The 57,240-nt window shown below is 71.7% G+C and carries 53 protein-coding genes (2 of these 53 only partly in view); 31 read left to right on the plus strand and 22 right to left on the minus strand.

Going from position 1 to position 57,240, the window contains the following annotated elements; genetic code table 11:
- Both N912_RS0121485 and N912_RS0121490 read left to right on the plus strand, forming a co-directional pair.
- Positions 1-16: the 3' end of an alpha/beta hydrolase gene (locus N912_RS0121485; RefSeq protein ID WP_028924024.1), read on the plus strand. It extends 698 nt beyond the left edge of the window; the window shows 16 of its 714 coding nt (coding positions 699-714); its start codon lies off the left edge, out of view; it ends in the stop codon at positions 14-16.
- A gap of 14 nt (positions 17-30) precedes the next feature.
- Complete coding sequence (locus N912_RS0121490; RefSeq protein ID WP_245645368.1) at positions 31-1,158, plus strand: acyl-CoA dehydrogenase family protein; 1,128 nt, start codon at positions 31-33, stop codon at positions 1,156-1,158.
- Here N912_RS0121490 and ehuB read toward each other — a convergent pair.
- Both ehuB and N912_RS63615 read right to left on the minus strand, forming a co-directional pair.
- Positions 1,155-2,060 carry an ectoine/hydroxyectoine ABC transporter substrate-binding protein EhuB gene (gene ehuB / locus N912_RS0121495; RefSeq protein WP_051580560.1) on the minus strand — a complete coding sequence of 302 codons (906 nt, stop codon included), beginning with the start codon at positions 2,058-2,060 and terminating at the stop codon, positions 1,155-1,157. The two genes, N912_RS0121490 and ehuB, sit on opposite strands and share 4 nt — an antisense overlap.
- Positions 2,057-3,385 carry a hypothetical protein gene (locus N912_RS63615; RefSeq protein WP_156993841.1) on the minus strand — a complete coding sequence of 443 codons (1,329 nt, stop codon included), beginning with the start codon at positions 3,383-3,385 and terminating at the stop codon, positions 2,057-2,059. Before N912_RS63615 ends, ehuB begins: the two co-directional genes overlap by 4 nt.
- Positions 3,386-3,534: 149 nt before the next feature.
- Between N912_RS63615 and N912_RS0121505 the strand changes: the two genes are divergently transcribed.
- From N912_RS0121505 to N912_RS0121525, 5 genes are read left to right on the plus strand one after another with little or no spacing between them, the layout of a single operon-like run.
- Positions 3,535-4,749 carry a hypothetical protein gene (locus tag N912_RS0121505; protein ID WP_156993843.1) on the plus strand — a complete coding sequence of 405 codons (1,215 nt, stop codon included), beginning with the start codon at positions 3,535-3,537 and terminating at the stop codon, positions 4,747-4,749.
- Entirely contained in the window at positions 4,746-6,989 is a 2,244-nt protein-coding gene (locus N912_RS0121510) for a serine/threonine-protein kinase (RefSeq protein WP_028924029.1), read from the plus strand. The genes N912_RS0121505 and N912_RS0121510 overlap by 4 nt, the downstream gene beginning before the upstream one ends.
- A 49-nt stretch (positions 6,990-7,038) precedes the next feature.
- Positions 7,039-8,034, plus strand: coding sequence for a PP2C family protein-serine/threonine phosphatase (locus tag N912_RS0121515; protein WP_051580561.1), 996 nt, complete (start codon positions 7,039-7,041; stop codon positions 8,032-8,034).
- The gene (locus N912_RS0121520) at positions 8,031-9,308 is read left to right on the plus strand and encodes a vWA domain-containing protein (protein WP_028924031.1); all 1,278 of its coding nucleotides are present in this window, start codon (positions 8,031-8,033) and stop codon (positions 9,306-9,308) included. Before N912_RS0121515 ends, N912_RS0121520 begins: the two co-directional genes overlap by 4 nt.
- A gap of 2 nt (positions 9,309-9,310) precedes the next feature.
- A complete protein-coding gene (locus tag N912_RS0121525; protein ID WP_028924032.1) occupies positions 9,311-9,949 on the plus strand; it encodes an FHA domain-containing protein in 639 nt (212 codons plus the stop codon).
- A gap of 44 nt (positions 9,950-9,993) precedes the next feature.
- Here the strand turns inward: N912_RS0121525 and N912_RS65225 are convergent, their stop codons facing one another.
- The 3 genes from N912_RS65225 to N912_RS0121540 form a co-directional block, all read right to left on the minus strand.
- Positions 9,994-11,766 carry a DUF6624 domain-containing protein gene (locus N912_RS65225; RefSeq protein ID WP_084211073.1) on the minus strand — a complete coding sequence of 591 codons (1,773 nt, stop codon included), beginning with the start codon at positions 11,764-11,766 and terminating at the stop codon, positions 9,994-9,996.
- A complete protein-coding gene (locus N912_RS64550) occupies positions 11,655-11,942 on the minus strand; it encodes an MvdC/MvdD family ATP grasp protein (protein WP_169747923.1) in 288 nt (95 codons plus the stop codon). The genes N912_RS65225 and N912_RS64550 overlap by 112 nt, the downstream gene beginning before the upstream one ends.
- A gap of 247 nt (positions 11,943-12,189) precedes the next feature.
- Positions 12,190-12,501 carry a hypothetical protein gene (locus N912_RS0121540; RefSeq protein ID WP_028924033.1) on the minus strand — a complete coding sequence of 104 codons (312 nt, stop codon included), beginning with the start codon at positions 12,499-12,501 and terminating at the stop codon, positions 12,190-12,192.
- Positions 12,502-12,690: 189 nt separating this feature from the next.
- Here N912_RS0121540 and N912_RS60560 point away from each other — a divergent pair, with 189 nt between their 5' ends.
- From N912_RS60560 to hemC, 6 genes are all read left to right on the plus strand, one after another.
- Positions 12,691-14,001: a helix-turn-helix domain-containing protein gene (locus N912_RS60560; RefSeq protein WP_051580563.1), complete on the plus strand. Its 1,311-nt coding sequence runs from the start codon at positions 12,691-12,693 to the stop codon at positions 13,999-14,001.
- A 23-nt stretch (positions 14,002-14,024) separates the two neighbouring features.
- Positions 14,025-14,507 (plus strand): GNAT family N-acetyltransferase, encoded by a 483-nt coding sequence (locus tag N912_RS0121550; protein ID WP_169747924.1) that lies wholly within the window; start codon positions 14,025-14,027, stop codon positions 14,505-14,507.
- Positions 14,508-14,595: 88 nt separating this feature from the next.
- The gene (locus N912_RS53625; protein WP_051580564.1) at positions 14,596-15,909 is read left to right on the plus strand and encodes a gluzincin family metallopeptidase; all 1,314 of its coding nucleotides are present in this window, start codon (positions 14,596-14,598) and stop codon (positions 15,907-15,909) included.
- Positions 15,906-17,543, plus strand: coding sequence for a YCF48-related protein (locus tag N912_RS63620; RefSeq protein WP_064745339.1), 1,638 nt, complete (start codon positions 15,906-15,908; stop codon positions 17,541-17,543). Before N912_RS53625 ends, N912_RS63620 begins: the two co-directional genes overlap by 4 nt.
- A gap of 51 nt (positions 17,544-17,594) precedes the next feature.
- Positions 17,595-18,377, plus strand: coding sequence for a hypothetical protein (locus tag N912_RS0121565; RefSeq protein ID WP_028924035.1), 783 nt, complete (start codon positions 17,595-17,597; stop codon positions 18,375-18,377).
- Positions 18,378-18,404: 27 nt separating this feature from the next.
- Positions 18,405-19,334, plus strand: coding sequence for a hydroxymethylbilane synthase (gene hemC / locus N912_RS0121570; RefSeq protein ID WP_037065811.1), 930 nt, complete (start codon positions 18,405-18,407; stop codon positions 19,332-19,334).
- Here hemC and N912_RS64555 read toward each other — a convergent pair.
- Together N912_RS64555 and N912_RS0121580 are read right to left on the minus strand one after the other, a co-directional pair.
- Entirely contained in the window at positions 19,312-20,025 is a 714-nt protein-coding gene (locus N912_RS64555) for a haloacid dehalogenase type II (RefSeq protein ID WP_169747925.1), read from the minus strand. The genes hemC and N912_RS64555 overlap by 23 nt on opposite strands.
- Positions 20,022-21,287: an SLC13 family permease gene (locus N912_RS0121580; RefSeq protein ID WP_028924038.1), complete on the minus strand. Its 1,266-nt coding sequence runs from the start codon at positions 21,285-21,287 to the stop codon at positions 20,022-20,024. Before N912_RS0121580 ends, N912_RS64555 begins: the two co-directional genes overlap by 4 nt.
- A gap of 116 nt (positions 21,288-21,403) precedes the next feature.
- Here N912_RS0121580 and N912_RS0121585 point away from each other — a divergent pair, with 116 nt between their 5' ends.
- Positions 21,404-22,315 carry a LysR family transcriptional regulator gene (locus N912_RS0121585; protein WP_028924039.1) on the plus strand — a complete coding sequence of 304 codons (912 nt, stop codon included), beginning with the start codon at positions 21,404-21,406 and terminating at the stop codon, positions 22,313-22,315.
- A gap of 149 nt (positions 22,316-22,464) precedes the next feature.
- The gene (locus tag N912_RS0121590; protein ID WP_028924040.1) at positions 22,465-23,550 is read left to right on the plus strand and encodes a tartrate dehydrogenase; all 1,086 of its coding nucleotides are present in this window, start codon (positions 22,465-22,467) and stop codon (positions 23,548-23,550) included.
- 11 nt (positions 23,551-23,561) lie between these two features.
- Here N912_RS0121590 and N912_RS53635 read toward each other — a convergent pair whose 3' ends face one another.
- On the minus strand, positions 23,562-25,097 hold the full coding sequence (locus tag N912_RS53635; protein WP_245645369.1) for a peptide deformylase: 1,536 nt from the start codon (positions 25,095-25,097) through the stop codon (positions 23,562-23,564).
- A 500-nt stretch (positions 25,098-25,597) separates the two neighbouring features.
- On the opposite strand from N912_RS53635, the gene N912_RS53640 reads away from it, so the two are divergent.
- From N912_RS53640 to N912_RS53645, 3 genes are all read left to right on the plus strand, one after another.
- On the plus strand, positions 25,598-26,710 hold the full coding sequence (locus tag N912_RS53640; protein ID WP_037065816.1) for a HesA/MoeB/ThiF family protein: 1,113 nt from the start codon (positions 25,598-25,600) through the stop codon (positions 26,708-26,710).
- A 106-nt stretch (positions 26,711-26,816) separates the two neighbouring features.
- Entirely contained in the window at positions 26,817-29,150 is a 2,334-nt protein-coding gene (locus N912_RS0121605) for an ATP-binding protein (RefSeq protein WP_051580565.1), read from the plus strand.
- A gap of 153 nt (positions 29,151-29,303) precedes the next feature.
- Complete coding sequence (locus N912_RS53645; RefSeq protein ID WP_084211075.1) at positions 29,304-31,502, plus strand: ATP-binding protein; 2,199 nt, start codon at positions 29,304-29,306, stop codon at positions 31,500-31,502.
- Positions 31,503-31,526: 24 nt separating this feature from the next.
- Here N912_RS53645 and N912_RS0121615 read toward each other — a convergent pair whose 3' ends face one another.
- Complete coding sequence (locus N912_RS0121615) at positions 31,527-32,438, minus strand: LLM class F420-dependent oxidoreductase (RefSeq protein ID WP_028924042.1); 912 nt, start codon at positions 32,436-32,438, stop codon at positions 31,527-31,529.
- 15 nt (positions 32,439-32,453) lie between these two features.
- On the minus strand, positions 32,454-33,401 hold the full coding sequence (locus N912_RS0121620) for a PLP-dependent cysteine synthase family protein (RefSeq protein WP_028924043.1): 948 nt from the start codon (positions 33,399-33,401) through the stop codon (positions 32,454-32,456).
- A 65-nt stretch (positions 33,402-33,466) separates the two neighbouring features.
- On the opposite strand from N912_RS0121620, the gene N912_RS53650 reads away from it, so the two are divergent.
- The 5 genes from N912_RS53650 (at position 33,467) to N912_RS0121645 (ending at position 37,381) form a co-directional block, all read left to right on the plus strand.
- A complete protein-coding gene (locus N912_RS53650) occupies positions 33,467-34,144 on the plus strand; it encodes a winged helix-turn-helix transcriptional regulator (RefSeq protein WP_051580567.1) in 678 nt (225 codons plus the stop codon).
- Positions 34,145-34,212: 68 nt separating this feature from the next.
- Positions 34,213-34,683 carry a MarR family winged helix-turn-helix transcriptional regulator gene (locus N912_RS53655; RefSeq protein ID WP_037065818.1) on the plus strand — a complete coding sequence of 157 codons (471 nt, stop codon included), beginning with the start codon at positions 34,213-34,215 and terminating at the stop codon, positions 34,681-34,683.
- 12 nt (positions 34,684-34,695) lie between these two features.
- A complete protein-coding gene (locus tag N912_RS0121635) occupies positions 34,696-36,066 on the plus strand; it encodes an MFS transporter (protein WP_051580568.1) in 1,371 nt (456 codons plus the stop codon).
- Between the two features lie 53 nt (positions 36,067-36,119).
- Positions 36,120-36,620: a PaaI family thioesterase gene (locus tag N912_RS0121640; protein ID WP_051580569.1), complete on the plus strand. Its 501-nt coding sequence runs from the start codon at positions 36,120-36,122 to the stop codon at positions 36,618-36,620.
- Positions 36,621-36,688: 68 nt separating this feature from the next.
- Positions 36,689-37,381, plus strand: coding sequence for a GntR family transcriptional regulator (locus N912_RS0121645; RefSeq protein ID WP_028924046.1), 693 nt, complete (start codon positions 36,689-36,691; stop codon positions 37,379-37,381).
- Positions 37,382-37,440: 59 nt separating this feature from the next.
- On the opposite strand, the gene N912_RS53660 is transcribed toward N912_RS0121645, so the two are convergent.
- From N912_RS53660 to N912_RS0121660, 3 genes are all read right to left on the minus strand, one after another.
- Complete coding sequence (locus tag N912_RS53660) at positions 37,441-37,686, minus strand: hypothetical protein (RefSeq protein WP_037065820.1); 246 nt, start codon at positions 37,684-37,686, stop codon at positions 37,441-37,443.
- Between the two features lie 310 nt (positions 37,687-37,996).
- Entirely contained in the window at positions 37,997-39,847 is a 1,851-nt protein-coding gene (locus tag N912_RS0121655) for a bifunctional sugar phosphate isomerase/epimerase/4-hydroxyphenylpyruvate dioxygenase family protein (RefSeq protein ID WP_028924048.1), read from the minus strand.
- Complete coding sequence (locus tag N912_RS0121660) at positions 39,837-40,700, minus strand: shikimate dehydrogenase (RefSeq protein WP_211261349.1); 864 nt, start codon at positions 40,698-40,700, stop codon at positions 39,837-39,839. Before N912_RS0121660 ends, N912_RS0121655 begins: the two co-directional genes overlap by 11 nt.
- A gap of 134 nt (positions 40,701-40,834) precedes the next feature.
- On the opposite strand from N912_RS0121660, the gene N912_RS0121665 reads away from it, so the two are divergent.
- On the plus strand, positions 40,835-41,497 hold the full coding sequence (locus N912_RS0121665; protein ID WP_028924050.1) for a TetR/AcrR family transcriptional regulator: 663 nt from the start codon (positions 40,835-40,837) through the stop codon (positions 41,495-41,497).
- Between the two features lie 94 nt (positions 41,498-41,591).
- Positions 41,592-42,947 carry an MFS transporter gene (locus N912_RS53665; RefSeq protein ID WP_084211076.1) on the plus strand — a complete coding sequence of 452 codons (1,356 nt, stop codon included), beginning with the start codon at positions 41,592-41,594 and terminating at the stop codon, positions 42,945-42,947.
- On the opposite strand, the gene N912_RS53670 is transcribed toward N912_RS53665, so the two are convergent.
- Positions 42,920-43,555 carry a TetR/AcrR family transcriptional regulator gene (locus N912_RS53670; protein ID WP_051580570.1) on the minus strand — a complete coding sequence of 212 codons (636 nt, stop codon included), beginning with the start codon at positions 43,553-43,555 and terminating at the stop codon, positions 42,920-42,922. The genes N912_RS53665 and N912_RS53670 overlap by 28 nt on opposite strands.
- 106 nt (positions 43,556-43,661) lie before the next feature.
- On the opposite strand from N912_RS53670, the gene N912_RS0121680 reads away from it, so the two are divergent.
- The 4 genes from N912_RS0121680 (at position 43,662) to N912_RS62165 (ending at position 47,804) form a co-directional block, all read left to right on the plus strand.
- The gene (locus N912_RS0121680; protein ID WP_037065822.1) at positions 43,662-45,086 is read left to right on the plus strand and encodes a purine-cytosine permease family protein; all 1,425 of its coding nucleotides are present in this window, start codon (positions 43,662-43,664) and stop codon (positions 45,084-45,086) included.
- Complete coding sequence (locus N912_RS0121685; RefSeq protein WP_028924052.1) at positions 45,083-45,847, plus strand: MBL fold metallo-hydrolase; 765 nt, start codon at positions 45,083-45,085, stop codon at positions 45,845-45,847. The genes N912_RS0121680 and N912_RS0121685 overlap by 4 nt, the downstream gene beginning before the upstream one ends.
- On the plus strand, positions 45,844-46,437 hold the full coding sequence (locus tag N912_RS0121690) for an isochorismatase family protein (protein ID WP_051580571.1): 594 nt from the start codon (positions 45,844-45,846) through the stop codon (positions 46,435-46,437). Before N912_RS0121685 ends, N912_RS0121690 begins: the two co-directional genes overlap by 4 nt.
- A gap of 92 nt (positions 46,438-46,529) precedes the next feature.
- The gene (locus N912_RS62165; RefSeq protein WP_084211080.1) at positions 46,530-47,804 is read left to right on the plus strand and encodes a pentapeptide repeat-containing protein; all 1,275 of its coding nucleotides are present in this window, start codon (positions 46,530-46,532) and stop codon (positions 47,802-47,804) included.
- 657 nt (positions 47,805-48,461) lie between these two features.
- Here the strand turns inward: N912_RS62165 and N912_RS0121705 are convergent.
- From N912_RS0121705 to N912_RS0121715, 3 genes are read right to left on the minus strand one after another with little or no spacing between them, the layout of a single operon-like run.
- Positions 48,462-49,268 (minus strand): ABC transporter permease, encoded by an 807-nt coding sequence (locus N912_RS0121705; protein WP_028924054.1) that lies wholly within the window; start codon positions 49,266-49,268, stop codon positions 48,462-48,464.
- Positions 49,265-50,089, minus strand: a complete 825-nt coding sequence (locus N912_RS0121710; RefSeq protein WP_051580572.1) for an ABC transporter ATP-binding protein — start codon at positions 50,087-50,089, stop codon at positions 49,265-49,267. The genes N912_RS0121705 and N912_RS0121710 overlap by 4 nt, the downstream gene beginning before the upstream one ends.
- On the minus strand, positions 50,086-50,532 hold the full coding sequence (locus N912_RS0121715) for a MarR family winged helix-turn-helix transcriptional regulator (RefSeq protein WP_028924056.1): 447 nt from the start codon (positions 50,530-50,532) through the stop codon (positions 50,086-50,088). Before N912_RS0121715 ends, N912_RS0121710 begins: the two co-directional genes overlap by 4 nt.
- A gap of 115 nt (positions 50,533-50,647) precedes the next feature.
- Between N912_RS0121715 and N912_RS53675 the strand changes: the two genes are divergently transcribed.
- Together N912_RS53675 and N912_RS53680 are read left to right on the plus strand one after the other, a co-directional pair.
- Positions 50,648-51,886 (plus strand): MFS transporter, encoded by a 1,239-nt coding sequence (locus N912_RS53675; RefSeq protein WP_245645370.1) that lies wholly within the window; start codon positions 50,648-50,650, stop codon positions 51,884-51,886.
- Positions 51,887-52,031: 145 nt separating this feature from the next.
- Entirely contained in the window at positions 52,032-52,955 is a 924-nt protein-coding gene (locus N912_RS53680) for a LysR family transcriptional regulator (protein WP_064745351.1), read from the plus strand.
- Between the two features lie 539 nt (positions 52,956-53,494).
- Here N912_RS53680 and N912_RS0121730 read toward each other — a convergent pair.
- From N912_RS0121730 to N912_RS53690, 5 genes are all read right to left on the minus strand, one after another.
- Complete coding sequence (locus tag N912_RS0121730) at positions 53,495-54,139, minus strand: response regulator (protein ID WP_028924057.1); 645 nt, start codon at positions 54,137-54,139, stop codon at positions 53,495-53,497.
- A 3-nt stretch (positions 54,140-54,142) separates the two neighbouring features.
- A complete protein-coding gene (locus tag N912_RS0121735) occupies positions 54,143-55,363 on the minus strand; it encodes a sensor histidine kinase (RefSeq protein WP_051580574.1) in 1,221 nt (406 codons plus the stop codon).
- Between the two features lie 218 nt (positions 55,364-55,581).
- Entirely contained in the window at positions 55,582-56,304 is a 723-nt protein-coding gene (locus tag N912_RS0121740) for an ABC transporter ATP-binding protein (RefSeq protein ID WP_028924059.1), read from the minus strand.
- A gap of 76 nt (positions 56,305-56,380) precedes the next feature.
- Positions 56,381-57,223 carry an ABC transporter ATP-binding protein gene (locus N912_RS53685; protein WP_245645371.1) on the minus strand — a complete coding sequence of 281 codons (843 nt, stop codon included), beginning with the start codon at positions 57,221-57,223 and terminating at the stop codon, positions 56,381-56,383.
- A protein-coding gene (locus N912_RS53690) for a branched-chain amino acid ABC transporter permease (protein ID WP_051580575.1) crosses the window boundary here: on the minus strand, positions 57,220-57,240 show its 3' end. The gene runs 1,722 nt beyond the window's last position; 21 of the gene's 1,743 nt are visible here — the last part of the coding sequence; its start codon lies off the right edge, out of view — the gene reads right to left on this strand; the stop codon is at positions 57,220-57,222. The genes N912_RS53685 and N912_RS53690 overlap by 4 nt, the downstream gene beginning before the upstream one ends.

Genomic DNA, 57,240 nt, shown 5'->3' on the forward strand with positions numbered 1-57,240 from the left:
CCGGCCGGTCGCGTGAGCGTGCGTGTGGGCGTGAGCGTGACCGTGGGCGCCGATCTGGAAGAGCTGACGTCGACGCTGGCCGCCACCGCGGCGGACTACGACAGCACGGGCGAGTTCCCGGCCGTACCCATCGCCGCCGTACACGCCGCCGGCCTGCTCACCGCCACGGTGGCCCGCGAGTACGGCGGCGCGGGCATCGGCCTTGCCGAGCAGTGCCGGGTGCTCGCCGCGCTCGGCGAGGGCGACCCGTCCGTCGCGCTGATCACCGCGATGACCCTGCTCGCGCACGCCAAGCAGGCCCGCGCCCCACACTGGCCGCCCGACCTGTACGCGCGCGTGCTCTCCGAGTCGGCACAACGCCCCACCCTGCTCAACGCGGTCCGGGTCGAGCCCGACCTGGGCTCCCCCACCCGGGGCGGCCTGCCCGGCACCGTGGCCCGCCGCACCGCGAACGGCTGGTCGGTCAGCGGCCACAAGCGGTTCGCCACCGGGGCGGAGGGGCTGAGCTACTTCCTGGTCTGGGCGCGCACCGACGAGCCCGCGCCGAGGGTGGGCACGTTCGCGGTTCCCGGCGGGAGCGCGGGCATCGAGATCCGCCACGAGTGGCGCCAGCTCGGACTCCGCGCCAGCGGCAGCCACGACGTGGTGTTCACCGACGTGGCCATCCCGCGCGAGAACCTGATCGAGGTCCTGGACCAGGGGGCGCGCACCGAGCCGGACATCAGCGGGATCGCCCTGCCGCTGGCCTCGATCTACCTCGGCGTCGGCCGCGCGGCGCAGCGCTACTTCCACCGCTTCGCCTGGGAACGGGTGCCGGCGAACCTGGGCCACCCGGTCGCCGAGACCGAGCGCTTCCAGCGAATCGCCGGCGAGATCGAGGCGCTGCTGGCCGGCGCCGAGGACCTGCTGCTCGGGCTGGCCGGGCGGATCGACGCGGGCGAGCCGGTCGCCGCCACCCGCGCGCTGGGCGCCCGCGCGCTGGCCGACCGCCAGGTCCTCGACGCGGTCCAGCTCGCGCTGCGCACGCTCGGCAACCCCGGCCTGAGCCAGCACAACCCGCTGGAGCGCCACTTCCGCGACGTCCAGTCCGCCGCCGTGCACGCCCCGCAGGAGGACGTGGCGCTGCGCACCATCGGCCGGGAGGTCCTTCGGACCTAAGTCGCGCAGAGCGCCTCGGTGGTGACGTCGGCGCCCGGCACGTTCTCCGGGCCGAAGCCGAACGGCCTGGCGATGGTGAGCCATTCGCCGGAGCGCTGGACGGCCCGGAGCTGGTCGTTCACCGCGTCCAGGATGTCGGTCTCGCCGGGGCGGAAGGCGAAGCCGCCGGCCGACACGGACCTGCGGCCGTTGATCACCGGGAAGAAGCCGGCGGTGACCTCGACCGGGGCGGCGGGGTTCGCGGCCGCGATGTTGCGCAGCGAGATGTTCGTCAGGGCCGCGCAGTCCGCGCGGCCGGTGGCCACCGCGTCGAGCAGCGCCTGCTGGTCGGCGAGCTGTTGGATCCGCGCGTCGGGGATGCCGGTGTCGGCGGCGTAGCGGCGCTCCACGGCGCCGCCGAGCACCGCGATGCGCAGGCCCTGGTCGCGGACCTGCTCGAAGTCGGCGATGCGGCGAGGGTTGCCCCGTGGCACCAGGAACGCGGTGGGGGCCGTGTAGTCCGGGATGGAGAACGTGACCGCCCGGCAGCGGTCCGGCGAGATGAACAGCCCGGCCGCGACCATGTCGAACTGCCGGGCCAGGGTGAGCCCGGCGATGAGCTCGCCGAAGTCGACGGTGACGGCCTGGACGCGCGGAATGCCCAGCCGGCCGAGCAGCACGCGGGCCAGCTCCACCGACTGGCCTGTCGCGTTCCCGTTCCGATCGGTGTAGGCGTACGGCACCTCGCCCGCGATGCCCAGGCTGATGATGCCGGTCTCCCGTGCCCGGGCCAGCGTCGCGCTGCCCTCCGCGTAGGTCCCGCCGGCGGCGGCGCGACCGCAGCCGGACGCCAGCGAGGCCACACCCAGCGACGCCAGCGCGCCCCGGCGCAGCAGGTCGCGCCGTGTCCACCGGCCGGTCATCGGTACTCCCAGATTCGCCTGCCGACCCCGATCGCGGCGGCCACCGCCGCCAACAGCGCCAGGATCGCGGGGCCCAGGGCGATCCCGGTGAGGGTGGCGTCGGCGCCGCGCACGTCCAGGGCCAGCGCCGTGCGGTCCTCACCGAGCGCGGTGGCCAGCGACGCGTTGAGCCTGTCGAAGCTCACCGCGGAACCCTCCGGGTCGGCGCCGGCGGCGGAGGCCAGCGCGCGCGGGCGGTCACCGCTCGCACTGAGCGCCCGCAGCCGTTCGTGGGCGTCCCGCCACCCGGTCGCCGCCGCCCGGACCGCCGCGATGCCCCGCGCCGAGGCGGGATCGGCGGCCGAGGCGGCCCGGTCGAGCTGGCCACCCGCGCCGAGCAGCCGGTCGAACAGCGGGCCGGACTCCTGGTCGGGCCCGGCGCCCTCGGCCAGCGAGCGGGTCTCGGCGGCGCGCGCCTGCAGCACGGCCACCCGCGCGTCGTCCAGCGCCGTCGTCACGTCGCCGTGCGCGCGGGCCGCGTCCAGCCGACCGGCGGCGACGAAGGTGGCGGTCAGCCACCACAGCAGCGCCACCGCGAGCAGCGCGGCGGAGGCCAGCAGCCCGAGGTTCAGGATCCGGTTGGTGCGGCGCCGCTCGGCCACCCCGACGAAGCCGACGCCCGCGAGCGTGACCGCCGCCACGATCACCACCACCAGCGGAAACGCGCTCGCGCCCCGGTAGTTCGCGGCCAGCGCGGCCGCCTGGCTGCGGCGCAGCTGGTCGGCGGCGGGCAGCAGGGTCGTACGCATCAGGGCGGACGCGGTGTTCAGCGTCTCCCGCGCGCTCGGCTGGCCGCCCTGCGCGCGGGCGCTCTCCACCAGCGCGGTGTAGCGGGGCAGCTGGCGGGCGAGCAGCTCGACGTCGGCGGCGTCGCGCCCGCCCGGCGGGAGCAGCCCGGCGGCGTGCACCAGCCGGGCGGCGGCCCTGGACACGTGGTCGTCGTAGCGCGCCCGAACCGCCGGGGCCTCGCCGCCGGAGCCACCGGAGCCGCCGGAGACGAAGCCGCTGGACGCCATCGCGTCGGCCTCGTTCAGCGAGCGGTACAGCTGGGCGGAGTCGGTGTTCAACGCCGCGACCCGGGTGCCGCCGGCGCCCAGCGCGTCGCGCCTGTCGAGCCCGGCCAGCAGGCTCACCATCGCCGTGGCCAGGCAGGCGACGACCAGCAGCGCGCCGACCCGCCACAGCCGGTCCGGGGTGGTGGTCCCCGAGGTGAGCGTCCGCCATCGGGGTGACACCGCCCGTTCCGGCGTGGCAGAGCGCCCATCGCGGGCAAGCGTCCGGGTCACCTGTACACCCCCGGGGTGAGGGTAAAGCGTGCGACTCGGATCATCCAACCGGCGCGGAGATCCGCTTCCGGTTGCACGAGCGGCCAATGCTCGCCACGATCGGGTGGGAGTATGTGCGCGAGCACACACGCCTGGGGGCCTGGATAGAGATGACCGGTCGGGACAGCGTCGACGCGCTGGACGACGAACTGGCGCGCCGATCCGACGAGGAAGGCCGCATCGGAGCCGCGCTGGTCGAGCTGGACGGCCATCGCGGGCGCGCGCTGCTCAGCGCCGGCGCGCTCGGCGGCGAGACCGCGCGGCGCTGGGCGCTGTGCGAGCCGGCCTGGGATGCGCTGTGGCAGGACTTCGACCGCTTCCGGACGGTGCTGGCCGAGGCCCGTGAGGTGCGCGCGGCGCGCTCCCGGCCGGGGCAGCGGGAGGTCGACGAGCTGCGCCGGCTGCTGCGGGGGCGGTCGGTGGAGGTGGCCCGGGTCGCGGTGGCGCTGCCGGACCGGCTGCGCACGCCGGTCGCCCAGCGCGTGGAGCAGATCTCCCTCGGCGAGCTGTCCGAGCGCATCGACGTGGAGTTCTACCAGGTCAGCACGCTCGTGCTGGACGTCGACCGGATCTACCAGGCGTTCCTCGACGAGTTCGGGCCGCTGGCCGAGAGGCTGCGGGCGGCCCGCGCGCTGGTCGACGACCTCGGCCTGCCCGCGCGCGACCCGACCGCGCTGCACGCCGCCAAGCTGACCGAGCGCAGCGACCAGCTCCAGCAGGAGGCCACCGCCGACCCGCTGTCGCTGGACCAGATCACGTCCAGGCCGGTGCACGCCGACCTCGGCACCCAGGTGGCCAAGCTGGAGGCCCGGCTCGCCGGCCTTGTCCAGGCGCGGGACGGCTGGCCGGACGCGCTGGCCGAGGTGACCGGCCGGCTGCGCGAGGTGGAGTCGCTGGGCAGGCGCGCCGACCAGGCCAGGGCGCGCGCCGTGGAGCTGATCGAGAACGCCGACATCGCCTCGCCGGCCGACCGGCTGTCGCCGCTGCGCGCCGAGCTGGCCGGGCTGCCCGAGGTGACCGGCTGGACGGCCCGCGCCGACCGGCTGCAGCGGCTGCGCGCGGCGCTGGACGCGGCCGCCGACGAGCTGCGGGCGTCCCACGACCTGGCCGCCGGCCTGGTGGAACGGCGAGCCGAGCTGCGCGGCCGCTACGAGGCGTACCGGGCCAAGGCCGTCCGGCTGGACCGCGCCGAGCACCCCCGGCTGCTGGAGCTGGACCAGCGGCTGCGCCAACTGCTGTGGACCCGCCCGTGCGACCTGGCCGAGGCCACCCGGGCGCTGGCCGACTACCAGCGGCTGGTCTCCGCGCCGGGGAGCCGGGGGTGACCGCCCCCGACGGCACGCCCTGCGCACGGACCGACTGCACGGGCACGCTGGAGGACGGCTACTGCGACGAGTGCGGCTACCCACCGGCGCCGCCGCCCGCCACCCGGGCGGCCGGAGACTCCGGACCCGCCACCGTCGCCTCCGGTTCGGGCTCCACCGGCAGCCGCCCGTCCCGCCGGACCTCGTCGCCGACCACCACCGGCCGGACCCGGTCGCGGCTGGGCGGCGGGCTGGTCGAGGTGCCCCCGGTGCCGCCGCGCGACCCGGCGGCCGCCGTGCTCGCCGACCCCCGGGTGGAGGAGAACAAGCGCTTCTGCGGCCGCACCGGCTGCGAGAAGCCCGTCGGGCGCAGCCGCGCCGGCATCCCCGGCCGGGAGGAGGGCTTCTGCCCGCACTGCGGCGCCGCCTACTCGTTCCGCCCGAAGCTGGCGCCCGGCGACCTGGTCGAGGGCCAGTACGAGGTGCAGGGCTGCCTGGCCCACGGCGGGCTCGGCTGGATCTACCTGGCGCTGGACCGGAAGGTGGAGAACCACCCGGTGGTGCTCAAGGGCCTGCTCAACTCCGGGGACCCGGACGCGCGCCGCGCCGCCCAGGCCGAGCTGCGGTTCCTCGCCCGCGTCAGCCACCCCAACATCGTGACCGTCCACAACTTCGCCACCCACCCCGACGAGCGCGGCACGCCGGTCGGCTACATCGTGATGGAGTACGTCGGCGGCGTCTCCCTCAAGCAGCTCCTGGAGCAGCGGCGCCGCCCCGACGGCGGGTGGGATCCGCTGCCGGCATCCCTGGTGATCGCCTACCTGCTGGAGATGCTGCCCGCGCTGGGCTACCTGCACGAGCAGGGCCTGGTCTACTGCGACTTCAAGCCGGAGAACGTGATCCAGTACGACCGGCAGCTCAAGCTGATCGACCTGGGCGCGGTGATCAGGACGGACGACCTGAAGAGCCCGGTGTACGGCACCGTCGGCTACCAGGCCCCGGAGATCGCGTCGGACGGGCCGTCGCCCGCCTCGGACCTGCACACGGTCGGGCGCAGCCTCGCCGTGCTGGCGCTGGGCATGCCGCCGACCACGGGTGGCCAGCCCACCCCGCTGCCCGACCCGTCCGGGCACCCGGTGCTGTCCGAGCACGAGTCGCTGGACCGGCTGCTGCGCCGCGCCACCGATCCGGACCCGCTGCGCCGGTTCGGGTCCTCCGACGAGATGTCCGACCAGCTCACCGGCGTGCTGCGGGAGGTGCTCGCCGCCGAGACCGGGCAGCCGCACCCGGGTCCGTCCACCCTGTTCGGGCCGATGCGCGGGGTGTTCGCCAGTGGCCTGCTCGGGTCGCCGGACCAACCCGGCCGGCCGGACCCCGCGCGGGTGGCCGAGCTGCTGCCGCTGCCGCTGGTGGACACCGGCGACCCGGCGGCCGGCCTGCTCGCCACCGCGGGCGCCGCCGGCCCCGACGAGGTGCACGCGCTGCTGGCCACCGGGCCACAGACCAGCCTGGAGCTGCGGCTGCGGCTGGTCAGGGCGTACCTGGAGGCCGCCAACCCGGACGCCGCCACGAAGACCCTGGACGAGCTGGCCGAGGAGCGGCTCGAGGACTGGCGGCTGGACTGGTGGCGGGCGGTCGCGGCGCTGGTCGCCGGCCGGCCCGCCGAGGCGGCGCGGCGGTTCGACGTCGTGTACAGCACGCTTCCCGGCGAGCCGGCGCCGAAGCTCGCGCTGGCCGCCGCCTCGGAGTGCTCGGACTCCGACCAGGTCGCCGCGCGCTACTACACGGTGCTCGCCCGCACCGACCCCGGCCTGGTGGACGCCTCCTTCGGGCTGGCCAGGGTGCGGCTGCGCGCCGGCGAGCGGGCGGCGGCGATCGAGGCGCTGGACGGCGTGCCGAGCGGTTCGAGCGAGTACACCACCGCCCAGCTCTCGGCGGTGCGGGTGCGGCTGCGGGACACCGGCATCGGCGCCGACGAGCTCTCGGCGGCCGCCGGCCGGCTCGACGGGCTGCCGCTCGACCCGGCGACCGAGCAGGACATCCGGGCGGCGCTGCTGGAGCGGGCGGTGACCGAGGCGGGCTCCAACGGCGGCACGCCCGCGAACGCGCCGGCGCTGTTCGGCTGCCGCTGGCGGGAACGGGACCTGCGGTTCGCGCTGGAGCGGTGCCTGCGGGCCGGCGCCCGGCTGACCCCGGACCGGACGCGGCGGGTCGCCATGGTGGACCGGGCGAACGCGGTTCATCCGCGCACCTGGACGTAGCGACGCCGTGACCCAGGCCACCACGACGTGTGGGCAGTGTGCGGGACCGGTGCTGGTCGGCGACCGGTTCTGCGAGGGCTGCGGCGCCGACCTGCGGGTGCGGCGCTCCGGCAGCACCTCGTCCGAGCCGGAGCAGCGCTGCCACGGCTGCGGGCACGTCCCCGGCCCGGACAGTGACGACGAGGGTTTCTGCCCGGACTGCGGGCTGCGCTACCGGGGCGGCAGCGACCGGGTCGAGATCGACCTGGACGTGCTGGCCGGGGTGAGCGATCGCGGGCACAGCCACCCGCACAACGAGGACGCCATCGCGCTCGGCTGCTACGCCGACGCCGGCACCGATCCCCGCATCGCGGCGGTGGTCTGTGACGGGGTGTCCTCCAGCCGCGCCCCCGAGCGCGCGTCGCAGGCCGCCGCCGAGGCCGCGCTGGACGTGCTGCTCGACAACTCCGAGACGGCGGCGGGCTCGGCCGAGCAGCGGGTCCGGGCGGCGGTGGCGGCCGGGGCACGGGCGGTCACGGCCGCCACACCCGATGCCCGCCCGGACGACGCGTCGTGCACCATCGTCGCGGCGGTGGTCGACCCGAGCGACCCCGCCCGCCCGGAGATCGCGGTGGCCTGGATCGGGGACAGCAGGGCCTACTGGCTGGCCGCGCCCGACGCGCCCGAGCCGTCCCGGCGGCTGACCACCGATCACTCCTGGGCCGCCCAGGTCGCCGACTCCACCGGCGAGGAGCCGCCCGAGGCGCCGTCGGGCCCGTTCGCGCACGTGCTCACCCGGTGGGTCGGCCCGGACGGCGCCGACGAACCGGACGTCACACTGCTGCGCCCGGCCGGCCCGGGCATCCTCCTGCTGTGCAGTGACGGGTTGTGGAACTACCTGCCGTCCGCCACCGACCTCGCCTCGGCGGCCCTCGCCGTCACCGGGTCCGAGCCAGGGCTCGCGCTGCGCCAGGCTCTGGCGTTGACGACCCTTGCGCTGGACGCCGGCGGCCACGACAACGTCACCGTCGCCGTCATCCCGATCACCCCGAGGAGCTCGACATGACAGAGGCACCGTCGTTCGCCGTCGAGGTCGACCTCAACCCCTACCTCGCCGCCGACGCCACCGACGTGGACGCCATCGTCACCATCACCGCCGAGGGCGGAGCCCGGCCGGGCACCGACTGCCTGGAAATACTGATCATCGACTGCTCCACGTCCATGACCGGCAGCAGGATCGCCGCCGCCCGGCACGCCACCTCGGTGGCGATCGGCGAGCTGCGCGACGGGGTGTCGTTCGCCGTCATCGCCGGCAACCAGGACGCCGAGCAGGTCTTCCCGCCCGGTGGTGGCACCGCCGTGGCCACCGAGGCGACCCGCACCGAGGCCTCGGCCGCCGTACAGGGCCTCACACCGTCCGGCGGCACGGCCATCGGCCGCTGGCTGACCATGGCCGGCACGATCGCGGACGCGCATCCGGACGCGATCAGGCACGCCATCCTGCTCACCGACGGCAAGAACGAGCACGAGACCGAGGCAGAGCTGCGGGCTGCCCTCGCCCGCGTGGAGGGACGGTTCGCCTGCGACTGCCGAGGCGTGGGCACCGACTGGCGGGTCGACGAGCTGCGCACCATCGCCTCGGCGCTGCTGGGCAGCGTGGACATCGTGGCCGACCCCGACGACCTGGCCGCCGACTTCGGCGCGGTCATGAACGCCGCGATGGGCAAGGCGGTGGCCGACATCGCGCTGCGGCTCTGGACGCCCCGGGACGCGACGGTCCGGTTCGTCAAGCAGGTGGCCCCCACCGTCGAGGACCTCACCGCCCGGCGCCACCGGCTCGACCCGCTGCGCGGCCAGTACCCGCTCGGCTCCTGGGGTGCGGAGTCCCGGGACTACCACCTGGGCATCCGGGTCGAGCCGGGCGCGGTCCGCGACGAGAAGCTCGCCGCCCGCGTCCAGGTCGTCCAGGCCGACTCCGACGAGGTCCTGGCCACCGGGAAAGCGGTGGTGACCTGGACGAACGACTCCGCCCTCTCCACCCGCATCAACCGCGCGGTGGCCAGCTACACCGGCCAGGCCGAGCTGGCCGACGCGATCCAGCAGGGCCTGGCCGCCCGCAAGGACGGCGACGAGCGCACCGCGACCGCGCGGCTCGGGCGGGCCGTCGCGCTGGCCGAGCAGTCCGGCAACACCGACACCGCCCGGCTGCTGGGCCGCGTCGTCGAGGTCGTGGACGCCCCGACGGGCACCGTGCGGCTGCGCAAGACCGTCAGCGCGGAGGACGAGATGACCCTGGACACCCGTTCCACCAAGACCGTCCGCGTGCGGCCGAAGGCGTGACGATGACCGTCAGCTGCGACGCCGGGCACCCGTCCGAGAGCGAGGACTACTGCGACGTCTGCGGGCGCCCGATCCAGGCCTCCCCCGCCGTGCCCGCCGCCCCGGAGCCCGCCGCCGAGCCCGCCGCGAACTGCGCACACTGCGGCGCCCCCCGCGACGGGCGGTTCTGCGAGGCGTGCGGGCACGACGCCACCGCCCCGGTCCCGCCGCCCGAGCCGGTTGACGACGGTGGGCCGTACTTCGCCGTCGTCCGCGCCGACAGGTCCTGGTACGAACACGTCAAGAGCCGCAACGGCCCGGACGTGGACACCGTCGCGTTCCCCGAGTACTGCCCCGACCGCCGCTTCGCCCTGACCGGCCAGCGGCTGGCCATCGGCCGGCGCAGCCGGACCCGGGGCACCGCCCCCGACATCGACCTCTCCGGCCCGCCGACGGACCCGGGCGTGTCCGCGCAACAGGCCCTCCTGATCGCCCGCCCCGACGGCGGCTGGGACATCGTGGACCTCGACTCCACCAACGGCACCGCCGTGGGCGACTCCCCCGAACCGATCCCTCCCGGCGTCCGCGTCCCCCTCTCCGACGGCGACCGCATCCGCCTAGGCGCCTGGACCACGATCACCATCACCACGTCACCGGGCTAGCTGAGTGGGGTCGGTGATCGTTCGTACGGCGCCGATGTCCGGATCTACGGATAGTCGGGCCAGGCGGTGCTGATCTCGTCGTCGGTGAGTGGGTGTAGTCCGGCGGTTGCCCGGTACTCGTTGACCCGTTGCGGGTCTTCGAGTGGCGCGAGTCCGTCCTTGCCGTTGAGGCAGAGGAACTGGGTGCCGTGGTGTTGGGGAAGGTGTTGGTGAATGGCGACGCGGTCCTGTAGGTAGGCGAGATTTCCGCGTTCGGCGTCGCCGGCTTCGACGGCGGCCCGGAGCAGTGCCAGCCACTGGCGCTGGAGCTCGGGTTTCGCGTCGGCGTGTTGCGCGAGTAGCCAGGCCGCGCGTGCCCCGGCTTGTCCGGCGAGCCGGATGCCTGGCCAGCCGTTCTCGGTGATCACGGTTTCCAGCCAGGCCGTGTTGTCGCGGTCGACTTCGCGTAGCCGCTTGATCTCGGCGTCGGTGGCCTCGCGGCCTTCCAGCGCGAACGAACGTGCTTGCTGATCGACCTCCTGTCGCCGGAGCAGTTCGTCGGTGAGGTCCGGTCGTGTAGCGACGACGTTGGTGAACGCGACGGTGTGGTCGGGTTGGTCGAGCCAGTAGCGGTGCACGCCGTCGCCGGTGACGGTGAGCCCGTAGCGGCCACGCCCGGGTCGGTCGAGGCGACGCCATTCGGTCACCGCGTACTCAACCGTCGGCCAGAGATGTCGCGGGCCGCCTTGGGTCACGGTCCGGTCCACGACCTCGACCCAGCAGCCGCCCTCGGCGTGCATCCACCAGGTGTCGGCGCCGTCGCGCCGGCCGCGTGAGGGTGGGCTGAGGGTGGGTTCGAGAATGCCGAGCAGGACCCGCAGACCGGGCTCGGCGAGTACTTCGGGGTCAAGGTCTGTGGTGGTGGTCTCGGCGGTGTCGAGGTCGGCGACGAACTCGAACCGGTGTGCGTCCCGGAGCGGGTTGTCCGGGTCGGGCCGAAGCCACATGAAGTGGCCGGCCTGGTCGAGCAGCCTGCCGGTAACCGTGCCGGGGTCGGTGTTGTCCAGCACAGCGAGGCTGCTGGACATCTCGCCGCGCAGGTCGGCGACGATTCGCCCGCCCGGGGCGAGCTGCGCGATCCACGCGGCCGGAATCTCGGGTACCGCGCAGGTGGCGATGATCCGATCGTAAGGCGCCTGGTCGGGCACACCGGCCGCGCCGTCACCCACCGCGAGAGTAGGTCGATAGCCGAGCGCGCCCAGTCGCTCGGCGGCGTCGGCGGCCAGCTCGGGGTGAAGCTCGATGCTGGCGACCTGGCGGTCGACGAGGCGATGGCACAGCAACGCGGCGTTGTAGCCGGTGGCGGTGCCGATCTCCAGCACCCGTGACCGGTCGGTGACGTTCAACATCTCCAGCATGCGCACCATCAGGCTGGGCATGGTTGACGAGCTGGTCGGCCACGCCCGGTCAGCTCCCGGCACGGCGGCCCGCTGGACAACCAGGCTGTCGTCGCTGTAGACCGCGCCCAACCACTCCCCGGCGTCGGCCGGGTCGGCGCCGTCGACGACCGAACCATCATCACGGAAGAACCTCGGCACGAACAGGTGCCGAGGAGTCTGCTCAACCGCCGCCCGCCACCCGGGGTCGGTGAGCGCACCGGCATCAGCAAGTTCCGAGGCGAGGGCCTTCGCCCGCCGGGGCCAGTCAGGAACACCGAGCGGCTCACTCACGTAGGTTCTCCAGTCAGTAGATCGGCCAGCGCGCCGGGAATGGGCAGCTTCGCCATGTGATGCAGCCACAACCACTGACCGGAGGGGTTGCACTCCAACATGACCCATTCCCCGCTCGGCCTGATCACGAAGTCGAACGCGCCGTAGTGCAGCCGAAACGCGCGCAGGTAGTCGAGCATCCCGGTCCGCACCTCGGCGGGCACCTCGATCGGTGAGTAGCGCAGCGCATCGTAGTCCGCGCGCCAGTCGATACGGGCGCGCGGCGAGTCGGCGTCGATCGCCACCGCGAGCACCTCGATTGCCGGAACCCATCGTTTCGTTACTTTTCCAATACGCGTTTCACTTGGTGACGATTCAGATTCGACTCACCTGGTTGGCCTAGTTGGGTGGAACCGCCCCGGAGCACATGGGCATTGGCCGATGCGCTCCGCGATCGAGCAGCGGTGATCCCGCGTCGGGCAACGGGCTTCGACGAGGAGCCTGGCGAAACCGGCACCGCGCGACACGATGAACCTGACGTAGCTGGTCTCGTCAGCCATGGTGGCTCCAGTCCAGCGCCACGGCGCGGCGTATCCGCCGGTCGTACTGGCGCGCCAGATGCCAGCGGGTGAGCGCCAGGACCGGCCCCGCCCGGTCGTCAGGGTCGGCCGCCAGCACCCGCCGACGAACGGCGGACGCGGGACGCAGTTCGACGTCGTCCGGGTCCGGGATGGCCGCAAGGCAGCGACGATGCAGCAGAATCGGACCGGGTATGAAGATCCCGGGAACCAGGTGCACACCGCACACAGCGAGCGGGTACGGGTCCTCGGGGTCATAGACGGCGTGGACGTGATAGTCGGTCATGTCCAGCAGCAGTGCGATGGTCAGCGTCTCTAGTGGAGCGGATGCGGCGCTTCGGCTGGCCCTACCCCTGAAGTCCCTAGTCACAGTGGGTAGTGCACCGTCTGGTGATGCCGCTGGGAAGGCCCGCCGCTATGGCTCCGACTGGTCCATACTATGGCTCAATGATCCACAGCGGGAGGATGGAACACCGTGGCCGCTGTTGATATCGAGGAACGGGTCAGGCAGGCCATCGGGGCACACATCAAGCAAGCGCGGGAGCGCCATAAGACGCCCCGGGGCCGGGTGTGGTCGCAAGCAAAGCTTGCTTATGTGCTCAGCCAAGCGAGCGGGTACACCACGACGGCCAACTACGTGTCGAAATGGGAACGGGGCGACCGCAAGCCTGGTTACGAGTGGGGGCCGGTCATCGAGCGCGTCTTGGGCCTGGACCTAGTCGCGATCGAGACCGCCGAGCGTGCCGCTCTTGACGTTCCGGACGATCCGCCGCCCGTCGTCGTACCGGAGCTAGGGTCCGATGATGTGAACCGCCGGCACATGCTGGGGCTCGGTGCGTTGACCGTGCTGGAGTCCACGCGCCGCGATCTGGCCCGAGTTGTCGAGGGCTCCGAGCGTGCGGACCTGGATGAGTGGGAGGCAGTCGCCGCCGAGTACGGGCACAGCTACCTGGTGACCCCGCCGGAGATCCTGATCCGGCAATTGGCGGCCGATCTACCCGCCGTGCGGGCACTCATCGACATAGGCCCCGGACGGCTGTGGGCCGGGTATTGCCGGGTGGCGTCCCAGCTAGCCGTCATCACCGCTCGTACCTGGTCGTCGCTGGACGAGTACCAGAAGGCGTGGCGGTGGTGGCGCACCGCGCGTGTGTTGGCTGACGCTTCTGGTGACCAGGCCGCGCGTGTGATGTGTCGGGGCGAAGAAGTCGTGATGGGCCTGTACGAGCACCGGCCCATTTCGGTCCTGCTCGACGTGGCCGCCGAAGCGGTGGAAATCGGCGGAGACACAGCGACCCGGGGCGCGGTGGGCTTGTGGGCGGGCATCGCCCAGGCCAACGCGACGATCGGACGCACCGGCGATGCGGTGCACGCGCTGGAGCGACTGGAGCGACTGACCGAGGCGCTCCCGTCATCGGTCACCGACGCATCGGACAGCGTGCACGGTTGGCCCGAGTACCGGACCCGTCACGCCCAGTCCTACGTCCACACCCAGCTTGGGGACACGGCGGCGGCAGGTGTCGCCCAGGATCAGGCCCTCGCGCTTTACCGTGATTCGCTGCCTGCGTCCCGCGCCCAGGTCGAGCTGCACCGCGCCCGCTGCCTCGTTCTCGACCGGGACCCGCGCGGAGGTCTGGCCAGGGCGGCCGAAGTTCTGGCCGCCCTGCCCGACGGGTTCCGGAACGACGCGGTCGTGTTGTCCGTGGCGCGGAAGGTGCTCGACGCGGTTCCACTGGCCATGCGCACCCACGGTGAGGCGCTCGCTCTGTCCGAAGCGTTGCGGTGCTGAGCTACACGGTTCCGTCCTCCCCCGTGGCCGTCGCCGACGAGCTGGCCGCGCTTTACGCCCGGGTGTTCGCCGAGCCGCCCTATCGGGAAGGCCCGGCGGACGTGCGGGTGTTCGTCAGGAACTACACCGAGGATGTCGCCCACCCGGGGTTCGGTGTGGTGGTTGCCCACGACGACGGCACGGCGGTCGGGTTCGGCTACGGCACCGCCAGACGGCCGGGTGAGTGGTGGCCGGGGTGCGACGCACCTCCGCCACCGGAGATCGTCGAGTGTCCAAGTTTCGCGGTCTACGAATGGGCCGTCGACAAACCGTATCGAGGTCGGGGGGTCGGTCGGGAGATCATGGTGCGTTTGCTTGCCGACCGCCCGGAACCGTGGGCCACTCTCGCGGTACACCCCCACGCCGATGCATACCGGATCTACATCCGGGCGGGCTGGCGGCAGGTTGGGATGTCCTACATCGCCGACAGGCCGGCGATGGCCGTGCTGATCAGACGGACGTCGTGAACCCGTCGCCTTAGGTGTCTGCGCGTATCAGCCGGGGCGCGCGTCGGCTCTCTTTGTGCCGAGGGGACCACCGACGGAGGAGGTCGTGATGTCCCAGCGGCTCGACGCGCAGATCGCCAACATTGGCACGCGGTTCCGCATTTTCCCGCAGCCCCGGTTCCTGAAGAAGGACGACGGGACCCCGCTGTTCCCGGAGCCGGAGGAGGTCACGATCTCGGTGCCTCCCGGCGAGATGCGGCCGGGGCCGGCGGACGGGCGGATGTTCGTCGTCGACGCGGTCGACAAGCTTCCCTACGGCCAGATGACCCAGCCGCCCTACCGCGGTGCATCCCCGCCACCGGTGCGGCCCGACGGCGAGGGCCATTTCGCCCATCTCGACCCGGACAGCCGGGAGTTCGCCGCCGCCACCATGTATGCCACGGTGCGGCGGGTGCTCGACATCTGGGAGGACTACTTCGAGCATCGCATCGACTGGCACTTCGAGTCCGACTTCTCGCGGCTGGAGATGATCCCGCTCATCGAGTGGGACAACGCGCAGTCCGGGTACGGCTTCCTGGAGTTCGGGTACGGGCGCACGCCCAGCGGGACGATCGACCACGCCAGGCCGTACTGCGAGAACTTCGACGTGCTCGCGCACGAGCTGGGGCACAGCATCATCTTCAGCGAGGTCGGGGTGCCGTCCAGCCCGCAGGACGAGGGCGTCGACTACGGCGGGATGCACGAGTCCAGCGGTGACCTGACGGCCATCGTGGCGCTGTTGCACTTCGAGACGTTCGTCAGGTACCTGCTGGAGTCCACCAAGGGCAACCTGTTGACGGTCAACGGGCTGGACAGGGTCGGCGAGCTGTCGGACAGCAGGCAGATCCGGGTGGCGTTCAACGCCAAGCGGATGTCGGACGTGGGGACCGAGCCGCACGAGCGCTCGCTCCCCCTGACCGGGGCGATCTTCGACACCATGGTCGAGGTGTTCCAGCAGGGGCTGGTCCAGCACGGGTTGATCACGGCCGACCTGCGCGACAGGTCCACCCAGCTGCCGGGCAGCGCCGCCGACCTGAAGAAGATCCAGGCCGACTTCACGGCGGCCTACCAGGGCCACGAGAAGGAGTTCGAGAAGGCGTTGCTCGACGCGCGCGACTACATCGGGCGGCTGCTCGCGGTCACCTGGGGGTCGCTGTCGCCGAACTTCCTGACCTACCACGACGTGCTGCGGGCGCTGGTGCGCGCGGACCGCGAGGTGACCGGCGGCGCGAACCAGCCGATCATCAGGGACTGCTTCGCCTGGCGGGAGATCGGGCCGGCGGCGTCGTCGCGGCTGCTGCGCCCGCACACGCTGCAGGACTGCGGCCTGCGCACCGCCCGGCCGGTCGACGACGCCACCCGGACGATCTGGAGGAAGCCGTGAACCGCTTCCAGCGGGTGCGCGAGATCCTCGACGAGGCGGTCGGCGGGGCGGGCGCGTCGGTCGGGTTCCACGGCGCGTTCTGGCGCAACACCACCCGTGACCGGTTCGTCGCGGCCAGGGTGTTCGGCCTCGGGCTGGTGATCGTCGGCGACGGCGCGGGCTCGAACCTGGTGCGCGCGCTGAAGGGGGAGGCCCCGTTCGGCGCCGACCTGCCCGAGCCGCCGGCGGGCGCACGGTTCAACCGGATGCCCTCGGGCCGCGAGCCGGTGCCGGCGGAGGCGATCGCCGAGGTCGAGCGGTGGATCGACGACGGGTGCCCGGACGACGCCCCTGCGCCGGCCTGGCGCCCGACGAACGCCCCCATCGCCAGCTCGCGCACCGACGACATCTGGTTCCTGGACGCGCGCGAGGGCTGGGCGGTGAACAGCAACGGCCAGATCCTGCACACCACCGACGGCTTCCAGACCTGGGAGCAGCAGTTCCAGGACCGGGTGTACCTGCGCTGCGTGGGGTTCGCCTCCGCGACCCGAGGCTGGGTCGGGACGCTCACCCCGGGCCGGCCGCTGTACGAGACGGCGGACGGCGGCGCGAGCTGGAACCTGGTCACCGGGCTTCCGGAGGGGGCGCCATCGGCTGTCTGCGGGCTGTCGGTGGTCAACGAGTCCGTGGCGTACGCCTCCGGCACGAACTACCCGGACCGGCCGGCGCGGATGATGCGCACGGTGGACGGCGGGGCGAGCTGGCAGGCCTGGGAGATGGGCGAGCACGCGACGCTGCTGGTCGACACCTACTTCACCGACACCGACCACGGCTGGGTGGTCGGCGGGCTGGCCACCGCGGCGAACCCGACGCGCGACGACGTGCACGCGGTGGTGCTGCGCACCGAGGACGGCGGCCGCACCTGGACCGACCGGGCGGCCCCGCTGCGCGACCAGCTCCCGCTCGGCGAGTGGGGATGGAAGATCCATTTCCTGGACGAGCGGGTCGGCTACGTCGCGCTGGAGAGCTTCACCCGCGCCGCCCTGCTCAAGACCACCGACGGCGGCGACACCTGGACCCGCATCGACGTCCACGACCCGCAGGGCAACGCGAACCTCGAAGGCGTCGGGTTCCTCGACGAGGACACCGGCTGGGTCGGGGGCTGGGGCTCGGAGACGTTCGAGGAAGGCTTCAGCAGCGCGACCGTCGACGGCGGCGCGACCTGGCGCAACGCCAACGAGGTGGGCCTGTTCATCAACCGGTTCCGGTTCTTCCGAGGCCCGCAGCCGATCGGGTACGCCTCGGGCCGCACCGTCTACCGGTACGCCGCCGAGCCGCCAGAAGCGGAGCCGAGGGCGGTCGCGCCGGGCCAGGAGCTGGTCCTGCTCGACGACAACGCCCCGCTGCGCACCGGGGTCCCGCTCGCGGTGGCGGTCGCGGTGCCCGAGGACGCCGCCCACCTCACCGTCGACATCTGGGACCGCTTCGGCGAACACGTGCGCGCGCTGGTGGACGAGAAGGAACCGGCGCCGGGCCGGCGCACCGTGCACTGGGACGCCACCGACACCGAGGGCCGCCCGGTTTCCGGCAGCTTCCTGCTCCGCGTCACCGTCGACGGCCGCTCCGAGAGCCAGATAGCCCACGTCACGCGCTGAACGGGAAATCCGTATCTAGCCACACACACCCGGTGCCCCTAGTATCTTCCCGTGTCGATCACCCTGGGCGCACTGGGCCTGTGCCTGATTCTGGCGGCGGTCGCCGTCATCTGGTTCCGTGCCCGGCTCACCGCCGCGACCGCCGACCACGGGGTCGCCGAGGACGACGTCCCGGTGGGCTGGGCCCGCCGCCGCGCGCAGGAGATGCACTCCGCCGCGCTGGTGCCGCCGGGTGACCCGAGGGTGGCCGAGCTGGCCCGCAAGGTGCGCGAGGACTACAAGCTCGGCGACGCCACCTGGGACACCCTGGCCTCCGACGTGCAACGCGAGCTGGAACGCGACGGCGAGGTCGGCGTCGAGACCGCCCGGTTCATCGTCACCTCGGCGCTCGCGGACTTCCGCTGGGAGCTGGACTTCCTGGAGAACTGGAACTCCGTGCCCGCCGAGGAGCGCGCCGAGACGCCGATCCGCTCGCGCCTGTTCCGGGTCATGCAGAGCACGCCGGCGAGCCCGTTCTCCACGCCGAGCGGGTTCCACCCGCTGATCCACCTGGCCGCCGCGCTCAAGATGCTCACCGCGCGCCCGGCACCCGACCTGCTGGAGACGCTCGAGGAGCTGCTCGAGTACTGGTTCGCCTACGGCGAGAGCGAGACCTCGCTGCGCCCGCACGACGCCCAGCTGCTGGAGACCCTGGTCGACTGCTACCGCTCGACGGTCGCCCTGGCCAGCCACCACGACGTCCCGAAGTTCCTCACCGAGCTGGCCGCACGCGACGCCTCGCCTCCCGACGAGTTCTCCCTGAGCTCCCTGGCCGCGCGAGCCCACACCGGGTAGCCGAACGCCCGGTCGTACTGTGAGGGCATGTCGCGTGTTATCAGGATCGCCACCCGCGCCAGCCCGATGGCGTTGCACCAGGCACAGCAGGTGGGCGACTCGCTGCGCGCCCTGGAAGCGTCCCTCGACACCGAGGTGATAAAGGTCACCACCGCGGGCGACAGGTGGATGGGAGACCTCGCCGAACTCGGCGGCAAGGGTGCCTTCATCAAACAGATCGACACCGAACTGCTGGAGCATCGGGCCGATCTGGCGGTGCACTGCCTCAAGGACATTCCCGGCGAAATACCGGTGCCCGAGGGCCTGGCCTTCGCCGGCTATCTCCGGCGTGACGACATTCACGATGCGGCCATCACGACCTCGGGCGCCCGATTGGCCGACCTCCCCGAAGGATCGGTCATCGGAACCAGTTCGGTACGCCGAACGGCGCAACTGCGCGTGCACTTTCCGCACCTGCGGGTCGCACCGGTGCGCGGCAACATCAACACCAGGCTGATGCGCCTCGACGAGGGCCATTTCGACGGCCTGGTCGCGGCGGTCGCCGGGATGCGCAGGGTCGGCCAGGCCGAGCGGATCACCGAGGTGCTCCCGCTGGAGACGATGTGCCCGCCGGTCGGTGCCGGGATCATCGCGCTGCAGTGCCGCGAGGGCGACGACTACCCGCTCGGGCTCGGCGGGCGGCTCAACCACGGCGAGACGGCCCGCCAGGCCGACGCGGAGCGGGCGATGCTGCACGCCCTGCAGGGCCACTGCAACTCACCGATCGCGGGCTACGCCACGACCGGCGCCTCCGGTGAGCTGACGCTGCGCGGCGAGGTGTTCTCCCCGGACGCGTCCCGCTGGGTGCGTGCGTGCCATTCGGGCGACCCGGACAACCCGCATGCACTGGGTTTCTTCGTCGGCGCCGACCTGCTCCGCCAGGGCGCCCGAACGATCATCGACGCCATCCCGCACTAATCTTCTCGGCAAGCGCGCCGAGGCCGTCCACCACGAACTCGAAACGGTCCCGGGGCACCTCCTCGACGCCACCCCCGGGGCCGAACTCCAGCGGCCGGCGAATATACGCCGCGCCCATACCGACCGCCCGCGCCGCGTCGAGATCGTACGCGTGAGAGGCCACCATCAACGCGTCCGAGGGATCGACCCGAAGAAGCGCGAGCGCGCGCTCGTACACCGAACTGTCGGGTTTGTACGCGCCGAATACCTCCGCCGAGAACACCGCGTCCCATTCCAGGCCGGCGTGGCGCGATATGTTCACCACGGCGGCGAGGTCCGCATTGGAAAGTGCCGCGACGAGGTGGTCTTCCCGCAGCCGCGCCAACCCGCGCGGCACGTCCGGCCACGGCCGCAGCCGCTCCCACCCGTCGGTCAGCACCTCGATCTCGGCGGGGGCCAGCTCGGGCCGTCCGGGCAGCCCGACCAGGGCGTCCCGGTACACCGACCGGACCGAATGCCACCGCCCCCGGCTCGCCAGGTCGTTCAGCTCGTCGCGGTAGCGGCGGCGCCAGTCGTCCACGACCTTCGACCAGGCCGCCCGGTCGACGCGCCCGCCCAGCACGGCCAACCCGTGGTCGACCAGGCTCGACCGGAAGTCCGTCAGGGTGCCCTGGACGTCGAAGAACAGCGCGCGCCACCGTGCCACCCTCACCAGCTCCCCGGGAGAACGAGCAGCCCCCACGCCAGGACGGGTGCGACCAGCATGAGCGTCAGGCCCCAGCGCATCAGCGACCGGAAGACGCCGTCCCTGGTCGACTCCCCGGCGTTGGCCACCGTGAGCGCGCCCATGGTGGAGTACGGCGAGCAGTCGACCACCGAGGTGGACACCGCGACCGCGACGACCAGGCCGACGGTGCCCACCTCCCCGCCGCCCAGGAACGGCGCCGCCATCGGCAGGACCGCCCCCAGGAACGCCGTGGTCGAGGCGAACGCCGACACGACGGCGCCGATCACGCAGACGAACAGCGCGGCCAGCAGCGGGGCGTTGATGCCCGCGATCCGCGCGCCCAGCCAGTCGATCGCGCCCATCCTCTGCAGCAGCGCGATGTAGGTGATGATGCCGCAGATGAGCAGCACCGTCCCCCACGCGATGTCGCCGGCCGCCGCCTTGCCGTCCTCGGGGTGGACAAGGCCGAGCACGGCGACCACCGTGATCGCCGCGAACCCCACGTCGAGGCCCGCGAGCAGGGCGCCCAGCACGAGCGTGAGGATCCCGCACAGGGTGAGCACCATGCGCGGTGTGAGCCGTTGCGCGGGCTTCACCACGGTCCGGGTCGCGCCACCGCCGCCCGCGCCGCCGCCCCCGGCCGGTTCGGGGTCGGGCACGCGCGGTGCAAACCCGCTGTACCGGACGTATGCCACCCCCGCGACGAGCAGGCACGCGGTGAACGTGCCGGCGAACAGCGCGAGCGGCGGCACCCGCCCGACCAGGCCGTTGACCACGATCCCGTAGATGCCCAGCGGCGAGAACCCGCCGGCCGTGGCGCCCTGGATCACCATCACGCCCGTCATGGCCTCGCTGATCCGGTACTGGCGCGCGAACTTCAGCGCGATCGGCACCATCACGGCCACCGCGGAGGGCGTGGCCGAGCCGATGGACGTCAGCGCGCACGGCACCAGGAACATCACCCACGGGATGAGCCCGATACGCCCCTGCACCATCCGCACCGCGGCGTCCACCAGCCAGTCGACGGTGCCGTTGCGGGTGGCCAGCGCGAACAGGTACGTCACGCCGACCAGGACGATGAGCATGGACGCGGGGAAGCCGGCCGCGATGTCGTCGGCGTTCGAGCCGTAGACGGTCAGGCCGACGACGAACGCGGCGCCCAGCGCCAGCGCGCCCATGTTGATCGGCCGGATCGTGCCCAGCAGGAAGACGGCGGCGAGAACCGCGAGCCCGACCGTGTGCCCCATGAATCCTCCTCGACCCGGTGACGCGACGATCAGCGTGGGGCGGCGCGGATCGATTCGTCCAACAGGGGCTCGCTACCCGACCGGTAGGTTCTGCCTATGAGTACAGGTGGATCGTGATGGACGCGCGCCAGCTCGAGTACTTCCTGGCGATCGTCGAGCACGACGGTTTCGGTCGCGCCGCGCGCACGCTGCACATCGCCCAGCCGTCGCTGTCCCAGGCCATCGCCGGCCTGGAGCGCGAGCTCGGCGTCCGGCTGTTCCACCGCATCGGCCGGGGCGTGGTGCTCAGCGACGCCGGCGCCGAGCTGATCGACCCGGCCCGCCAGGTGCTGCGCGACCTGCGCACGGCCCGGTCCACCATGGAGTCGCTGAAGGGCCTGCGGCGCGGGCGCGTCGAGCTGGTCACCATGCCCACCCCGGGCATCGAGCCGCTGGGCGCCCTGACCCGCGCCTTCACCCACCGCCACCCGGGCATGACGGTCAGCGCCGGGGCGGCGTTCACCGCGGACGAGGTGGTGGAGAAGGTTCGCCAGGGCGCCTGCGAGCTCGGCCTGGTCGGGGCCCCCGGGCCGCTGCGCGCGCCGGGCCTGGACGTGCTGCCGCTGGAGGACCAGGCGTTCGTCCTGGTCGGGCGGCCCGGGCCGGAGTTCCCCGACGGCGACCCGGTGCCCCGCGCGGCGCTGGCCGGGTCCCGGATGATCGTCTCCCCCGCCGGCAGCCTGATGCGCCAGGTCGTGGACGACATCCGGGCCGACGGCGCCGACCTGCACATCGTCGCCGAGGTGGCCCACCGCACCTCGATCCTGCCGCTGGTCATGCAGGGCGTCGGCCTGGCCGTGCTGCCTTCGGCGTGGGTGTCGCTGGCCCGCCGCGCCGGCGCGCGCGCCGTGCGCATCGACCCCCCGGCCCACCTGGACGTCGCACTGCTCAGCCGCTCCGCCCCGCTCACCCCCGCCGCCAGGGCGTTCCTCGCCACCGCCCGCGCCTACACCCCCGCCGACCACCTGTCCGAACCCGTGAGTGGCTAGGGGCGTCATAGCACCCCTAGCCACTCACGGCCTTTGAACAGGCTACATAGGAAACACCTATCAAAAGCATCGGCAGCGCATCTTGGACGCGCGGCGCCGCCGAGGGCTTCACTCGTGTCACCGCACCCCCAGGCCAAGGAGCCACGCCGATGTCAGCACCGCCCGCGCCGCGCACGTTCAGGATCGCCGCCATCCCCGCCGACGGCGTGGGCATCGAGGTGGTCGCCGCCGGGCGGGCGGTGCTCGACGCGCTCGCCGCCGGCTCGGACGGCGCGTTCGCGTTCGACTGGACCGAGCTGCCGTGGGGATGCGGCTACTACGAGCGGACCGGCCGGATGATGGACGAGGACGGCCTGGAGGTCCTGCGGGGGTTCGACGCGCTGTACTTCGGCGCCGTGGGGTGGCCGTCGGTCCCCGACCACGTGAGCCTCTGGGGGCTTCGGCTGAAGATCTGCCAGGGCTTCGACCAGTGGGCCAACGTCCGGCCGGTCCGGTTCCACCCGGGCGTCGAGTCCCCGCTGCGCAGGGCCGACGAGCACCCGCTGGACTGGGTGGTCGTCCGGGAGAACAGCGAGGGCGAGTACGCGGGCCTGGGCGGGCGCAACCTCTCCGCCCGGGGCCCCGGCAACGAGGTGGCCCTGCAGACCGCCCTGTTCACCGAGCGCGGCTGCGAACGGATCATGCGCTTCGCCTTCGACCTGGCCCGCACCCGCGCGGTCAAAAAGGTCTCCAGCGTCACCAAGAGCAACGCCCAGCAGTACGGCATGGTGCTGTGGGACGAGACGTTCGAGCGGGTCGCCCGGGACTACCCGGACGTGACGACCGAGAGCGTGCTGGTCGACGCCATGGCCGCCAAGTTCGTGCTCAGGCCCGAGGACCTGTCGGTGGTCGTCGCGTCGAACCTCAACGCCGACATCCTCTCCGACCTCGGCTCCGCCCTCGCCGGCAGCCTGGGCCTGGCCGCCAGCGCCAACCTCAACCCCGAGCGCCGCTTCCCCTCGATGTTCGAGCCCGTCCACGGGTCCGCGCCGGACATCGCCGGCCGGGGCGTCGCCAACCCGATCGGGGCCATCAGCAGCGCCGCGATGATGCTCGACCACCTCGGCCTGCCCGACCAGGCCGCACGCGTGCGCGCCGCCATCGAGGCCACCACCGGCGCGGGCGTGCTCACCGGCGACATCGGCGGCAAGGCGACCACCGACGAGGTCGTCGCCGCCGTCATCGAGAACCTCTGACCCCGGGTTGGTCAGTATTTCCACGTGGTGTCGGTGCTGCGGTACTGCTCGACGGGGATGGTGTCGAGGCCGGGCCGCATCCGCTCGGTGTAGAGGTAGCCATGGAGGTGATCGACCTCGTGTGCCACCAGGCGGGCGACGCCGCGTTCAAATCGGGTGATCTTCGTGGCACCGTCGACAGTGGTGTGTTTGACGTCGATGACGTGGGCACGAGGAACCTGGCCCCGTACGTCGAAGAAGGAAAGACAGCCTTCGTACTGTTCGTCGACTTCGCCGGCCTCTTCGATGATGGTCGGGTTGAACAGGGTGATCGCTTCGCCGTCGGGTGTCCGCACGATCGCGGCGGCTCGGTCGATGCCGATCTGGGGCGCGGCGAGGCCCATGCCTTTGCCGAAGGTGTGCGCCTTGGCGATGCGTTGGCCCACCGAGTTGAGCGCGGTGGCGACGCGGCGCGCGTCCTCGGCCTCCGCCGGCAGGTCAAACAGGCGCGCGACCCGCTGAAGTGCGGGATCGCCAGCTTGCACGATGCCCAGGGCCACCATCACCTCGCTCGGCCGCGGTGACGGCCCGGCCGAGGTGTCGGCGCGGCCGCGGAAGTCCCACTCAAGACGGTAGCGGGCATGCAGCGGCGGATCTTCGCATGACCAGGAGAACACATGCCTCCGGCCATTTTCCTCAACGGCTTCGGCACGCGTAATGGCGGTGGCGAACGGCATTGGCTGGGCGGTCATCGACATATGCAGGCCCCACGCCGAGGTAACGAGCTCGGCGGGGAAGTTCAGGCACACGGACAAGGTTCGCGTGGGCAGTCGGACCGCCCGCTGATACCAGTTTCCCCAGTGTTCCTCTCGTACCGTGTACTCGTACTCGATCCAGCACGTTTCGTTGGGATAAAGCGGGAAGTGGCTGTGCTCGCCGGAGAAGAGCAGCCACACTTCTTTGAACGCGGCCCGGTCGTGGTGGGCGGTCCAGTCCATCGGGTTGGTACGGCCCTGCCCGTGCCACGCGCGCAGCCCGATCTCATCCCAAGTAAGCGGGTTGTCGCTGTAGAGCTGGTTGGACCGTTGCGGATCGCCTGGAAACCTGTCGACCGAGATCCGGATGAGGTAGCGGGTGATCGGGTCGCTCCCGCGGTTGACCAGGCGTCGGCGCTGGGTCAGCCGATAGATGCCGGCGTCGTAGCGCAGGGTCGCGTCGTCGTGATCAACCACGAGCCCGTGCCCCGTACCGGGCTGCTCGGTCGACTCGGGTGGCAGCGCGGGGCGGGCGCGAGCGGGTCGATGTGCCTCGAAGTCCCGGAAGGCGGCCCGCAGGGCGCCACCGGCTCGCAGTGCGGCCTCGGCGTGCGCCGCGAAAGCCTCGGACGGCCGCTCCGCTCCCGATTCCACTTTGGACACGTAGGAGCGGTCGTAGCCCATCGCCTTGGCCAGGCTCATGCGGGAGTGACCGCGGACGTCTCGCCAGCGGCGCAGCTCGACGGCGAAGGCGTTCACCTCACCGGCCGCGCCCTGCCCGGTCGTAACGTCGGTGTCGGTCGCACGCTGCACTGCGGACCTCCCGGAGCCGTGAGTGGGCATGAACGCACCGTGAGCACGATCTCAGTCTAGAGACACACGGGCAGGTTGCGGTGTCCTCGATCTCCAACACACCGAGACGATGAATTACCGGGGCCGGCCCCAGTCGCCGAGGACCCGGCCCGATCGCGGGCCGGCCTCGGGTGACTCCGGAACTTTCCAGTTGATCCCAGAACTGCTGGGGGAGTCGCACAGTTGCCCGCACTCTGTGAACGCAGCGCGGCGGGCGGGCGCATCTCCCACCCGACGCCAGGTTGTCCGGCGAAGGAGGCGCAGTAATGAACGAGTTGGTGTTTCACCCTTCGTCACCTGGCGAAGACATTCAGACGCAGAGCTGTCTGGGGTCGGCGCGCCTGCGCGGAAACGGGCGCACGTGGGAGGAGGTGGACAGTGATGATCGAGTTGGTTGAGGTCGTCGAGATGGAGCGGAAAATGACCTTCAGCAGCGGCACCTGATCATGAAGAGAGACCCAATGTGGCGTCCACGCGTCAAGCCTGAGCACCGGCCCGTCCGGCACGGCACCGACCGGGTCCGGATCGGCGGCATCGTGCCGGGTATCGCCGCCGATATCCGGGATCCGGACGGGTGGGTGTGGGCATTGCTGGGACTGCTCGATGGGTCTCGGGTGGTGGACCAGGTCGTCGCCGATCTGGTCCACCGCTTCCCGACCCATCCTGCCGATGAGGTGCGTGAGGCGATCGTGGATCTGGATCGTGCGGGGTACCTGGAAGATGCCGCCGAGCCGGCGCCGACCGGGCTGAGTGCGGCGGAGCTGCTGCGTTATGAGCGTGGACTGGGGATGTGGCGGTGGATGGACCGGGCAGCGTGGTCCTCGAGTTGGAAGACGCAGTTGTTGCTGCGACGGTCACGGGTCGTGGTAATCGGTATCGGCGGGGTGGGCTGCACCGCCGCCCTGGATCTGGTGGCGTCGGGGATCGGGCGTCTGCATTGTGTGGAGCCGGATGTGGTGGAGCTGTCCAATTTGAATCGACAGATCCTCTTTACCGAGGGTGATCTGGGCCGGCCCAAGGTGCAGGCGGCGGTGCAACGGCTCAAGGAATACAACTCCGACATCCATATCACCGGTGAGCAGCACAGGGTCGACGGACCGGCGGCGATACGGGAACTGGCGGCAAGCTCCGATGTGCTCCTGCTGGCGGCCGATGAACCCCAGCACATTCGGTCCTGGGCCAACCAGGCGTGCTGGGCGACCGGGACAGCGTGGGTACACGGCGGCTACCACGGGCCGTTGGTCAATATCGGCGTGTACCGGCCGAGCGTCGGCGGGCCGTGCTACGACTGCGCCTACGCGGCGGAACGGGAACACATCGCCGCCCAACCGAAACGTACGTTCTGGACGGCGGATACCTCGCCGCCGCATGCGGCCAGCGCCGTGTCGGCCGGGATCGCGGGGCATCTGGCCGCGCACGCCGTGATGAGCCTGATCACCGGGGTTCCGGCATTGCGGGTCAACAGGCAGTTCGGCGTCAGCCTGGTCACGCTCCAGGACTGCTACGCACTCGGCCCGGACGCACCCCACCCGGGCTGCCCGACATGTGGCCCACATCGGGCTCGGCACCGGTGATGGTCCTCGCCGATGATGTGTCAATATCCACTGGCGCATCACGTCAGAATGGAGATCCCGGGGGTCGTCGAGGGGAACCGGGATATCGCGGTACGGAGCATGGAGCATGGATGAGCTGGAATGGGATGAGCTGAGCACGGTCGGCACGCTTGCCGATTTCGCCGCGTGCCTGCGTCGGCTGGTGCGAGACGCCGAAGGCCACGCCGGCCGGGCCATCGGCCGCGCGGGGCTGGCCAAGCGGATCGGGGTCTCGCTGAGCAGCCTCTATGCGTATCTCAACGGCACCACCCTGATTTCTGACGGCGCGCTGGCCAACCTGGTGCTCGAACTGAAGGTGAATGAGAGGGACGCGCGGCGTGCGCGCCAGGTCCGCAATAACCTGGCCGAACCGCACCCCGGCGTGGTGACCGTGCCGCAGGCGCTACCGCTGGACATCGCATCGTTCACCGGCCGGCTAGGGCATCTCGCCGAGCTGGATCGGCTGCTCGGCGCCACCCGCAAGAACGCCACCGTGGTGATCTCGGCGGTGTGCGGCATCGGTGGCATCGGCAAGACCGCGCTCGCCGTGCACTGGGCACACCGTCGCCGCGCGCGTTTCCCCGGCGGTTGCCTGTACCTCGACCTGCAGGGCTTCCACCCGGAGACGCCCCTGCCACCCGCCGGCGCGCTGGCGGCGTTGCTGCGCCGGCTCGGCGTCCCGGGCAACAGCATCCCGTACGGCCTTGACGAGCGGATCCAGCTCTACCAAACCTTGCTGGCCGGCAAGCGGACGATGATCGTGCTCGACAACGCATACTCCACCGAACAGGTCCGACCGCTGCTCCCGCCGGGCACCTCGGAGTGCTTCGTGGTGATCACCAGCCGGGATCGGCTCACCGGCCTCGTCACCACCCACGGCGCGCATCCGCTGCCGGTGGATGTGCTGTCCGAGGACGAGGCGCGGGCACTCCTGGAAGCCCGCATCGGCACTCGGCGCATGGCCGAGGACCCCGACGCGGTCGCCACGGTTCTCGCCGCATGTGGTGGGCTGCCGTTGGCGCTGAACATTGTCGCCAGCCGAGTGCAGATCAAAATTGACATGTCGCTGACGGAGTTGGCCGCCGAGCTACGCGACAAGATGACACGGTTGAGCGTGCTGGACGACAAAGACCCCGCCGCCAGCCTTCCCGCTGTGCTGTCCTGGTCGCTGCGCGCGCTGAGCGGTGAGCAGATTGGCGTGTTTGGGATGCTTGGAATCGCGCCCGGTCCCGACATCAGTGTTGCCGCCGCGTCCAGTCTCATCGGAATGCCCATTGTCGATACCCGCAGGGCGCTGGATGCGCTGGAGGAGCTCAGCCTCCTGCGAAGGAACCCCGGCGGCCGATACCGGATGCACGGCCTGGTCCGCATCTATGCCCGCGAGCTCGCGACCCGCAAGCTGACCGATGCCCAGCGGAAGGAAGCCCTACGCCGGGTAATCGACTTCTACCTCCACACCGCCTATGCCGGCGACCGTCTTCTCGATCCCAGCGCGGCGCTCATCAAACTTGCCCCGCCGGCTCCCCGTACAACTCATCCCGAGTTCTTTGAGGGACCCCAAGAGGCACTGCAGTGGTTCGAGTCCGAGTACTCCTGCCTCGCGGCCAGCCAAAAAATCGCACTCACGGAACACTGGAACGACCACACATGGCAACTTGCGTGGGCAATGGAGACCTTTCAGGAGATGCACGGACACTTTGAGGATCGAATCAGCGCCTGGCAAGCTGGCCTGGCCGGTGCCCACTGTACGACAAATCCTGTCGCGCATATCCGAGCCCACTGGCGCATTGGCGACGCCTACCGCTGGGAGCGCCCGGTCCCGGACGCCCTTGTTCACCTCAGTCATGCACTCAGGCTGGCCGAAGAGGCCGGCGACACCGTCGACCAGGCGCACATCTACCGGACTCTCGGTCAGCTGCGGGCCGATCGAGGAGAATATCGACAAGCCGTGACATATGCGATCCGATCCGCCCGGCTCTATCGAGACACGGGAATGTCGGTGTTGAAGGCGGTTGCATTAAATCATGCAGGCTGGGCGCTCGCGAACTTGGATCACCTCTCCCTGGCCCGAGCACTCTGCAGGGCCTCTCTCAACCTGCTGGGCGGCAACCCGGACCGCGCACGGGAAGCGAGCACATTGCACAGTCTCGGCTACATTTCTCATCATATCGGCGACTACGCCGAAGCGGTGTCCTTCTATCAGAAGGCCGTCGACATCAGGAACGATCTTGGTTACCGATACCTTCAAGCCGGTTCACTCGATGAGCTCGGCCACACCCACATGGCTCTCGACCAGCTCGATCGGGCTTGTGCCATCTGGACGCAGGCACTGAAGATCTATCGAGAACTGCAACGTGACGACAGGGCGGAACAGGTCCAACAGCAGTTGGGCACGCTTGGCCTACGAAAAGGATCAACGTAGTACTCGCCACCCGCCGCCGCCCCGCCCGGTGGTAGGCGCTCCACGCCCCGGTCGAGTCGTCCAGCGGCAACGACCGTGCGTCGATTCCAACCGTTCGCCGGATATTGAGTAATCGACTCGTTACCGTAGGTTCCACATGATTGAGGGCCGACGATGACGAAAGATCACGAACGGTTCAGCGACAGATGGCGTCGAGCCAGGGGATCGACCGGGGTCGATAACAAGCTGATTGGTTCGAGAGCCGAAGCGGTGGTGCAGGCCCGCTCGATCCAGCACGTGTCGATCGGCGCACCACCCGGCGGCGGGTCCAGGCGGCCGAGGCAGTTGCCCCGGGACGTCATGTTCTTCACCGATCGGGCCGATGAACTGGCCAAGCTGGACGTCCTGCTCGCCGACCGCGCGGGTGACGCCGGTGGGTCATCGGAGGTTGTGATCTCGGTGATCGCGGGGGCGGGTGGCATGGGCAAGACCTCGCTGGCGGTGCACTGGGCGCACCGAGTGCGCGACCGGTTCCCGGACGGGCAGCTGTACGTGAACCTGCGCGGCTACGGACCCAGCTCGCCGCTGACCCCAGCCCAGGCGCTGGAGCAGTTCCTGCGTGCGTTGGGCACCGCCGACGAGGCGATCCCCTCGGATGTCGAGGCGATGGCAAGCTCGTACCGGTCGCTGCTGGCCGACCGGTGGATGTTGATCGTGCTCGACAACGCCACCACCGCCGAGCAGGTCCGCCCGCTGCTGCCGAACACGCCCACCTGCCTGGTCATAGTGACCAGTCGTAGCCGGCTGTCCGGGCTGGTGGCCCGCGACGGGGCGCACCGGGTGAACCTCGACCAGCTTCCTCCCGCCGAAGCGGTCACCCTGCTGCAACACATCATCGGGGCGGCGCGGGCGGACACCGAACCTCAGGTCATCCGCGAGTTGGCGCATCGCTGCGCGGGCCTGCCGCTGGCGCTGCGGATCGCCGCCGAACGCGTCGCCGATCGGCCCCACCGCTCCCTCACCGACCTCGTGGCCGACCTTGCCGACGAACAGAATCGAATGGACATGCTGGCCGCCGACGATGACGACACAACCGCGGTACGCACGGTGTTCTCCTGGTCCTACCGCGCATTGCCCGTCGACACCGCGCGGGTGTTTCGGCTGCTCGGCCTGCACCCTGGTCCCACGATAAGCGCCCCCGCCGCGGCCGCACTCATCGACGCCACCACCAAGCAGGCCCTCCGTCACTTGGACGAGCTAACCGCCGTGCACCTGCTCACCGAGATCGGCCGGGACCGCTACCAGTTCCACGACCTCGTCCGCGACTACGCCGCCGAACAGACCAAGATCCACGAATCCGAACGCGACCGCACTACCATCCTCCGGCGCTCACTTTCCTGGTACCTGCACACCGCATACGCGGCCCAACGGCTCGTATACCCGCATGGCATTGAGCCGCCACCCGATCCACCCGAGGTCGACTGTCGTCCGTTGACGTTCGATTCCCGAAACGACGCCGTGCGCTGGTGCGATCAGGAGTACCCGAACCTCACCGCCGCGGTTCAATCCGCCGCCGAACACGGGCATCACGACCTCGCCGCGCAACTCCCACTCAGCTTCGTGAACTTCATGGACATGCGCGCTCGATGGGCGGACGTGCACACCATGTGCAGTACCGGAATCGCCAGTGCCCGGCAACCGCGGGACACACGGCGCGAGCTGTGGCTGTCGAGCTGGGCCGGCGACTCACGCCTCTTCACCGCGCGGTTCCACGAGGCGATCTCGTATTACCGCCACACACTTGAGCTCGCGCGCGTCAGCGCCGACCGGTTAGGCGAGGGCGGCGCCCTGCACCTCCTCGGAATGACCCTGAACAAGCTCCACCGGCTCGATGAGGCCGCCGACCACTGCGAGCGGGCACTCACGGTCTTTCAACAGATCGGCAACCAGCGTGGCGAGAGCCACACGCTGATCGAGCTGGGCGACATCCTCAGACAACAGCAGCGATTCGAGGAGGCCCTGCACCGCCTGCGGCAAGCGCTGGTCGCCGCCCAGCGAACCAGCAATCAGTTGGCGGAGGCCCTGTCTCGACGTGGATTGGGCTCGGTCTATTCAGATGCTGGCCAGTTCGACAACGCGGTCGAACAGTTCCGCGGATCCATCGCGATCAGTCGAGATCGCGATGACCACTTCAACACCGCCCGAACCCTCCAAGACCTGGGCGACGCGCTCAGCGACGCCGGCCGTGTCGACGAGGCGCACGAGTCCTGGCGGGAGGCGCTCGCGATCTTTGAGGTGGTCAACGCCCCCCAGGCCACCGAGCTCCGCGCTCGCCTGGGCTCACCACCACCTGGAGGTTCTCGGTCCCGGTGACCGAGAACGCCGAGAACCTCTAGGTCATCGCGGCTGGCCCGTAGCCAGGTCGATCACCCGCTCGGCGAGCAGGTCGAACGCCGCGATGTCGTCGCCGTGCGCGGTGTCCAGGGCCTCGCGGCGGTAGGTGTCGAACACGACGGCGTCGACGCCGAGCTCGGCCAGCTCGTGCACATCCGCCCGGATCTGGTCGAGCGAGCCGGTGCCGGCCGGGCGGTCGTCCCCGGGGACCGGCTCGGGCAGGATGCGCAGCCACAGCCGGGGCGCGTCAACCGGGGCCGGGCGGCCGACCTCCTCGGCGAGCCGGCGCAGCTCCCGCTGGCCGCGCCGCACCTCGGCGACCGTGGGGTGCAGCGGGTGCCAGGCCTCGCCGAACCTGGCCACCCGGCGCAGCGCCCTCGGGCTCGCACCGCCGACCCACATCGGGATGTGCGGCTCTCGGCGCGGCATGGGCGCGGTACGGACGTTGCGCAGCCGCACGAACTCGCCGTCGTACGACACCAGCTCGGACGTCCAGGCCGCCCTGATCACCTCCAGGTACTCGTCGGTGATCGCGCCCCGGCGGGAGTGGTCGCTTCCGAGCGCGGCGAACTCCTCGCGCGCCCAGCCGATCCCGACCCCGAGCACCAGCCGTCCGCCGCTGAGCTGGTCCAGGCTGGCCGCCATCCGGGCGGTCAGCAGCGGATGGCGGTACGGCGCGATCAGCACGGTGGTGCCCAGCTCCACGGTGCTGGTCGTGCCGGCCAGGTAGCTCAGGGTCACGAACGGGTCGTAGAACGGCGCCGGATAGGCCGCCGCCACATCCTCGGTGAGCACCACGTGGTCGGAGATCATCAGCAGGTCGAACCCGACCTCCTCGACGTAGCGGCCGCGTTCGGCCAGCGAGTCGGGGGTGGCCCCCGGGCCGTTGTTGATCAGGTTGATGCCGAACCTCACGGCGCTCCCTCTCGGTCAGGTGGACGGACAACCACAGTCGTACACGCCGCTGCCGAGGTACTTCAGCCCGGAGTCGACCAGCAGGGTGGCCACCGTCGCGTCCGGGCCGAGCCGCCGACCGACGCGGATGGCGCCGAGCACGTTCAGCCCGGAGGAGGTCCCGGTGAACAGCCCCTCCTCGCGGGCCAGGCGCCGGGCCATGGCTTCGGCCTCGGCGGTCGAGGCGGTGACGATGTCGTCGACCAGCTCGGGTTGCCACATCGGCGGGAGGTAGCCGATGCCGATGCCCTCGATGCGGTGGGCACCCTTCGGGCCGCCGCCGAGCACCGCGGACTCGGCCGGCTCCGCCGCGACGATCCGCACCCTCGGATCGTGCCGGCGCAGCACGGCGGCGACCCCGCGCAGCGACGCCGAGGTGCCGACGGCCTGCACGAACGCGTCCACCTCGGCGCCGCTCTGGCGCCAGATCTCCTCGCCCATCGGGTGGTAGCCGGCGATGCTGTCGGTGTTGGTCAGCTGGTCGGTCCAGTAGGCGCCCGGTTCCCGGCCGATCTGCCTGGCGGTCTCGATCATCCGCTCGATCAGCTCGCGGGTGATCAGCCCGCCCGGGCTGGGCAGGACCGTCAACCGCGCGCCGAAGGCGGCCATCTGGGCCAGCTTGTCCCGGCTGAACGCATCGGAGGTCACGATCCGCAGCCGGTATCCGCGCGCCGCCGCGACCAGCGCCAGCGAGGCTCCGGTGCTGCCCCCGGTGTACTCCACGATGGTGCCGCCTCGGCGCAGCCGGCCGTCGGCCTCGGCGCGCGCGACCATGGCCAGCGCCATCCGGTCCTTCATGCTCCCGGTGGGGTTCGCGCCCTCCAGCTTCACCACTATCCGCGCGCAGCCGGGCGGCACCACGCTGCGCAGGCGCACCAGCGGGGTGTCTCCGATCGCGTCCAGCACGCTCGTTCCGAGATCCATGCTCCGACCCTCGGGCCGCACGGCGGGGCGTTCCAGTTCAACTCTTGAACCGATAGCCTCGCGGCGTGGCCGGGTACGGGCAGTTCTGCGCGGTGGCACGGGCGTTGGACGTGCTCGGCGAGCGGTGGTCCCTGCTGGTCGTCCGGGAGTTGCTGCTCGGCGCGTCGACGTTCACCGACATCCGCCGTGGCCTGCCCCGCATCCCCCGCGCGACGCTGGCGTCGCGGCTACGCGGCCTGCGCCACGCCGGGGTCGTCGAGCCCACCGACGGCGGCTACCGCCTCACCGAGTCCGGTGCCGCGCTGGCCCCGGTGATCCGGGAGCTCGCGCGGTGGGCCGGCGCCAACGACCGCGCCGCGCTCACCGAGGACGACCTCGACACCGTCGCGCTCACCTGGGACATGCGCCGGCGCGTGGACCCGGCGGCGCTGCCCGCCCGGACGGTCGTGCTCGCCGTCGAGTTCACCGACCGGGCCGCGACGGACCGGCACTTCTGGCTGCACCTGTCGCGCACCGAGGTGAACCTGTGCCGCGAGGACACCGGAGCCCCGGTCGACGTGTGGTTCGCCGCGCCCACCCTGGCCGTCACCGAATGGTGGCTCGGGCGGCTGTCCTGGGCGCGGCTGGTCCGGCGGCCGGACGTCCGGATCCACGGCGACGCGGCTCTCATCGGCCGGATGCGCCACTGGTTCCTGCGCTACGTGTTCACCCCCGAGGCCCTGGAACGGGCACCTCGCCGGTAACCGGCTCGACACTACTTCAGTACTGAAGTAATCTGTCGTCGATTTACTTCAGTACTGAAGGACTTTGGATGATCGAGATCGAGTGGCTCACCGAGGACGAGCAGCGGGTGTACCGAGCGTTCTCCGCGATGAGCAGGGAGCTGTTCAACCACTTCGACTGCGACCTGAAGGCCGACGTGGGCATCCCGCGCACCTACTACGAGCTGCTGTTCGTGCTCGGCTCGGCACCGGAGGGCGGCATGCGGCTCACCGAGCTCGCCCACGCGACCAGGTCGAACCCGAGTCGGATCACCTATGCGGTGGCCCGCCTGGAGCGCGACGGGCTGCTGCGGCGCACCGCCAGCGCCACCGACGGGCGCGCCTGGCACGCCGAGCTGACCGAGGCCGGCGCCGCGACGCTCCAGGCGGCCGCCCGCCGGCACGCGCGCAGCGTGCGCGAGTACCTGCTGGACGAGCTGGGCGAGCGCCAGCGCGAGGAGCTGCGCCGCATCAGCACCAAGGTCCTGGCCCGTATCGAGCGGATCGAGCGGATCGACTAGCGGAGGTTCGACGTGGACGACACCGAACGCGGGGCGGACGCCCCGCCGCGCGCGGCCAGGCTGAGCTACCTCGGCGTGCTGATGGGCGTGTTCGTCATCGTGCTGGACACCACGGTGGTGAACGTGGCGATCCCGGGCATCCAGCGCGACCTGGGCACGACGGTCACCGCGATGGCCTGGGTGGTCAACGGCTACAACCTGATGTTCGCCGCGCTGCTGCTCACCACCGGCGCGCTGGCCGACCGCCTCGGCGGGCGCCGGGTGTTCGGCATCGGCCTGGTCGGGTTCGCGGTCGCCTCGCTGGCCTGCGGGCTGGCGCCGTCGCTGCCGGTGCTGGTGGCCGCCCGCGTCGCGCAGGGGGTCACGGCGGCGTTGATGTTGCCGACCGCGCTGTCGCTGGCCCGCCACCTGCACGCCGAACCGACCGCCCGGGCCCGCGCGCTGGGCCACTGGGCGGCGGTGGCCGGTGCCGCCACCGTGCTCGGCCCGCTGGTCGGCGGCGGCCTGGTGGACACGCTCGGCTGGCGCGTGATCTTCTTCCTGAACGTGCCGGTGGCCGTGCTGGCGTGGGCGCTGCTGGCGCGCGCGGGCGCCGAGACGCCGGTGCGCGGTGGGCGGTTCGACGTGCCCGGGCAGGCCCTCGGCATCGTCACGCTCGCCGCGCTGGCGATCGCGCTGACCGAGGCCGGCCACCGGGGCTGGCTCGCGCCGGTGGTGGTCGGCACGCTGCTCGCCGCCGCGCTGGCGGCCGCCGCGTTCGTCCGGGTGGAACGCCGGGCGCGTGCCCCGATGCTGCCGCCGGAGCTGCTCGGCCGGGGCCGGTTCGCCGCCGTCTCGATCGTGGGCCTGATCCTGAGCGTCGGCGTCTACGGTCAGCTGTTCGTACTGTCCCTGTACTTCCAGCAGCAGCGCGGCGAGGGCGCCTGGCAGACCGGCATGGCGCTGCTGCCGTTCGCCGCGGTGACGGTGGTGGGCCCGCTGCTGGCCGGGCGGCTCATCGGACGCGGCCTGACCCGCGCCACGCTGGTCGCCGGGCAGCTCGCCGGGCTCGCGGGCAGCGCGGTGCTGGCAGTGGCCCGGCCGGACACCCCGTACTGGGCGCTCGCGGTCGGGCTGGTGCTGCTCGGACTGTGCCAGTCCGCGTCACAGCCCACCGTGGCCGCCGCCGCGCTCCGGGCGGCCCCCGCCGCCCACACCGGCGTCGCGTCCGGCGTGCTGACCTCGGCCAGGCAGGTCGGCTCCGTGCTCGGCGTGGCCCTGCTCGGCGGCCTGGTCAGCGCGCAGGCGGAGTTCATGCCCAGGATGCACCTCGCGCTGCTCATCGTGGCGGGACTGTTCGCCGCGGGCGCCGCGCTGGCCGCCACCCTGCCCACGGGTCGTTAGCGTTACCTCGCGGGTAATCGACGGCGACCGTGGCGGCCGGTCAGGGTGGGGCGGTGACACGCAGCGACGAGGCCGCCGGGCCGGACATGTGGCGGGCCATGCTTGCCCTGTCGGCCGAGCTCTCCGGCGTGGAGATGATCCGGGCGCTGGTCGAAGGGCGCGTGCCGCACGGTGAGCACCACCGGCTGCTCGGCCTGCGCTACCGGGAGGCGGACCCCGGCCGGGTGGCCGTCGACTGGACGCCGCCGGCCGCGCTGGTCAACTTCGCCGGGAGCGGGGTGCACGGTGGATACATCGCGATGGCGTTCGACGACGTCTGCGGCTCGGCGTGCGCCAGCGCGGGCGAGCGGGCGTTCCCGGTGATCACGCTCAACCTGGACATCGACTTCCTGCGGCCGGTGCGGCCCGGCCGGCCGTACCGGCTGGACGCCGAGCTGGTGCACGGCGGCCGGCAACGCATGATCGTCAACGCCCGGGTCCTGGAACCGACCGACACGCTGGCCGCCCAGGCCACCGCGAGCATGATCGTCAATGCCCGTTCGTCTGATCGTTGAACAATTCTGTTAGACTCCGAATCACTCACGTTGAGTGAAATGGGTCCCACGTATCCGCGGGGGCGGCCATGGGGTCGTACGGGCTGTTGGCCTACCGGGCGCTGCCCGGCCGTACCAGCACGTCCGAGCGGGTGGCGCGCATCCTGCGGTCGCGGATCAGCGCCGGCGACTTCCCGCCGGGCACCCGGCTCGCCGAGGAAGAGATCATCGTGGCGCTGGGCGTCACCCGCGCCACGCTGCGGGAGGCGTTCCGGCTGCTCACCTACGAGCGGCTGCTGGTGCACCGGCCGAACGGGGGCATGTTCGTCCGCGTGCTGGGCGTGGCCGACGTGGTCGACCTGTACCGGCTGCGCAGGCTGGTGGAGTGCGCGACGGTGCGCGACGTCGAGGGCGCGCCACCCGACCTGACCCGGCTCGCCGACGCGGTGGAACGCGGACGGGCCGCGATCGACGCCCGGGACTGGCGCGGCCTGGCCACCGCGGACATCGTGTTCCACGAGGCCGTCGCCGAGCTGTCCGGCAGCGTGCGGGTCCGCGAGCTGATGCAGGCCGTGCTGGCCGAGCTCCGCCTGGTCTTCTCGGTGATGGAGAACCCCCGCCGGTTCCACGAGCCGTACCTGAACCGCAACCGCGAGATCCTGGCCGCCCTGCAGCGGGGCAGCGGCGCGCACGCAGCGAAGCTGCTCTCCAGCTACCTCGGCGACGCCGAGCGGCAGCTCGTGGAGGCCTGCGCGCCACGAACGGCCGTGTCGCGCACGTAGTTGGGCCGTCGCACACGGCGCGGGATGCGCGACGGGCCGGTTGCCCGCGCGGCGGCCGGTCAGGCCTGGACGACCCAGGAGCCGTCGGCGTCCTCGCGGACCGCCACCACCGGGTGCGAGGTCTCCGCCCAGCAGGTGCCGACCCGCGTCCAGCTCATCGGCGGGGTGATGTCGTGGTAGAAGTTGACCATCGCGCCGTGCTCCGACCAGCCGGAGCCGTCGGGGCGGCGCACCGCCCGGCGCAGCTCGGGCTCCTCGCCGTAGCGCACCACCGCGCGCACCGAGGCGCCCGGATCGAGATCCACGTCCGGCCGCCACCACGTGGCCCCGGCCGGCGGTTCGGTGCTCAGCCCGCACTCACAGGTGCCCGACGTCCGCGTCGACGTGCTCGGTCCGAGGCTTCGAACCAGCTCCACGGCAACCCCCGCATCCACAGTCTTATAGATGTACTTAGCAGGTTATGGGCCTGCCGAAGGGAGTGCGATGGCCCGAGGCACCCAAAGCTCCGGACCGTGTTGTACGTCATGTACAACGTGGCAGCTCGGGCCGGCGAGGGCACTGGCGTCGGTGTCCAGTTTCGCGCCACGGAAGTGACGGCGGGCGTCAGCTCACCCCTCAGGGGGTGTTCGACCGGGTGATCCGCCGCCGGCGGTGCGCGGCCATCCGGACCGGGGCGTCGGCCCACCCGTACCCGCCGTAGCCGCCGACGCGCTGGACGAGCAGGAAGAACACCCGCCCGCCCAGCAGCTCGGTGCTGGCCTGGAGGTACTCGCCGCCCCCGTTGCGGTCGTAGAGCACGCCGAGCTCGCGCATGGCCGCCAGCCGCCGGGGCTCCGGCGCGAACCGGGCGTCGAGGTCGTCGTAGTAGTTGTCCGGGATGGCGAGCAGCGGGGCGCCGAGTTCCCGGACCGCGCGGACGGTGGCGCACAGGTCGTCGGTGGCGAACGCGACGCACTGCGGGTCGGTGACGCCCGGCGCCCATTCCCCCCGGCGCAGCAGTGCGACGGACAGCGCGAGGCGCACCCGCCGCGCCTCGTCGGTGACCGCGCGGCTGCGCATCAGCCCGAACGGCGCGGCGAACTCCGCCTCCGGGTGCGCCCGCAGCCCGAGCACCGCGCCGTAGAACAGCGCGGCCTCGTCGAAGTAGTCGAACGGCTGGGTCAGGGCGATGTGGTCGATGCCGGTGATGCCCGCGCCGGCGCCCGCCGAGGCCCCGGTGGGTGGGAAGTCCGCGCGCCAGCCGGCCTCGGCGCTGGTCCGGCAGAAGAACACCGAGGTGCCGTCCGGGGCGGCCACGGCCGCGAGGTCGGCCTCGCCGGGACCCCGGGTGCGCGGCAGCACGGGCGCGCACAGCAGCTCCGCCCGGCGCGCGGAACCGGGCGGATCGGCCGACTCGACGGCCACCGCGCCGATCTCCGCCCGGTCCGGCCGGTCGGCGCTCGCGTTGAGCAGCACCCGCGCCTCGCCCTGTTCCCACAGCTCGACGGGCTTGCTCCGGTGCCGGCCGGTGCGGGCGAAGCCCAGTGCGGCGAGCAGCCCGGCGAACCGGGGTTGCGCAGCGTGGCCGACGCTCAGCTCGGCGAACGCGTGCCCGGACAGCTCGGGGGCCGGCGGCGCGCCGGGGCCGGTGGCCAGGTCGGGGCGGCGAGCGGCCACCGACTCGGTGAGCGCGAGCAGCGAGCGGCGGGCGTCCACGGCGGTGCGCACCGGGTCGGCCTGCCGGAACACGTCGTTGAAGACCTCCAGCGAGAGCGGTCCTTCGTAGCCGGCGGCGAGCACGGACTCGGTGAAGGTCACCAGGTCGAACGAGCCCTGGCCCGGGAACAGCCGGTGGTGGCGGCTCCACCGCAGCACGTCCATGGCCAGCCGGGGCGCGTCGGCGAGCTGCAGGAAGAACAGCTTCTCGGCCGGGATCGCGGCGATCGGGGCCGGGTCGTCGTCGCGGGAGAGGACGTGGAAGCTGTCCAGGCACAGCCCGAGCGCCGGGTGCCCGGCCCGCGCCACCACGTCCCAGGACCGCCGGTAGGTGTGCACCCACCGGCCCCAGGCCAGCGCCTCGTAGGCGACCCGGAGGCCTCGGGCGCCGGCCCGTTCGGCCAGCTCGCGCAGCTGCTCGGCCAGCCGGTTCAGGTCGGCCACCGCGTCCGGGGCCACCGAGGAGCAGACCAGCACGGTGTCCGCGCCCAGCTCGGCCATCAGGTCGAACTTGCGCTCGGCGCGGCGCAGGTTGGCCGCGTACCGGGTCGGGTCGGTGGAGTCGAAGTCCCGGAACGGCTGGTACAGCTCGATGCGCAGGCCCAGGTCCGCGCACCGCAAGCGCACCTCCGCCGGCGGCATCGGGGCCGCGACAAGGTCCGGCTCGAACACCTCGATCCCGTCGAACCCCGCGGTGGCCGCGGCGGCCAGCTTGTCCTCCAGCGTGCCGGACAGGCACACGGTAGCGATCGCGCACCTTTCACCGGGCACGGGAGGCCTCCTCGGCGAAGTGGCGCAGCATTCGGCACCGGTCCGGCGGGGTGCCGGTGAACAGCTCGAACGCGTCGGCCGCCTGGTGCACCGCCATCCGGCCGCCGTCCAGGGTCCGGCAGCCCCGCGCCCGGGCCGCGCGCAGCAGCTCGGTGCGCAGCGGGCGGTAGACCAGGTCGGCCACCCACAGCGGGGGGCGCAGCAGCTCGGGCCGCAGCGCGGTGCCGGGGGTGCCGGCCATGCCGGTCGGGGTGGCGTGCACCAAGCCGTCCGCGCCGTTCAGCCGTTCGCCAAGCTCGGCCCCGGCCTCGACGGCCCGCGCGGCACGCTCGCCGAACCGGCGCCGCAGCCGCCCGGCCAGCGCGCCCGCCCTGCCGTGATCCACGTCCACCACCTCCAGGTCGGACGTACCCGCCGCCAGCAGCGCGTATCCCGCCGCCGCGCCCGCCCCGCCGGCCCCGAGCAGCACCACGCGGCGCTGCGCGGCGCCGGCCAGCCCGGTGCGCACCGCCCGCGCGAAGCCGGTGACGTCCGTGTTGTGCCCCACCGCGCGGCCGCCGTCGAACACCACCGTGTTCACCGCGCCGACCGCCTCGGCGTCCGCCGACAACGAGTCCAGGTGCTCGACGACCAGCTGCTTGCAGGGGTGCGTGATGTTCAGCCCGCGATAACCCTCGGCCAGGGCGCGCACCAGTAGCCCGCCGACCCCGCGAGCCGGCACCCCCAGCACGTCCAGGTCCAGCAGCCGGTACCGGTACCGCAGGCCGAGCGCCGTCGCCTCCCGCTCGTGCAGCGACGGACTGAGCGACGGGCCGATCCCGCGCCCGACCAGGCCGACCAGGTACTCCGCCACGGCCACTCCAGCTTAATGTACGGACTAGTTAGTTATACCGGACGACACCGCGGCACGAAAGCCGCGCGCCCGACAACCCCTGGCACCCCGGCGGCCTACAGTCAGCGGGTCGGCACGTCACCCGGGGAGGAGCCGTGGCAGTACCCGCCGCCGAGCCGTCGGGGGCACCGCGCCAGCGCGACCCGGAGCGCACCCGGGCGGAGATCCTGGACGTGGCCACCTCGGAGTTCGCCGAGCAGGGCTACACCGGAGCCCGGGTGGACGAGATCGCCGCCAAGACGCGCACCACGAAGCGGATGATCTACTACTACTTCGGCAGCAAGGAGGGCCTCTACCTGGCGGTGCTGGAGCGGGCCTACGCCGGCATCCGCGCGCTGGAGCGGACCCTCGACGTCGAGCACCTGGAGCCGACCGCCGCGATCCGCCAGCTCGCCGAGCTCACCTTCGACCACCACGAGTCGCACCCGGAGTTCATCCGGCTGGTCAGCATCGAGAACATCCACCACGCCAAGCACCTGGCCCGCTCGCCCATCCTGTCCGGGCTGGCCGACCCCGCCGTGGACGTGCTCGCCCGCATCCTGCGCCGGGGCCGCGCCTCGGGGGTGTTCCGCGACGATGTGGACGCCCTGGACATCCACCTCGTGATCAGCGCCTTCTGCGTGTTCCGCACCGCCAACCGGCACACCTTCTCGGCGATCTTCCGTCGCGACCCGCTGGATCCGGACCGCCGCGAGCACTACCGGCGACTGGTCGGCGACCTGGTGGTGGACCACCTCACCGCGCGCCGGCCGAGCTGAATCCGTCGCGCGGGGTTGACACCGCCGGCCCGGGGCCTCACGATGCGTTCGCCGCGTATGTAACTAACTAGTTCATACATTAGGGAGGCCAACGGTGACCTCGGACGGCAGCGTCACTCCATCACCCCCCACCGCCCCGGCCACCACCACCTCGGGTGAGCCGCGCAAGGCGGCCGCCGCCGCGTGGATCGGCAGCGCCCTGGAGTACTACGACTTCTTCATCTACGGCACCGCCGCCGCGCTGGTCTTCGGCAAGGTGTTCTTCCCGTCCTCCTCGCCCGCGACCGGCACGCTGCTCGCGCTGGCCAGCTTCGGCGTCGGCTACGTGGCGCGCCCGGTCAGCGCGGTGTTCGTCGGCCACATCGGCGACCGGCTCGGCCGCAAGACGGTGCTGGTCGCCACCCTGCTGCTGATGGGTGTCAGCACCTTCCTGGTCGGCTGCCTGCCGACGTACGGCCAGGTCGGCGTGCTCGCGCCCGCGCTGCTGGTGGCGCTGCGGCTGCTGCAGGGGCTGTCCGCGGCGGGCGAGCAGGCCGGCGCGAACTCGATGAGCCTGGAGCACGCCCCCGAGCACCGCCGGGCCTACTTCACCAGCTTCACCCTCAGCGGCACGCAGGCCGGGCAGATCCTGGCCACCGCCGTGTTCCTGCCGGTCGCGCTGCTGCCGGAGCCCGCGCTGCTGTCGTGGGGCTGGCGGCTGCCGTTCTGGCTCAGCGCGCTGGTCGTCGTCACCGGTTTCGTGATCCGCCGAACGCTGGCCGAGACACCGGTCTTCCAGCGCGAGAGCGCGACCGACAGCGTCGCCAGGCTGCCGGTCGCGGAGCTGCTCCGGGACCACTGGGCCGGGGTGCTGCGGGTGGTGGTGGCCGCCATGGTCGCCTCGGTGAGCACGATCTTCAGCGTGTGGGCGCTGTCCTACGCGGTCAACACCGCGCGGCTGGCCAGCTCGGCGATGCTCTGGGTCGGCGTGCTGGCCAACGCCGTGGCGCTGCTCGCGATCCCGCTGCTGGCCGGCCTCGCCGACCGGGTCGGGCGCAGGCCGGTGTTCATCGCGGGCGCGCTGGGCAGCGGGGCGCTGGTGTTCGGGTACCTGTGGTCGATCTCGGCCGGCAGCTATCCCCTGGTCCTCGCGGTGGGCATCCTGCTGTCCGGCGTCGTCTACAGCGCGGCCAACGGCGTCTGGCCCGCCTTCTACGCCGAGATGTTCCCGGCCAGGGTGCGCCTGTCCGGGCTCGCCATCGGCACCCAGCTCGGGTTCGCGATCGGCGGCTTCGCGCCGACGGTCGCGAGCGTGCTGGCCGGCCCCGGCGCCGGCGGCTGGGTCCCGGTTGCGATCTTCACCGCGGCGCTCTGCCTGGCCTCGGCGCTCGCGGCCGGCACCGCGCGGGAGACCTTCCGGGTGCCGACCCACCAGCTGGGCGCTCAGCGCGCCGCCGGCCTGCTCTCGTGAAGGGCACCGGCCGGCAGGCCGACCTCGTGCTCGACGGTCTCCCAGCCGAGGTCGCCGATGTCGTCGTAGATCGTGTCGGTCTTCCGCATGGACAGCTGGACCAGGATGCCGTCGAAGAGGACGAGGATCCGGTGCGCGCTCACGGCCGGGTCGGCCAGCTCGAAGACGCCCTCGGCGATGCCCCTGGCCAGCAGGTCGCGCAACAGCTCCTGGTCCGCGCGCATCTGCCGGTCGACCTCGGCGGCCAGGCCCTGGCGTCTCGGCGCGGCGATCCACGCGCTCATCCAGAGCCGGGCCACGGTGGGGCGGCGCGGGTGCCGCATGCCGCGCAGCAGGTAGGCGCGCAGGGCCGGTAGCGGCTCCAGCGGGGCGGTCTCGCGCCGGCACTCGTCGCGCTCCTCGTCCGCGAAGTGGCGGAACGCCGCGATGATCAGCTCTTCGGTGGTCGCGAAGTAGTGGTGCACCAGCCCGGACGTGACGCCCATCGCGGCGGCCACATCGCGCGAGGTCACCCTGTCCAGGCCGATCGCCTCGGCGAGCTCGATGGCCGTGTCGACGATCTCCTGCCGGCGCTCCCCCGGCTGCCTGCGGCTGCGTCCTCCGGCCATCCCGCCAGCATATTGACGGTCACGGCCCGTTGACATGCACCCAGGCCCTCGTATTGACTATGTGCTCAACAGCTTGTTGACCATCTGCTCAATAGAGGAGTCGACGATGCCTCCACGCGTTCGGCAGGAGCCCGCGGCCGGGGCTCGGGCCGTCGACGAGTTCGGCAGGATCGAGAGCCGGGGGATCGACCACATCCCGGAGGCGGACCGGCACGGACGGCCGCGCGAGCTGTTCGCGGTGTGGCTGGCGTCCAACACCACGTACCTCTACATCCTGCTCGGCGGCGCGCTGGTCGTGCTGGGGCTCTCGCCGGCGCAGGCGTTCGGCGTGCTCCTGCTCGGCAACCTGTTCTGGGCGCTGGTGGGGACGCTGGCGATCAGCGGCCCGGCCTCCGGCACGCCGGGCTCGATCGTCACCCGCGCGATGTACGGGGTGCGGGGGAACCGGGTGGTCGGGGCGGGCATCAACTGGCTGACCTGTATCGCGTACGAGGGCCTCAACCTGGCCGTGGGATCGCTGGCCGGTTTCGCGCTGGTCGAGTCCGCGGGGGTGCATGCCACGGTTGCGGTGAAGGTTATGGTCGCGGCGGCGATCGGGTTGGCGACTTTCGCGCTCAGTCTTTACGGACACGCGACGATCGTGCGTTTCAGTTCCTTCTTCACGGTCGCGCTCGGCGGGTGTGTGCTGGTTCTCGGCGGTTTTGTAGTGACGCGGGCCTCCGCGCAGCCGGCCGGTTTCACGCCGTTGCACGGGACAGCGCTGTGGGTGGCGGTGTTCACCGGTTTCACGCTGATCGCGGCGGCGCCGCTGTCCTGGGGAAACGGCGCGGACTACGCCCGTTACCTGCCGGCGGACTGTTCGAGGTGGCGGGTTGCATTGTTCACCGCGGGCGGCGGCTGGCTGGCCGCGATGGTGCTCGGCGGAATCGGGATCCTGGCCGGAACGGTGGTCGACATGACCGACCCGCAGGAAACGATGCGCGCGATCCTGCCGCCCTGGTTCTACACGGTTTTCCTGCTCGCGCTGGTGTGCGGCTCGATCACGAACAACGTGCTCACCACGTATTCGTCCGGATTGTGTCTACAGTCGCTCGGAGTGGGGGCGAGCCGGGCGCGGACGGTGGTCATCGACGCGGTGCTGGGTGGCGCGCTGTGCGCCTATGCGCTGGCCGCGTCCACGTTCCTGGGCACGATGAGCGACCTGCTCGCGCTCACCGTGACCTTCCTGGGACCGTTGCTGGCGATCTACGCCACGGACATCGCGTTGCGGCGCAACCGCTACGACGGGCCGGCGCTGCACGACGAACGCCCCGGCGGCCCGTTCTGGTACCGCAACGGGGTCAACTGGGCCGGCACGTCCGCGCTCCTCGCCGGCACCGCGGCGGCGGCGCTGTGCGTCAACACCAAGGTGTTCACCGGCCCGGTCGCCTCCGCCCTGGCCGGCGCGGACGTCTGCACGATCGCCGGGCCGCTGGTGGCGGTGGTCGTCTACGTGCTCGCCGGCAGGCGCCGAGTGGTGACCGCCCGGTGAGCGCGCGGTCCCTGCCCGTCGCCGAGGAGTGGTTCCGCGCGGTCCGGGTCGACGACGCGATCACCGTGATCGACGAACCGCACGTGCACCCGTTCCTGCGGGCCAACATCTGGCACATCCGGGGCAGTACCGGCGACGTGGTCATCGACTGCGGGCTCGGCGTGGTTCCGCTGCGGCCGGCGTTCCCCGAGCTGCTCGGCGGCGACCCGACGCTGCTGCTGACCCACGCGCACCTGGACCACATGGGCTCCGCGCACGAGTTCGACAGCCGCTGGGCGCACCCGCTCGAGCCGGTGGCGGCGCCGCTTCCGGGCACGCTCGACGCGAGGGCGCTGGCCGCGACCCTCGGCATGGGACCGGTGACCGACCCGTCGATGCCCGAGCTGTTCATCGACGCCGTGCCGTTCGAGTCCTACCGACCCGGCGACTACCGGCTGCGCCCGGCCGCCGCCACCCGGGCGCTTTCCGACGGCATGCGCATCGATCTTGGTGACCGGGCGCTGTCCGTGCTCCACCTGCCCGGCCACACCCCCGGCAGCGTCGCGTTCTACGACGAACAGAACGCGGCGCTGTTCTCCGGCGACGTGATCTATGACGACGAGCTGCTCGACGAGCTGGAGGGCTCGAGCGTGCCCGACTACCTGTCGAGCCTGGCCCGGCTGCGCGAGCTGCCCATCGACACCGTCCACCCCGGCCACGGCCCGAGCTTCGACGGCGGCCGGTTGCACGAGCTCATCGACGCCTACACCCGAGGAAAATGACCATGCCGCTGCTCGACGCGGGCCAGAGCCTGCTCCTCGTGATCGACGCGCAGCCTGGGTTCTATACGACCCAGGAAGGATTCGACAGCGTGCTGTTCGACGCCACCCTCGCGCGCATTTCCTGGGTCGCCGGGGTGGCCGCTTCGTTGAACGTCCCCGCCGTGGTCACCGAGGAGGACGCCGCCCGCAACGGCCCCACCGCGCCGTCCGTCGTGGACCGGCTCCCGGACGCCACGCCGGTGTTCGCCAAGGTGGCCTTCGCCGTACCGGACAACCCCGAGATCCTGGACGCCGTGAGCGGGTCAGGGAGGACCACGGCCGTGCTCGTCGGTTTGGAGACGGACGTGTGCGTCGCGCACTCGGCCCTGCGCCTGCGGGATATGGGCTGGCGGGTGGTGGCCGTCGACGACGCCGTCTATTCGCCCGCGCGGGCGCACCACAACGGCCTGCGACGGATGGCCGCCAGCGGTGTCGAGCTGTTGTCCGCGAAGGAGCTGTTCTACGACTGGCTGCGATCGTTCCCCCGGTCCCGCGAGTTCCACCGCGACCACCCGGCCCTCACGCCCCCACCGCCGGGGATCGTGCTCTGATCCTGTGCCGCCCGGCCCAGCGTGTCAGCAGGCATCTGCCAACACCCCGAACGGTGCAATCGCCAGCCGTTACTTCGCTATGGTTGGCCAACATGGAGCCGCGCCCCACCTATCGAGTGCTGTCAATCCGCACCATGGCGCTGGCAGCCCTAGCGATAGCCGCAATTGGAGCGGGTGCCGCCACCTGGCTACTGATCGCCTATGGGCAAGGCACCGAAGCTGACAGAAATCAGCTGGAAGCGATCAAGACAGCCGGCACGATCGTACTCGGCGGTGGTGGAGCCGGCGCGTTGTGGCTAGCCGCCCGCCGGCAACGTACCAGCGAAATCGCGCTACGACAGAAAGACCTCGACCAAGCACTGCAGGAACGCATCGCTCAAGCAGCCGACCGAGATGCGCTCGAACGGCGGGTCACCGACTTGTACAGCAAAGCCGCTGACCAACTTGGTTCAGATACGGCACCGGTAAGGCTTGCGGGCATGTATGCACTGGAACGCCTCGCACAGAACAACCCGGACCAACGACAGACTATCGTCAACTTGCTGTGCGCGTACCTTCGCATGCCGTACAAGACGCCAGATTCCAGCAATAGAACGAGAGCATCATCCGCCACCACTCGCACCCAAGCCGCCCACGAAGAGCCTCCGCACGGCATCCAGAGCGACAGCCAGATAGACGCACAGCAGCGTGAGCGCGAACAAGCCGCACAGGAACTACAAGTTCGACTGACCGCGCAACGAATACTCGCAATACATCTACACCCCGGAGACGATCCATACAATCCGCTCAGCACTTTCTGGGCTGGCGTAGGTCTCGATCTCGCGGGAGCCACCCTCGTCAATCTCGACTTCACAGGCTGCCACCTAGCGGTCGCCCGGTTCAGCGAGGCTCGATTCATTGGCGAAACGTTGTTCAGCGAAGCACAGTTCACCACGCGTGCTCAATTCGGTGGAGCCCACTTCCGTAGTATCGCCCGGTTCAACGAGGCTCGGTTCACTGGAGATGCCCAGTTCAGTGGCACACAGTTCACCCGAGGCGCCCTGTTTGACGGGACATACTTCACCGGAGGTGCCGTATTCATAGGGACATGGTTCCACAGAGGTGCCTTGTTCGACGAATCTCGGTTCAACGGCACCGTTCGGTTCGCCCGAGCAAAGTTCGTCAAGGGCGCCCGGTTCAACGGTGCACGCATACGGGTCGACACAAAAGGATCCCTCACGCGAGACCTACCCCGCGGCTACGCGATACAAATACCGGCCCGCTCCGAGGAAGGCAGTCTTTCTGACGCGGACGAGCAGTGGGGCCACCTGGTTCACGACAACAACACCGAAAACTCCAAAGATACCCAGCTGGATTCCAGGGTGTAGGCATTCTCAACAGCCTGCTGTGCCCGCTCGGCGCGGCCGAGATGTCCGCCGGCACGCTGCGCTACCTGCTCTGGGTCCCCGCCCTGCTCAGCGCGCCCGCCCGAGCTGCTGGTGCGCAACGAACCCGAGACCAGCCTGGACCCTGGCCTGCCCTGCGCCGTACATTCGTGGAGGTGCCCGCCAACGCCACGTCGCTCTCGGTGGCCATACCGCCGACAAAGTGGTGCCCTGGTTCGTACATTTGTGACAGTTCCTCACTAACGCCACCTCACTCGATGGCGGTTTCGTTAGATTGACGACCCTCAGCGAAACCATCGACAAGACGAGATCGGAACAATGCATAAGGGGCGAGCGTGGTTACGACCATCTTGGAAGCGCTAGGTCGATAAGCTGGGGCGTCCGTGCCGGGCATGTCACCGGCGACATGTAAGACCGACAAGGCTATCGAAGCCGCAACCATCACTGGGCGAGCGACTCTCAACGCCGCAAGACCACGGCGCACGCCCATCTCAAAGTTGCGGGCGTGGGCCTCATCGGCATACTGATCGCAGCCATGGTCATGCTGAACAAGAACGCTCCAGCGGCTCCAGCGGCGCCGGCGGTGGCCACGCGCGGCTGGATCGTGACCACGTATTTGGGATGCTGACCACGGGTCGGCTAGTTCTTGGCCAGTCGGGGCAGCAGGGCGGCCGCGACGGTGACCATGAAAGCGGCCGAGAGCACCAGGACGGCCAGGTCGAGGGCGTAGCGGGCGGGGGTGCCCACGAGCAGGCCGCGCAGCGCCTCCACCTGGTAGCTCAGCGGGTTGACGTGGTTGATCGCCTGGAGCCAGCGGGGCATCAGCTCGACGGGGTAGAGCGCGTTGGAGGCGAAGAACAGCGGCATGGTGATGGCCTGGCCGATGCCCATCAGGCGGTCGCGGGACAGCACCAGGCCGGCGATCGTGATCGACAGGCAGCAGAAGAACGCCGAGCCGAGCATCAGCACGACGACGACGCCGAGCAGCCGGTGCGGCGCGAGCTGCAGGTGCACGCCGAGCAGCGCCGCGATCAGCAGCACCGCGAACGCCTGCACCACCGCGCGGATCCCGGAGGCGAACGCCTTGGCGGCGACCAGCGCGACCCTCGGCGTCGGGGTGACCATCAGCTTGGCCAGCACGCCGGCGTCGCGCTCCCAGATGATCTGGATGCCGTAGAAGATCGCGATGAACAGCGCGGACTGGGCCAGGATGCCCGGCGCGAGGAAGTCCAGGTACGGGGTGTCGCCGGTCGGGATGGCCCGGATCCGGGTGAAGACCTGGCCGAACACCAGCAGCCACAGGGTGGGCTGCACGGCGCGGGTGACCAGCTCGGTGCGGTCGTGGCGCAGCCGCTGCAGCTCGACCAGGCACATGGTGGCCACCCGGGACGCCGAGGTGCGCAGCGCGCGCAGCGGGCCGGGGTCGGGCGGGATGTCGGTGATCACGAGACCCTCCGGGCGGTGCGGCGGGTGGCGCGGACGTCGCGCAGGTCGCCCCGGTCGTCGAGGCGGTCGCCGGTGTGGGCGCGGAACACGTCGTCGAGGGTGGCGGTCGGGCCGAGGGCGCCGCGCAGTTCGGCGGGGGTGCCGAGGGCGCGGATCCGGCCTCGGTGCATGAGCGCCACCCGGTCGCAGCGGTGGTCGGCCTCCTGCATCAGGTGGGTGGTGACCAGCACGGTCATCGCGGTGGTGGCCTTGATGTGCTCGATGCGGGTCCACACGCCGTCGCGGGCCACCGGGTCGAGACCGACGGTGGGTTCGTCCAGCACCAGCAGGCGGGGAGCGCTGATCAGGGCCTGCGCGAGCTCCAGGCGGCGCACCATGCCGCCGGAGTAGTTCTTGGCGGGGCGGTCGGCGACGTCGGTGAGGTCCATGGCCGCGAGCGCCTCGGCCACCCGCTCGGCGCGCTGGCGCCGGGGGACGTCGAAGAGGCGGGCGAACAGGCCCACGTTCTCCCGGCCGGTCAGGGTGGCGTCCACGGACAGCTGCTGGGGCACGTACCCGATCAGCCGCCGCACCGCCGTGCGCCGCCGCGCAACGTCCACGCCGAACACCTCGATCGCGCCCGGCGGCGCGGGCAGCAGCGTGGTGATCATCCGGATGGTGGTGGTCTTGCCGGCACCGTTCGGGCCGAGCAGCCCGAACACCTCGCCCCGGCGCACCTCCAGGTCCAGGCCGTCCACCGCGACGGTGTCCCCGAAGCGCTGGTACAGCCCGACGCAGCGCACGGCGGTCTGCGTCTGTTGAGCGGTCTCCTGAGCGCTCACCGTTCCTCCTCCAGTTCGGCCAGCAGCCTTCGCAGCGCGGGCAGCGCCGCCCGCACGGCGGCCCGGTCGTCGGCGGGCAGCCGGTCCAGCGCGGCACCGACCAGCTCGGACCGGGCGGCGCGCCAGGCGGCCAGCCGGCTCGCCGCCGCGTCGGTGAGCACCAGCCGGACGGCCCTTCGGTCGGCCGGGTCCACCTCCCTGTCCAACAGCCCGCGCGCGACCAGCTGGTTGACCAGCGTGCTCACCGAGTTCCCGGCCAGGCGCAGGGCGCGGGCGGCGGCGGCCACCCCGGTGCCCGGCTCGGTCTCGACGAACCGCAGCAGCTCCAGCTGGGCGCCCGAGAGCGCCGGGCCGGGCACCGTGCCGCGCAACCGCCGCCGGACCACCCGGCGCAGCGCGGCCACCCCGCCCATCAGCTCCTCGGCAAGGCGCAGGGACGCCATCACGCCGATCAGATTACCTCTGCGAAAGAGCTTTTCTAAAGCGTCCGAACGGGCCGTGATCGCGGCGTACGGTGAGGCGGTCGCCCGGAACGTACGAAGCGAGGTGCCAGGGACCGTGGGTAGTGCGCCGGGCCGACGGGTGGGCGCGGCGCCGCTGGTGCTGAGCCTGCTGCTGATGGCGGCGAACCTGCGGGTGAGCCTGACCAGCCTGGGCCCGCTGCTGGACGGGGTGTCCGCCGACCTGGGGCTGAGCTCGACGGTGGCGGGGGTGCTGAGCGCGGCGCCGCTGCTGGCGTTCGCCGCCTTCTCGCCGCTCGCGCCGCCGCTGGCCAGGCGGATCGGCATCGAGCGCGCGCTGCTGGCCGCGCTGCTCGCGCTGGCCGCCGGGATCGCGCTGCGGTCGGTGCCGGGGGTGGCCGCGCTGTTCGTCGGCACCGCCGTGCTCGGGGTGGCCATCGCGGTCGCCAACGTGCTCACCCCGGCGCTGGTCAAGCGCGACTTTGCGGGCTCGGTCGGCGGGTTGACCAGCGGCTACGTGACGGTGATGGGGACGGTGGCGGCGTTGGGCTCGGCGCTGGTAGTGCCGGTGAGCCACCGGGCGCCCGGCGGTTGGCGCACGGCGCTGGGCATGTGGCTGGTGCTGGCCCTGCTCGCGGCCGGGATGTGGGGCGCTACCTGGATGCGGCGGCCTTCGGGCGGACCCCTGCCCGAGCGGCGGCCGGGGCGGCACGCGCGGCTGCCGTGGCGGGCCTGGCTGGCCTGGGCGGTCACCCTGTTCATGGGGTTGCAGTCGTTCGGCTTCTACGTGGTGATCGCCTGGGTGCCCAGCGTGCTGCGCGGCAACGGGGTGGCGGAGCGGGCGGCCGGGTGGCAGCTGGGCTACCTGCAGGTCGTCGGCGTGCTCGCCAGCCTGGGCACCCCACTGGTGATGCGCCGGGTGCGTGACCAGCGGCTGCTCGCCGTGGGCGGCTCGCTGGCCTCGCTGCTGGGATACCTGAGCCTGCTGGTCACGCCGGGCTGGCCGCTGGTCTCGGTGACCCTGCTCGGCATCGGCAGCGGTGTCACCATCGTGCTGGCGCTGGCGTTCATGGGGCTGCGCACGGCCGATGCGCCCACGGCGGCCGCGCTGTCCGCGATGGCGCAGTCCATCGGCTACCTGATCGCGGCCGTCGGCCCCGTCCTGTTCGGGCTGCTGCACTCGGTCACCTTGAGCTGGACAGCGCCCATCCTGCTGCTGTCGGCGACGGCGGTGGTGCAGGCGGGCGTGGGCCTCCTCGCCGGCCGGGGCTCGCTCCCGCCGGCCGGCGACGTCGACCTGACGCGCGCCCGGGCGCCTGGCGGCGCCGAGAGGTAGTGGGGAAGCTGGGGTGGAGCCGGGGTGGAGCTGGCTACACCATCAATCGTGGCGCGCGCGGGATGGTGTGGGTGATCTTGTGGCCATACTGTCCGCGTCATGCAGTCTGGACAGGTTCCAACCTGGGCGGCGACCGGGAGCGATGGTGGCTGACGTCGACCTTCGGTTGTTGCGGTACTTCGTGGCGGTCGCCGAGGAACGAAACTTCACCCGCGCGGCGGAACGGCTGTTGATGACCCAGGGGGCGCTGTCCCGGGCGGTCCGTTCCCTGGAGGCGGTGGTGGGTACCCCGCTGCTGGTGCGCGGGTATCGGGAGATCACCCCGACCGAGGCCGGCCAGGTGCTGCTGCGCCAGGCCCGCAACCTGGACGAACAGGCGGCCGAGGCGATCCGGCTGGCCCGCCGCGCCGGGACGCCGAGGCCGCGGCTGAGGGTCATCGCGCCCGGGTGCGACGTGTCGGTGCTGGAGAGGCTGGTCACCTCGTACCACCAGACCGACCCCGAGGTCTCCGCCGAGGCGCTCATCGTCGACCAGCGCGAGCAGGGCGACCAGCTCCGGGAGGGGATCGCGGACGTCGGGCTGATCCGCGAGCCGTTCGACGAGCGCGGGCTGGACAGCGACGAGCTCTTCTCCGAGCCCCGGGTCGTGCTGCTGCCCGACCACCATCCGCTCGCGGCCCGCAGCGGGCTGGAGCTGGCGCAGCTGCGCGGCCTGGCGGTGATCCGGCCCGGCGGCGGGCGCGAGGACTGGTTCCTGCTGTGGCCGCCCGAGCAGGTCGCCTCGGAGCGGTGGAGTCAGGGCCCGATCATCAGCGACAGCTCGCAGATCCGCGCGCTGGTGCGGTTGAACCAGGCCATCGCGTTCGTGCCCGAGTCGATCAGCTTCGCGTTCGCCGGGAACGGGGTGCGCGCGGTGCGCGTGCTGGACTGCCCGCCCTCGACGCTGCGGATCGCCTGGCGCCAGGGCAGCACCTCCCCCACCGTCGCCGCGCTGGTCCTGCACGCCACGTTGAACCTGAGCAACGCCGGCGAGGCGAACGACCTGGGCGCGCTGCACGCCGCGCTCTGACCCGGGGCCTGGGCGCGCCGCCTGCCCTCCCGAGGGCCACGCGGAGTGACCGGCCGGACTCCCGCTCCGCTCCGGCCCGCTCCGTCCGCACCGCCCCGCACCCCCCGCACCGCTCCGCACGCCCCGTTCCGCACCACTCCGTCCGCTCCGCCACTCCCGCCCTACCCGCCTGCTCCGCCCGCCTGCTCCGCCCGCCCTGCTCCGCCCGCCCCGCACCGCTCCGTCCGCACCGCTCCGTCCGCACCGCACGCCCCGCACCGCTCCATCCGCTCCGCCCCGCACCCCCCCGCACCGCTCCGTCCGCACCGCCCCGCACGCCCCGCACCGCTCCGTCCGCACCGCCCGCACGCCCCGCGCCGCCCCGCCCCGCCCTGCCCTGCTCCGCTCGCTTCAGTAGAACGATCTATCTATTGCTAGAACGATCTATCTACCCGGCCATTAGAACGATCTATTTTCGTTCGTTGAGGGGCACCAGTCCGCTTTCGATCACGGAGATACCGGGGCTGACGTCCTCCTCGGCACCCCCGCTCCCGCACGCCTCAGGCGCCCAGGAAGGCCAGCACGGCGAGCACCCGGCGGTGTCCGGCGTCCGAGTCGGGCAGGTCGAGCTTGGCGAAGATGCCGCCGATGTGCTTGTGCACGGTGCTGTCGCTGACCACCAGCAGGTTCGCGATCGCGGAGTTCGAGTGACCCTCGGCCATCAGCGCGAGCACCTCCCGCTCGCGAACGGTCAACCGGTCCAGCACATCGTCCCCCTGCCGGCGAGTGAGCAACTGAGAGACGACCTCAGGATCGATCGCGGTGCCCCCGGCCGCCACCCGCCGCAGCGAGTCGAGAAAATCCGCCACCCTCCCGACCCGCTCCTTGAGCAGATAACCAACCCCGCCCTGACCCCCCGCGAGCAAATCGGTGGCATAGCTCTCCTCGACGTGAGCGGACAGCACGAGCACCGCCAGGCCGGGCACCCGCCGACGCGCCTCGACCGCCGCCCGCAGCCCCTCGTCGCGATGCGTCGGCGGCATCCGGACGTCGACCACCGCGATGTCGGGCCGGTCGGCCTGCACCGCCTCCAGCAGCGCGGCCGGGTTGTCCACCGCGGAGGTGACCTCCATCCCCTCGGCGCGCAGCAGATGCGCGAGGCCCTCCCGGAGCAGGGCGTCGTCCTCGGCGATCACTATGCGCACGGGTCACTCTCCGGTCGGGATGCACACCCGCAGCACGGTCGGGCCGCCCGGCGGGCTGTGCAGGTCCATGGTGCCGTCCAGGGCGGAGACCCGGCGGCGGATCCCCACCAGCCCGCTGCCCTGCTCCTCGTCGGCGCCGCCGTGGCCGTCGTCGTCGACCTGGAGCACCAGCCAGTCGCCCTCCACGAACAGCCGCACCGTCACCTGCCGGGCGCCGCTGTGCTTGGCGGTGTTGGTGAGCGCCTCGGCCAGCGCGAAGTAGGCGGCCGCCGCGACCGGGCCGGGCAGCCTGGGCAGCGGCCCGATGTCCACCCGGCAGGGCAGCGTGCTGTGGTTCGCCAGCCCGGCCACCGCGTCGGCGAGGCCGCGGTCGGCCAGCACCGGCGGGTAGATGCCCCGGACCACCCCGCGCAGCTCGGCGAGCGCGTCGACGGCGGCGTTCTGCGCGGTGAGCATCAGCGGCAGCGCGCTGGCCGGGTCGCGGCGCAGCGCCCGCTCGGCCATCCCGAGGTGCATCACGACCGCGACCAGCCGGTTCTGCGTGCCGTCGTGCAGGTCACGCTCGATCCGCTGCAGCTCCCTGTCGTTCGCGTCCACCACCGCCGCCCGGGTGGCCATCACGTCGGCCAGCCGCTGGACCAGCGACGTCTTCGGCGGCGCCAGCCGCGAGGCGTTCACGTGCAGGTACCAGTGCGCCAGCGGCGGGACCACCAGCGGGCCGATCGCGGCGTAGCCGGCGGCGATGAGCAGCGTCAGCCCGGCCTGCGGCCAGGAGGTCACCGGGGTGTTGATCGTGGACACCAGGTTCGGCACCAGCGGCCAGATCATCGCAATGATCACGTTCTGCACGGCGCCGAGCGGCGAGCTGATCGCGACGGCGCCGGCCATGGTGCCCACCACGGCGTGCAGCGACAGCCAGACGACGTCGCGGCGCAGCCCGGGGTCGGTGAGCAGCTCCCGGGGGGAGCGGCCGGCGCTCGGCGGCGGGTTCGGGATCGGGAAGCCGAGGTAGCGCCCGGTGCGGCGCCGTTCGGTGGTGGCCAGCGCGCGGACCAGCCGGGCCACCTTGGGCAGCAGCGGCAGCGTCACCACCAGCACGACGGTGGCGACCAGCGCGACCAGCACGACCAGCGCCGCGACCCCGGTGGACGTGCCGTCCACCAGGTACCGGAAGTTGCGCAGATGCCGCTGGTACCGCCCCCGGTCCGCGAGTGCATCGGTCACGTCGGTCTGCTTTCTGGCGCGTGGTAAGCCAATCCTTACCAGAATGCACACGGTGCGTCGTATGCAGAGGGTCGTTCCGGCCCACCCTCACGCCAGAATCGTGAACAACCCTCAATTACTTGAGCCGCGTCCGCTGGCTCCAGATACAACGGCCGGGAGCTTCCCGCCGCCGACGGCACACGAGCTTACGCCGCACGCCGGGCGCGGCCGCATTCAGCTCAGTGCGCGACACCTTCGCCCAGGTAGGCCGCCTGGACCCGAGGGTCGCCGAGCAGGTCGGCGCCGGTTCCGGCCAGCGTGGTGCGCCCCAGGTCGATGACGTAGGCGTAGTCGGACAGCGCCAGCGCGGCCAGCGCGTTCTGCTCCACCAGCAGCACGGTGGTGCCCTCGGCACGCAGTTCGCGGATGGTGTCGAAGATCTTGTTCGTCATGATCGGCGCCAGCCCCATGGAGGGCTCGTCGAGCATCAGCAGCTTCGGGCGCGACATCAGCGCGCGGCCTATCGCGAGCATCTGCTGCTCGCCGCCGGAGAACAGCCCGGCCTTGGTGTCCCGCCGCTCGCCGAGCACCGGGAACAGCGTGTAGACCTTGTCCAGGTCGGCCAGCACGGCGTGCTCGTCGCGGCGGGTGTGCGCGCCGAGGCGCAGGTTCTCCTCGACGGTCATCCGGGCGAACACCCGCCGCCCCTCGGGGCTGTGCGCCACGCCCCGGGACAGGATCTCGTGCGCGGGCAGCCGGTGCAGCGGTTCGCCGTCGAAGATCACCTCACCGGACGCGGGCGTGACCAGCCCGGAGATGGAGCGCAGCGTGGTGGTCTTGCCGGCGCCGTTGCTCCCGATCAGGCTGACGATCTGGCCGCGCCCCACCGAGAACGTCACCCCGCGCACCGCCCGGATCGCGCCGTAGGCGACGGTCAGCTCGCGCACTTCGAGCAGGCTCATCGCTGTGACACCCGCCTCGCTCCGCTCGGCACGATGGGCATTCGCGATGGTCTGCTGGGCTCGTTGCGTTGTGGGCTCATGCCCGGCCCCCATGTATCAGAGCGTCGACGTCGGAGGGCGGGGCGCCGAGGTAGGCCTCGATCACCCTGGGGTCGCCCTGGACCTCGTCGGCGCCGCCCTCGACGAGCACCGCGCCCTGGACCAGCACCAGCACCCTGTCACACAGCGAGAAGATGAACTTGGTGTCGTGCTCGATGACCACCACCGCGATGCCCTGCTCGCGGATGGCCAGGATCAGCCGCCGGGTGTTCTCCGTCTCGGCCGCGTTCATGCCGGCCGTGGGCTCGTCGAGCAGGAGTACGGACGGATCGGTGGCCAGCGCCCTGGCGATCTCCAGGCGCCGCTGGTCACCGTAGGAGAGGTTGTTGGCCAGCTCGTCGGACACAGTGGTGAGCCCGACGAACTCCAGCAGCTGTGACGCCCGGTTCGCCGCCTCGGCCTCGCTGCGGCGGAACCCGCGACCGTGCAGCAGCGAGGACAGCACCCCCTGGCGCATCCGCACGTGCCGGCCCACCAGCACGTTCTCCTGGACGGTCATGGTCGGGAAGAGCCTGATGTTCTGGAACGTCCGGGCCACGCCGCTCTCGGTGACCCTGGCCGAGTCGCGCGGCAGCGCCCGCCCGCGCAGCGTGACGGCCCCGGCGGTGGGCGTGTACAGGCCGGTCAGGCAGTTGAACAGGGTGGTCTTGCCGGCGCCGTTGGGCCCGATCAGCCCGAGCACCTCGCGCTCGGCCAGCCCGAAGGACACCTCGCGCAGCGCGGCCAGGCCCCCGAACTCCATCGTCACCCGGGACGCCCGCAGCAGCGTCGGCGCGGACGGGCGGGCGGTGGGCAGCCGTACGGTCGGCGGGTCGATCACGATCCGGCCGCCTTCGC

This window comes from Actinospineispora acaciae DSM 45401 (genome assembly GCF_000620785.1).
Taxonomy (GTDB): Bacteria; Actinomycetota; Actinomycetes; order Mycobacteriales; family Pseudonocardiaceae; genus Pseudonocardia; species Pseudonocardia acaciae.

Excerpts from the sequence above, each read along its gene's own strand:
- ehuB (WP_051580560.1), bottom strand. The coding sequence starts at position 2,060 with ATGACCGGCCGGTGGACACGGCGCGACCTGCTGCGCCGGGGCGCGCTG.
- N912_RS0121505 (WP_156993843.1), top strand. The coding sequence starts at position 3,535 with ATGACCGGTCGGGACAGCGTCGACGCGCTGGACGACGAACTGGCGCGC.
- N912_RS0121520 (WP_028924031.1), top strand. The coding sequence starts at position 8,031 with ATGACAGAGGCACCGTCGTTCGCCGTCGAGGTCGACCTCAACCCCTAC.
- N912_RS0121525 (WP_028924032.1), top strand. The coding sequence starts at position 9,311 with ATGACCGTCAGCTGCGACGCCGGGCACCCGTCCGAGAGCGAGGACTAC.
- N912_RS65225 (WP_084211073.1), bottom strand. The coding sequence starts at position 11,766 with ATGGGTCATGTTGGAGTGCAACCCCTCCGGTCAGTGGTTGTGGCTGCA.
- N912_RS0121540 (WP_028924033.1), bottom strand. The coding sequence starts at position 12,501 with ATGACCGACTATCACGTCCACGCCGTCTATGACCCCGAGGACCCGTAC.
- N912_RS53625 (WP_051580564.1), top strand. The coding sequence starts at position 14,596 with ATGTCCCAGCGGCTCGACGCGCAGATCGCCAACATTGGCACGCGGTTC.
- hemC (WP_037065811.1), top strand. The coding sequence starts at position 18,405 with ATGTCGCGTGTTATCAGGATCGCCACCCGCGCCAGCCCGATGGCGTTG.
- N912_RS0121580 (WP_028924038.1), bottom strand. The coding sequence starts at position 21,287 with ATGGGGCACACGGTCGGGCTCGCGGTTCTCGCCGCCGTCTTCCTGCTG.
- N912_RS0121585 (WP_028924039.1), top strand. The coding sequence starts at position 21,404 with ATGGACGCGCGCCAGCTCGAGTACTTCCTGGCGATCGTCGAGCACGAC.
- N912_RS0121590 (WP_028924040.1), top strand. The coding sequence starts at position 22,465 with ATGTCAGCACCGCCCGCGCCGCGCACGTTCAGGATCGCCGCCATCCCC.
- N912_RS53640 (WP_037065816.1), top strand. The coding sequence starts at position 25,598 with ATGTGGCGTCCACGCGTCAAGCCTGAGCACCGGCCCGTCCGGCACGGC.
- N912_RS0121605 (WP_051580565.1), top strand. The coding sequence starts at position 26,817 with ATGGATGAGCTGGAATGGGATGAGCTGAGCACGGTCGGCACGCTTGCC.
- N912_RS53645 (WP_084211075.1), top strand. The coding sequence starts at position 29,304 with ATGACGAAAGATCACGAACGGTTCAGCGACAGATGGCGTCGAGCCAGG.
- N912_RS0121620 (WP_028924043.1), bottom strand. The coding sequence starts at position 33,401 with ATGGATCTCGGAACGAGCGTGCTGGACGCGATCGGAGACACCCCGCTG.
- N912_RS53655 (WP_037065818.1), top strand. The coding sequence starts at position 34,213 with ATGATCGAGATCGAGTGGCTCACCGAGGACGAGCAGCGGGTGTACCGA.
- N912_RS0121645 (WP_028924046.1), top strand. The coding sequence starts at position 36,689 with ATGGGGTCGTACGGGCTGTTGGCCTACCGGGCGCTGCCCGGCCGTACC.
- N912_RS53670 (WP_051580570.1), bottom strand. The coding sequence starts at position 43,555 with ATGGCCGGAGGACGCAGCCGCAGGCAGCCGGGGGAGCGCCGGCAGGAG.
- N912_RS0121680 (WP_037065822.1), top strand. The coding sequence starts at position 43,662 with ATGCCTCCACGCGTTCGGCAGGAGCCCGCGGCCGGGGCTCGGGCCGTC.
- N912_RS0121690 (WP_051580571.1), top strand. The coding sequence starts at position 45,844 with ATGACCATGCCGCTGCTCGACGCGGGCCAGAGCCTGCTCCTCGTGATC.
- N912_RS62165 (WP_084211080.1), top strand. The coding sequence starts at position 46,530 with ATGGAGCCGCGCCCCACCTATCGAGTGCTGTCAATCCGCACCATGGCG.
- N912_RS0121715 (WP_028924056.1), bottom strand. The coding sequence starts at position 50,532 with ATGGCGTCCCTGCGCCTTGCCGAGGAGCTGATGGGCGGGGTGGCCGCG.
- N912_RS0121740 (WP_028924059.1), bottom strand. The coding sequence starts at position 56,304 with ATGAGCCTGCTCGAAGTGCGCGAGCTGACCGTCGCCTACGGCGCGATC.